A 57,671-nucleotide genomic window follows, 5' to 3' on the forward strand; every position below is an offset into this window, starting at 1 on the left:
ACACCGCCGTGTGACAGTGCATTCCAGTATTCGTCACTTGGTTACGTTTGCCCGAACGCCTCACACTCATCCCATTCCTGATGCCGGATACATCGTCCAATCACCGCTCTGCCCTGCTCGCCCGTATCGAGGATCGGTCCGCCGTGATTGGCGTGATTGGCCTGGGCTACGTCGGCCTGCCGCTCGCCATGGAGTTCGTGCACGCGGGCTTCCGGGTCATCGGGTATGACGTGAGTGCACGGGTCGTGGATCTGCTGATGGGTGGACAGTCACACATTCAGGATGTGCCAGGCGCGCAGGTGCAGGCGGCGGTGGCCAGCGGCAGCTTTGTCGCCACCACGCTGGAAGACCGGCTCGGCGAGTGTGATGCCATTTCGATCGCGGTGCCCACGCCATTGTCCAAGACGCGTGACCCGGACATGGCGTATGTGTTGAGCGCCGCCGATGCGATCGCGCGTCAGGCGCATCCGGGGCTCTGCGTCGTGCTGGAGAGCACCACGTATCCGGGTACGACGCGGGAACTGTTGCAGCCGCGACTCGAAGCCAAAGGCCTGACCGTGGGCCAGGACATCTTCGTGGCGTTCAGCCCCGAGCGCGTGGACCCGGGCAACGCGGTGTATCACACGAAGAACACACCCAAGGTCGTTGGTGGTATCACGCCCGCCTGTGTGGAGGTGGCCTCGGCGTTGTATGCGAGCTGCATCGACACCGTGGTGCCGGTGTCATCGCCGGAGGCGGCGGAGCTCGTGAAGCTGCTCGAGAACACGTTCCGGGCGGTGAACATCGGCCTGGTGAACGAAATCGCGATCATGTGTGACAAGCTGGGTGTGAACGTCTGGGAAGTCATCGATGCGGCGGCCACCAAGCCGTTTGGGTTCATGAAGTTCACCCCGGGCCCTGGCATCGGGGGACACTGCATTCCGCTCGATCCGCACTACCTCGCCTGGAAGATGCGCACGCTGAACTACAAGACGCGCTTCATCGACCTCGCCAGCGAGATCAATTCGCACATGCCCGAGTGGGTGGTGGCACGCGCCGCCTCGTCACTCAATGATGTGAGCAAGGCCGTGCGTGGCAGTCGGGTGTTGGTACTCGGTGTGGCCTACAAGCGGGACATCGATGATGTGCGTGAGAGCCCGGCACTGGATGTGATCCGTCTCCTCGAAGGACGTGGAGCCGAGGTGCAGTACCATGATCCATTTGTGCACGAGTTCCGCGAGGACGGGCATGTGTACCGCTCGGTGCCACTCACTGCTGACCTGCTGGCGACGGTGGACGCTGTGGTCATCATCACCGACCACAAGAGCATGGACTATCAGTTGGTGGTCGACCACGCGTCACTGATTCTCGATACCCGCAACATTACCGCCGGCCTCAAGCCGGGGCGGGCACGCATCCGAAGCCTGGCTGATGTGGATGACGGGCGCTATGAACGGCGTCGCACACCGCGCAACTGACCGCTCGTCTTGACTGCTTTCTGCAAACGCGCCGCACCGGACTCTGAATCGGATGCGGCGCGTTTGCGTTTTCAGGGACGTGCCGCGAGAGCGGCTGCGACACGCTCTCCTGCTTTGCCATCCCACCCCGCAGGACGTCGCGGCGGATCTGCACGCTGGGCACCACGCACGAGTGCGGCGAGCGTCGACAGATCGTGCACCAGTTGGTTGGTGCCCTCCACAACGGTGATTGGGCGCTCAGTGTTGGGGCGCAGCGTGAAACACGGAATGCCCAGCGCCGTGGTTTCCTCCTGCAGGCCACCGGAATCGGTGACCACGGCATGGGCATGCCGTACGAGATCGAGCATTTCGAAGTACGCGATCGGATCGCCGAGCTGGATGCGCCCGAGATCGATTCCGAGCTGCTTCAACTGTTGCTGGGTGCGTGGGTGGGCAGGGAAGAACACCTGGCGTTCTTCCGCCAGCAGCGCGAGTTCGGCGCACACCGTGCGCAGCCGCTCCGGATCATCGACATTGGATGGCCGGTGCAACGTGACGACAATGTGAGAGCCGTCGGCACCCTGGCGATGCGCGTAGTTGGTTTCGGCTGCACGATCGAGTGAGGCAAACAGCGTGTCGATCATGACATTGCCCACAAACACGATCTCGCTGGCCGGTTCACCTTCGTTCAACAGCGTCGCTTCTGCGTCGACCGATGGAGTGAGCAGCAGATTGGCGAGACGGTCGGTCACCAGGCGATTGATCTCTTCCGGCATGCCACGATCGTTGCTGCGAAGCCCGGCTTCGACGTGGGCGATGCGCACGCCGAGTTTGGCCGCGACAATGGCGGTGGCCATGGTCGAATTGACGTCGCCATACACCACCAGCCAGTCCGGATTGTGCTCCAGCAGCACCGGTTCAAAGCGTTCGATGATCCGCGCTGTTTGCGCCGCATGGCTTCCCGAGCCGACCTCCAGATTGACATCTGGCTCCGGAATCCCGAGATCCCGGAAGAAGCTGGCCGACATGGCTTCGTCGTAGTGCTGGCCGGTGTGCACGATAATCTGGTCCAGCCCGATGGCGCGGGCGGCGCGATGCACGGGGGCGAGCTTGGGGAAATTCGGCCTGGCGCCGACGATGTGAAGCAGCTTCAAGGGGCACTCGCTGGAAAGAGTCAGTCGAGGTTGATACTAACGAAGGAACGTTTGCCGTGGCTCCACGGCAGCACCTTAGGCCGTGGACGCGCGGTTGTCGCGATCGTAAGAAAGATCACAAAACTTGTCTTTATGCGGGGCGTCGAGGCGACGGGCATTGTGGCGCACGCGCATCATGCGGCCGGGAGGCACACGCCGGTGGAGCGCTGAGCCTGTGACATCCCGGCGTGGGGTGGCGTCCTATGCCTTGCAGAGGCCGGCGAAGTGGAAATCTGCTTGTGGCCGGCTTCTTGCGAAGGGAATGGTCAGTCAGAGACCTTCAATGCTTGCCGAAGCCGGCAACATACATCGAGCGACGTAAGACCCTATGGCAACCTCCACTGCCTACACAGATCTGGTAACGGATATCCGCACGGCTCGGCGTGTCGCTGAGCCCGGAAGCCGCACCCCTGCTCGTGCTGCGACCACTGCTGACAATGGACTGGGTGATGGGTTCGAGCCGCGCTCCCGGAGCGAGCTGATCTCCCGTGCGTTCAATGTGGCGTTGGCGCTGATTCTGCTGGTGCTTTCGGCGCCGGTCATGCTCGTGGCGGCGCTGCTGGTGCGGCTGACGTCACGCGGCCCGGTACTGTATACGCAGGTCCGCGTGGGAATTGATCGTCGCTGGACACGCAGTCGCGCACTGAACGAACGCCGCCGCGAAGACCTTGGTGGCGCGCCTTTCACGATCTACAAGTTCCGCTCCATGCGGGTGGACGCGGAAGTGAATGGTCAGGCCGTGTGGGCCAAGAAAGACGACGATCGGGTCACGTCGATGGGCCGTTTCATGCGCAAGACGCGTATCGACGAACTGCCGCAGTTGTTCAATGTGCTGAAGGGCGACATGAACATCGTTGGGCCGCGTCCGGAGCGTCCGAGCATCTTTGTTCGTCTGCGCGAGCAGATCGATGAGTATCCGGTACGGCAGCGTGTGAAGCCGGGCATTACCGGCCTGGCGCAGATCTCCAATCCGTACGATCAGTGCCTCGACGATGTGCGCCGCAAGGTGGCGTTCGACATCGAGTACATGCGCACCCAGTCGCTCGGTGAAGACCTGCGCATCATGCTGAAGACGTTCCCCGTGATGCTGATGCGCATCGGCGGCTGGTAATCAGCGCACCCGGCTCGTCTTTTTCTTCAGGAAGTCCATCAGCACGAACTGGCCGAGGCTCATCGTGTTGGTGAAGTAGGCCTTGCCGCGACTGATCTCGCTGACCCGCTTCACGAATTCCACCAGCGCACGATCGCGGGCCAGCATGAACGTATTGATCATGATGCCGCTCTTGCGACACGCGGCCACCTCGCGCAGGGTCTCGCCGATCACATGGCCGTCGAGACCCATCGAGTTTTTGTAGACCTGCCCGTCAGGCATGGTCAACGCCGAGGGTTTGCCGTCGGTGATCATGATGATCTGGCGCATGTCTTTCTTCTGCGCCAGCAGTAAACGCCGGGCCAGTTTGAGCCCTTCGGCCGTGTTGGTGTGATACGGCCCGACTTGCGCCATGGCCAGCGTTTCGATCGGGATCTCCTCGGCGCTGTCATGAAACAGCACCACACGGATCGTATCGCCAGGGAACTGCGTGCGAATGAGATGTGTGAGGGCGAGCGCCACCTTCTTGGCGGGTGTAAAGCGGTCCTCGCCGTACAGAATCATGGAGTGCGAAGTGTCGAGCATCAGTACCGTTGCGCAGCTCGAACGATATTCACTCTGTCGCACCATCAGATCTCCGTAGTCGAGATCGATGGGCACGTCGAGTGAACCGGTACGGGCCAGTGCATTCGCCAACGTGGCTGGTACATCGAGATTGAGCGAATCGCCGAATTCGTACGGCTTGCTCCACGCATCACTCTCCACACCGGTGGCCAATTGCGGTGTGTCGTGATTGCCGATGCTGGATTTGCCCAATGAGCCGAGCAGGTGGCGCAACGTCTTGAAGCCCAGGAAGTCGATGCCCTTGCCTGTGAGATTGAACTGCACGTCGCGGGCGGCGGCCTGAGACAGTGAGCCTTTGCCGGTCACCGGTTGATGGCCGGTAGGAACCTGTCCTGTGCTTTCCATCGAAAGGAACCCGTCTTCGACCAGGCGTTGCACCAGTCCATCGAGCAACTGCGCGAGCTTCTCTTCGGAGACTTCGTCGCCTTCGCCCCGGAGGGCTTTGAGAATATCCGGGGTGAGCTGGCCGCTCTCGATCAGTGCCTGGAGAATGGCTTCCTGGAGCCCGCCCACGGAGCGGTCGGGCTCATCACCCGGATCTCCCCAATAGCCCTCGCTGCCGCCGGCAAAACCGGATTGCAGCAGGAAGTCCGCCAGTTGGTCGAGCAGCGCTTGCAGGTCGACCGCGTCCGCGAGCTGCGGATTGAACTTCGTGTAGGTGTGGAAGCGCATAGGAGCCCCGAGAGGGAGGATTGAACTATGGGGAGGGGCGCGAAGGCTTCACAAGCGACAGGGCGAACTTCGGTGCTGGTGTTGCGTCGACGCTGCAGTGTCTGTTGCGACGACGATCAATATTTCACTATCGGTAAATGCGATTTTATGATGTTGTTGTAGTTAAACGACTTAGCCGTTGTGATGTTTGTCTTTTTTCGCGGCCCGGAATGTGCTGTAATCGGACGCAAGTCTTACATCCTTGGTACCACCTTTCTCCAGGCACGCGTCAATGTTGAGTTTCCGTTCAAAGAGTCTTGTGGCTGCGTTCGGCGCGTTGGCGTTGGGTGCGACGGATGTGCAGGCGCAGTTCTACCGCAGCGGTGAGCAGACGACTGGTGTGTGCGCGGGTGGATACACGGTCTGTGATCTGAACTGGACGGTGCAGTGGTTCGGACTGTCCGGCGGCTTCACCAACGGTGGCGCGCACGAAGCGGCCATCATCACCAACCCGCCAAGCGGCGGCGGTGCGGCTGGCCCGTGGGCGCCGAACATTCCCGGTGTGCAGCAGTGGATCGGCGCGGCCAATGGTGCCACGCTTCCGGTGAACACGGGCAATGGCGTCAGCAACTACCGCTACTTCTTCCAGACCACGTTCGAGCAGCTCGTCTCGGGTGTGGTGGACTTCGGGATCGGCTGGGACAACCAGCTCGTGGGTGCGTGGGTCGGCGGTGCGATCCAGGGTGATGGCACGTTCTCGGGCGGCACGTCGTTGCTGCCGGGCGTTGGCATCGGCTCCCCGTACCAGAGCGGCAAGAGCGGTTTCTGCCGCGCTGATGGTGTCTTCCCGGAAGCGCAGCACCCGAACTGTGTTCTGAACCTCTCGTTGTTCGTCAACGCCGGTGAAAACGCAGTGCTCACCTTTGCCATCGAAGGCGACGGGACCACCGATGGTTTGCTGGTCGGCAGCTCGTACTCGACGGTGCCGGAGCCCAGCACCTACGCCCTGATGATCGCCGGTCTGGCGGCCATGGGTGTGGTCGCTCGCCGTCGTCGTCGCGCCTGATTCCTTCGGGCAGTCCGATGACCACGAGGGGTCCGCAGATATGCGGACCCCTCGTTGCGTATACGCCAGCGGTAGCCGGCGGGCGTCGGTCACCGTTGGCGTGGTACCCACCGCATCGTCGCAACCGGCTACACTCCTAGTGTGAGTCACGCCATCGATCCTGCTGCCAGTCGCCCGTCCAGCAACCCGTTTCGTGTGCTACGTGAGCACCGGAACTTCCGGTTGTTCTGGACTGGGCAGACGCTGTCGTTGATTGGTACCTGGATGCAAACGATGGCGATTGGTTGGTTGGCACTCCAACTCTCCAACAGCGCCTTTGTGGTTGGGCTGGTGGCCTCCGTGAGTGCCATTCCGGTGGTCTTTCTGAGCATGCACGGCGGCGCGCTGGTGGATCATGGCAACCGTTTGCGCATCGTGCGGATCACTCAAGCCGTCTTCCTGGCGCAGGCTACGACGCTCTGGCTGATCACCCTCACCGGGCACATCTCCATTCCCTGGCTGCTCGGGCTCGCGTTCGTGCAGGGCTGCTGCAGCGCCATCGAGATCCCGGCCCGTCAGAGCCTCTTTATCCGGCTCGTGGGGCGCGACGATCTGCAGCCCGCCATTGCGCTCAATGCCAGTGGTTTCAACCTGGCAAAGATCATCGGACCGTCTATCGGTGGCCTGGTGATCAACAAGCTGGGGATCGGGTGGTGTTTCGGGCTGAACGCGATGAGCTACAGTGCGGTGCTGTGGGGGTTGGCCCGCATTCGTCTCCCCCACGAGCAGCACGTTGTGCACTCTTCGCTTCGTGAAGCGCTCGCCCAAAGTACGGGCCATGCCGTTGATGGCATTCGCTATCTGCTGCAACCGGGATCCGTGCGGGAATTGCTCATCCTCGTCACGGCGAGTGCCATTCTCGGCGGACCGTTCCTGACGCTTGTGCCGGTGGTGGCACGTGATCAGTTGCATCTTGGCCCCGGCGGATACGGCTCGCTGCTCACCGCGGTGGGCATAGGGGGCTTGCTCGGCGCGCTGATCATCGCGGGACCACTCACGCGCTGGAGCAGAAAGGGACGCATCATGCGTGTGGCCGCGTTCACCTTTCCGGCGGCCCTCATCGGTTTGGCGGCAGCGCAGTCGTTGCCGGTGGCCTGGTTCTGGTTGTTCGTCACCGGCATCTCGGCCATCATCTTCACCGCACTCTCCAATGGTGCGTTGCAGCTTCTGGTGGAAGATCGCTATCGCGGTCGCCTGATGGCTTTTTATGGGTTGGTGTTCATCGGGTTGTCACAGATGGTGGGCTCGCTGGCCTTGGGTGCACTCGCGCGCGCGATGACTGCGCCGCTGGCGATTGGTGTGGCCTCATCGATCCTGTTGCTCGTCACGGGCGCCATGCGTGGGGCAGAGTTCTGGAGGCGGGTGTGAGCGACACCGTGAGTAAGGCCGTCAGACGACGGATGCTGGTGACAGGCGGCGCCGGGTTTCTGGGGGCGAACTTCGTGCGCTATTGGTCTGGCCAGCACGCCGATGATCATCTCGTGGTGTTGGATGCGCTCACCTATGCGGGCGACCGAACCCGGCTCGCGGACCTCGAAACGCGCGGCGCGATGGAGTTCGTGGTGGGGGACATCTGCGACGAGGTGTTGGTACGCGATTTGTTGGTGCAGCATCGTATCGACACCATCGTACATTTTGCCGCAGAGAGTCACGTCGATCGCAGCATCGTCGATGGTGGCCGGTTCGTGCGCACCAACGTGCTGGGCACACAGGCGTTGCTCGATGCCGCGCGGTCAGTATGGCAGGAGCGTGGAACATGGCGCAGCGGCGTGCGCTTTCATCACGTGTCCACCGACGAAGTGTATGGGCCCCTCGCGGAGGGCGCGTCGTCATTCAACGAACGCTCTCCCTACAACCCAAGCTCGCCCTATTCGGCGAGCAAGGCCGCATCGGATCATCTCGTGCGGGCCGCTGGCGTCACCCATGGCCTGCCGTACAGCATTTCGCACTGTGCCAACAACTATGGGCCGTTTCAGCATGCGGAGAAGCTGATTCCGTTCATGCTCAGGCAGGCTCTGCACGGATTGCCGCTGACCATCTACGGCGATGGTTTGCAGCGCCGCGAATGGCTTGCGGTGCATGATCACTGTGTGGCGCTCGACGCGATCTTGGGTGCGGATGTGGCAGGCGAGACATTCTGCATTGGTGGTGGCACGGAGCTCACCAATCTCGAGTTGGTGCATCGTCTGTGTGGCATGCTCGATGCCCGGTTCGCTGCCAATCCCGCACTGGCTGATCGGTTTCCGCTGTGTCCTGCAGCGCTTGGGGCTTCCTCTCGCACCCTGATCATACATGTCACCGATCGGCTTGGTCACGATCGTCGGTATGCGCTGGATTCGTCAAAGCTGAGCGTGTTGACCGGCGCGACGCCTGGTGTGGTGTTTGATGAGGCGTTGGAGCGCGTGGTGGCTGCTGTGTTGAGCGATATGGCGTGAGTTCCTCCATTCCCGAAGGTGAATCTGTCTCATTGTGACTGTGAGCACATTGTCCCGTGCGAGGATGTATTAGGGTGGGAATTCCCTGTTGCATCGCCCACGGCGGAGCACGATGTCTCTTCAGTCTGGAGTGGGAACATGATGCGTCGGACGTACGCCGTCCTTCTTGGTTCGATCCTGTTTGCTGCACCGGCGGCAGCGCAGACCGTCCTGTTTGAGGACGATTTCAATGGTCTGTCAGAAGGTGTTCCGTACACCTCGAATTTCGTCAACTGGAATGTTGTCGGAAAAGGCGTGGACGTTGTCGCGGATGGTTATGCATCGCTCGTGAGCTGCTATGGCAGCACCGGACTCTGCGTGGATCTCGACGGCAACGCGGGTGGTGGTTCGGCCGTGGGTCCACGAGGTCTCGAAAGCAAACTGATGTACTCATTTGCGGCGGGCGATATCGCGCGCTTCGAATTCGTGGTCAGTGGCAATCAGCGCGGCTCGGCATTTCCGAACTCCATCCTGGATGACCTGCTGGTGGGATTCCGATTCTCGAATGCCGTGACTCTCTCGGATGTCGCGCTCGAGATCGTTGACTACGGAATCGAAGATCCGCAGTCGGGCGGTACGTATGGTGTGTCGGATCCGTTCGTGCTGACACTGCAGGACATTCCGTACAACGCACTCTGGACGACATTGGCTGTTCGTTTCCAGGTGCTCGGCGCGACCGATATTGGTGTCTCGCTCACGACCCCTAGTGCCGACGACATCGGACCGCTGATCGACAACGCGGTATTCACGCGGACCTCCACTACCACCGTGCCCGAGCCGAGCACGTATGTGCTGATGGCCGCAGGATTGGCGGCGATGGCAATTGTGGCGAAGCGTCGCCGCGGGACCTGATTCACTCGCACAGATCATCAAAAGAAACGGGCCCATCATCATGATGGGCCCGTTTTGTTCATGGTCTGCCTTTGGTCAGAACCCGTGGTCGCCTCAGTTCAGCGTCAATCCGAATCGGATTGTGCGTCCAGGCTGCGGCAAGCCGCACTGATCGTACACGGTCTTGTTGCCGAGATTGTCCATCGCCACGAGCGCGGTGAGCCGCTGCAGCAGGCCACTGCTGCGTACACCGAAGGTGCGCGACACGGCGGCATCAGCCACGGTCTGCGACGCCAGTTCCACTTGGCGACCGAGATCCGGATGCTGGCAATACTGTGTACCGGTGTAACGTCCCATCACGCTTGCCCGGAAACCGGCCAGCGTCGGCGACGTCACGGCCAGTGAGCCGCGCTGTTCGGGGTTGTGTTCCGGGCGACGTTCATTGTCCGTGGTGATGGTCTGGTCGTACACACGGATCTTCTGGATCGTCGCGTCGGCCGTGATCGTGGCGCCTTTGAGCGCCACCGGTGCCCAGGATGTCAGTACTTCGGCGCCCGCACTGCGGATCTCGTCGCGATTGATGCGACGGAACAGGCGGTTGGGCAACGTGATGCGAATGACCGCGTCGTCCAGCACGTGACGGAAACCGACGACCTGCATCATGAACCCCTGCTCGGCAAACTTGCCGCCATCGAGGGTAACGCCGCCTTCGAATCCGAGCAGATTTTCAGGACGGAGATTCGGATTCGGATCGAAGCGATTGAGCGCGCCGCTGTACAACTCGCGCAGGGCGGGGAAGCGCGCCCGTTCACTCACCGAGGCGTGGAAGCGCACGCCCTCGTCCACCATGAGTGTGGAACCAAGGCGCCAGCCCGTCTTCTGCAGTGTGCCGAGCGAGGTGCGTCCGCCCGTTTCGGGTGTGCTGGCTTCATCCCGCACTACACCACCGGTCACCAACAACCGCGACGCGACTGGGACCTCGAGTTCCGCACCATAGCTGTTCAACTTCTGCTCGAATCGCGTGGCCGTGGAGGCTGCGAGATGGGCGTTCAGCGTTTCGTCGTACGCCACTGTGCTCATGGTGCCGGCCAGCTTGAGCTGCGCCGAGAACGGGAGTGAGTGGGTGGCTTCGAGACGCGCGATGTTCGTGCGTTCGCGCCCCTTTTCGGTCGAGGACACGGAGGCGTAGGTGCGATTGGCGTAGGTCTCGATTTCGAGATCCTGCGTGGTGACACCCGCGCTGGCGTTGACCGAGCCAAAGCCCAGCGGTGTCTTTTGCACGCCCGTGCCGGCTGAGATGATGCCCAGTGAGCGGGACTGCGACGGGTAGCGCCAGAAACGCGGTGCGGTGATGTGCTGCTCGGGTGCCACGCCCCGTTCGGCCGTGTAGGCGGTGCCGGTCAGCCCGACATAAGCCCCAGAACGGTGGTCGTAGCGCAACGCGCCAAAGCCATCGGTCTGATCGAGGTCGGTGTTGGTGCGCAGCTTGTCATTGCCTACATCACCGGGGTCCGCAGCGCCGCCCGTGAGGCCATCCCCTGGACTGCCTCCAGGAAGCGCAAAACCATCGCGATGCCGATTGGTGATGCCGCCGCGAATACGAAACGTGCCGTTGCCCAGCGTGATGGGGGCCGCGGCGGTTGCTGAAAGCACGCGGCTCGAGAACTGATCGAACCCGGTGCCAATGCGGAGGGAGGGGGCATTCGTCACGCCGGCGCGCAGTGGCGTGTTGAGATCCATGCGGATCACACCGCCAAGAGTGTTGGCTCCATACAACAGTGAGGATAGGCCGCGCACCACAGTGACCTGATCCATGCCCGTGGTCGGGGTGATGGATGGGTCCATGCGGGAATCCCAACCCACGGAAAGCGGAAGACCGTCGAGCATGACCGACGCTTGCCGGGAATCGGAGCCTCGTACGCCGATCTCCATTTCACCACGGGAATTCTGCCGTATGGTGACAAAGGCGGTCTGGCGCAGGATGTCGGCGAGGGCTGGCGCCGGTTGGAGTGGAATTGGGAGGGAATCCGGGCGTACGACGACAGCGGTGGCCCCACCCGTGACGGAGGGAGCTCGGCTCCCCCGTACGGAGAGGGGTTCGATTTTCTGCGCGCTGGAATCGCGAACGGGGGCTTGGGCGCTGGCGGACTGAGCCGAGAGCGCGACGACGAGAGCGGGGAGGGAGTAGCGAAGCATGCCCCCAATCTGGGAGGGACAACCTTTCATATTCATTAATTGTATAGGTTTCAATCCAACAGAATGATTCCGTTTGCTGTCAGTCTCTGGGTGGGGATTTCCTGTCTCCCTGGCGCAAAAATTGCTGCAAGGTGGCCTAGGTCACGTCTCGGTTGGCGTGCGCATTTTTCATACAGATGGAGTTTCATCATGATTCGTCGGATGTTCGCAGCCCTCGCCGGGTCCGCGTTGCTTGCCCTCCCGGCCTCGGCGCAGACGACGGTTCTGCTGCAGGATGATTTCAATTCGCTCTCCCAGGGTATTCCCTACACGTCGCCGTTGGCCAACTTCACGGTGATGGGCACGTCGATCGACGTGGTGCAGAACGGCAATTACAGCATCACCTGCGTGGGGAACACCGGTGCCTGTGTGGACCTCGACGGGACCCCGGGACCTGGCGGGTTGGCCAGCAAGATTTCCTATGCGTTCGCGGCCGGCGATGTGGTGCGTCTCCAATTCTCGGTGAGCGGAAATCAGCGTACGGCCGTGGAAGACGATCTCGAGATCGGCTTTACCTTCGACGACTACATCGAAGTGTTGGGTCTTGAGGTCTTCCTCAATGGCGGCAGCATCCTCGGTCCGGCCGACGTCGGTGTGACCGATTTCCTGACACTGCCGACCGCCGTCGCTGCCGATCAGCCGTGGTCCACACTCGTCTTCCAGTTCACAGTTGGGAGTGCTGCCAACATCGGCTTCTCGCTGTCGTCGAACAGCGCCGACAACGTGGGTCCGGTGATCGACGATGTGTTGTTCACGCGCACGTCCACCACGGTGCCGGAACCCAGCACGTATGCGCTGATGGCCGCCGGGCTGATGGCGATGGCTGCGGTCGCGCGTCGTCGTCGCGCCTGATTGCTTCGCAGTTCGGGAACACGAAGGGCCCGCCAATCGGCGGGCCCTTCGTATTTTGTCTCGGCTTCCTGAGCGGTGTTGCCGAGGCTCAGTAGTCCCCGCTGGGCCGGCGTCGACTCTCTCGTTCCGCACGTCGGTAGGAACCGGTGTCCGAACGCGAGATCTTTCGACGGGCCACGAGCGCTTCGAGCACCAATTCGCACGCCACAACCACTGTGGCCGAGTCGTTCCTCTGCGCCATGCCAAGGGCCACGACCGTGTCGACCAGCCCGGGCACCAGGTCGAAACCCTGCCGCACCAACGAGAGTCCAATCTCGTCCGAGACCTGCAACGCGCTCCCCTGATCGAACCAGATCACGATCTCGTCGGTGTCGAGATCTCCGGCGCGTGCTTGCAGAGTGGCATCACAGGCTCGCCGAATCAGTTCGCGGGCGATCGCCGCGCCACCCACGAGCTCACCCTCGTACTCCAGCTCCATCTTGCCCGTGATGGCCGGCAGCGCCGCGTAGACATCGGCAATGCGCGGCACCGCTTCGCTGTCACCGTTGCGCAGGGCGCGTTGTTCCGCGTTGGAGACGACATTTTCCATCGTGCTGATGGGCATGCGCTGTGATACGCCGGAACGTCGGTCTATGCGCTTGTCGTCACGGGCTTCGAAGGCCACACGCTCCACGACTTCTTCGATCAGGTCGGGTACGCGAATGGACACACCATCTTCACGGCGGGTCCACGCTTCCTGCTTCGTGATGGACATGCCGAGTTCCACCGACTCGGGGTAGTGCGTGATGATCTCACTGCCGATGCGGTCTTTGAGCGGTGTGATGATCTTGCCACGCGCCGTGTAGTCTTCGGGGTTGGCGGTGAAACAGAGCAGCACGTCGAGCGGCAGGCGCACGGGATAGCCTTTGATCTGGACGTCGCCTTCCTGCATGATGTTGAACAGGCCGACCTGCACCTTGCCCGCGAGATCCGGCAGTTCATTGAGCGCAAAGATGCCGCGATTGGCGCGCGGCAACATGCCGTACAGGATCGTGAGTTCGTCGCTCAGCAGATGCCCCCCGCGTGCCGCCTTGATCGGGTCGACGTCGCCGATGATATCGGCCACGGTGACGTCGGGGGTGGCGAGTTTTTCGACGTAGCGCTGGTCGCGCGTGACCCAACTGATCGGCGTGTCTTCGCCGTGCTGGTCGATCAGTTGGCGGCCGTACTTGCTGATGGGGCGGAAGGGATCGTCGTTGACCTCGCTGCCGGCGATCACGGGCATGACTTCGTCCAGCAGCGTGGTGAGTGCGCGGAGGATGCGGGACTTGGCCTGTCCGCGTAGTCCCAGCAGGATGAAGTTGTGTCGTGCCAGCAGGGCATTCACGATCTGCGGCATGACGGTGTCTTCGTAGCCGAGCACACCGCGGAAGAGCGGAGCGCCATCCTGCAGGCGTGCCACCAGGTTACGGCGGATTTCGTCCTTGACGCTGGCCGGGCGATTGGTGGCGTATCCGGAGCGCTTGAGCGCACCGAGTGTTTCAGGAAGTCGGGACATGGAAGGCGCTTGCAAGGGACTTGTGCATATCCTCAAGAACCTCACAGAGGTTCCGGTCTTTCGTCGCTGCTAGTTGTGCGGCCGCCAGATATCCCAATCGGAGCGCAGGGCGCGCCCTATCGCACTCAAGGGCATCAGGAGCAGACGTTGTGCAAAGAGGATGGTGGCTGACGGCCGTGCGATAGGCGGAGGGGCAACGCGGGACATCAACCACGGCAGCAAGGATAGGACTGCGCCCAGTAGAAGCAGAATCAGACCAGCGCGCAGGTCATACAGTGCCACGGCTGCAAGAACGCAGATCGCTGCCAAGGCGAGAAGAATCGGTGTCGCCGGTCGGATCAGCTTGTGCAGTGTGAAGTGCCAGAACATGGGGTTCTTCGCGGGGCGTAGCACTGCTGGAAACCAACGGATGAACTGTAGCATTCCGGTGGTTGTTCGCAGGCGCCTGGAGAACTCCTGCTCTCGCGTGAATCGACGCGGGTCGACTACCTGAGCTTCGGGCACCAGCGCTACACGTGCTCCACCAACGACCACCGAGTACGTACTCCAGAGGTCGTCGCATATGAGTCCAGCAGGCATCGGCGACCAAAAGCGACGTTGCATCAGATACGCACACCCAGTGACACAGATGACGCTGTGGTCCTGCATCTGGCCGAGTCGGATATTCAGCTCTCGCTGCCAGTAGCGATCCATCAAGGGGTCGCCACTGTTCGGAGCGAGCGTTGCGGTGGCCGCCCCCCACACCGGGTTCGATAGCCGCCGCACCAACTTGCCAATCACGTCGGGAGCGAACGTCTGAGCGGTGTCGACAAAGAGCAGCAGGTCGAAGCGTGCAGCTTCAACACCAGTGTTGAGTGCCGCCGCCTTACCTGGCGTGGAGGGGGTGCGCACGTGCGCAGTCTCTCCGAGAGTCTGCTGCAATTCCTCGAGTCGATCTCCATGTGCTCCGTCGAGTACGACAATTATTTCCAGGCGATCTTTCGGGTAGTCCGAAGCCAGGAGGTCAGCAAGCCGCGCGAGGATCTTGGGGGTCGGCTCACGGGTGGCGAGCACGACACTCACGCTGGGCAGTGTCGGGCCCGGTGTTGCCGCATTGTCATCGGATTTCGCAGGCGCCGGGGAGCGCCCGGAATGTCCACGCCGGGCCATGCGAGACGGGTACCAAACCCAGCCCAATACCAAGAGGCCGACAGCCGCGAGCGCAACGAACAGTAGGGTCGATATCACATGCGAACGGTACGCAGGGTGGGGCCGTTCAGCCAGCACTTTCGGTGGCCGTTGGCGGAATGGGACTGAGACGGTCGTGAGGATTCGGGACGGGCAAACTCATTGGTGCACAAGCGCTTCCTTGTTCAGGAAGCGTGATCCGCACCGCCTTGTCACTCTTGACACTCCCGCCTGGTATCGTAGATTGCCTTCGCTCGTTATCCCGTCGTCGGTATTCGAGCCCCCGTCGGTACCGCGCCGAGGGGGCCGTGCGCTTTTTTAGGACGCACGGCGCAAACACCGCACCGTCTGGAGTCCTCCACATGAAGCGCATCGCCCTCGTCGCCGCTGCAATCGTGCTCGCCGCCTGCTCCGCCAAGGAAGAGGCCCCCGCTGTTGATTCGGCCGCCGCTGCTCCGGCCGCCGCTGCGCCGGCTCCGGTCGCGGATTCGGTGGTGCCGGATTCGGCCGCTGCGGCTGCCGCCGCTGCTGCCGCCCCGGCCGCCGACTCGACCAAGCACTAAGTCGAATCGACCGCTGCACCTGCAGCTTGCAAACGGGGGCGCTCCAATCGGAGCGCCCCCGTTTTGCATGTCAGTCCGGAAAAGGCAGCGTGTTCACCGTTGCCGGTATCAGGACGGCGTCAGCCGATGCGCCCGTGTCCTTAGGAGGGAGTGCGCGAGCATGGATGGTCGTGCCGGGACCAATCTCCCGTCGCACCAAGGCAATCGCGATTGGGCCGAGTCGGGGAGAAATCGCGCTGCTGCGTACTTCGCCCACCACCTTGCCGGCGTCGTCCACCAGCGACGTGCCGCGCGTAAGCGGTACGGGAGACGACACCGCGCGCAGGTGCCGATTCACATGCCCCCGGAAGTGTACGCGGGCCACGGTTTCCTGGCCTGTGTAACACCCCTTGGTGAAGGAAATGGCGTCCAACGTGTCGAGATTGGCTTCCTGTGGAATCGTGTTTTCGTCCATGTCCATGAACATGGACGGACGCCCGCCCTCGATGCGCGCCAATTCCGCCACCGCCGCGCCAGACTCTGGCCCACAGATGGCCACGATCCGCTCACGCACATGTTCGGCGTGGTCGGTTGGCACGATCAGCCATACGCCGCTCATGCCCGCCAATGTGGGACCGGGCACGACGCGAATATCTGCGTCACCGATACGCGCCGCACCGTTCTCACCGATGCCCAGTGACTGCAATGCGGTGGCGATATTGCGACCATAAATGGCCCAGGTGTTCCACAACGCGCTTTCGTCGGTGGTACGGGCGAGACGCGGATTGATGTACTTGCGCGCGAGACCCAGCCAGCCTTCCACGGCACCGGCATCCACACCAACGAGGAATGTGTCTTCGTCGGCGCGCACGATGGTCATGTCGGCCACCATTTTTCCCTTTGGCGTGAGCGCGGCGGCATACTGACTCGCGTTCACGGCGAGCAGGGTCACATCATTGGTGACCAGCCCGTTGAGCGCATCGGCGGCCTTGGGGCCCTGAATACGCGTCCATCGCCATGGCCATGCAAACCAGGTGACGCCCTGGCGCAGCGCCTCGTAGCCGTGATGCTCTTCGGCCGTGAGTGGTACCGGAGGCAGGGCCGGAGCTTCCGTCACACCGTCGGTGGTTGCCGACGGCGACGGCTGATCATGAGTCGTCGACATGTACGAATGCTGACGCGAGGACCGCATTTTGTGAACTGCTCTCGATGGCCCGCCGCTGCTCCGGCGGTATCTGCATGGCCGTCAAGCGGGCATCGATGGTGCGCCAGCTTCTGAGAAAACTCGAGTCCGGGTGAGTTACAGACACCGGTGGCGCCACGCGATCGTCGGCGCAGCGGAGCAACGTGATGAGGAACTCGAGATCGGACAGCATGATGAGCGGCTCCACATCACGACGCAGTGAATCGGCGCGAATCACGATGCGATGTCCGGCCCGACTGCGATCGAGGATCTGCTGTTGTATGGTGGCGTTGAGTGCGACACCCTGAACCAATCGTGCGGCGTAGTGGCGCTGCGCGCGCAAAGACACCAGATCGATCGTGGTGTCATCCGCTGCGGGATCGGTGCCCGTTTTGGGGAGTGCGCCGCGCCGCTCGCGGAGCAGATGCACCACCGCTTCGTCGAGTGACCGACCTGCCACTACAGGCCGGATGTTGTCTACATCCACCGTGAGATGCTCTTCGAGGCATGCGGCACCAATGGCCTCCGCACGGAGTCCCAACGTGTCGGCCAGCACGCCGTCGAATGCGACGATCAGTGCCGGCATGAACTCAGGAGGGCGTGGTGCGCGATGTGGATGCGGACGTCGCGGCGTATGACGCAGCGAGCAGCTCCACCGGATGCACAACGGTTGTCTCACTGCCGCTCAGCAACAGGCCTGCTCCCATCTGCATCATGCAACCGGGGTTGCCTGATGCCAGCACGGTCGCACGAGTTTCCGCAATGCGCGCCAGCTTGGGCGCCAGTACGGCGTCCGATGTGCCGGGTTCCACCAGGTTGTAGATGCCGGCCGAGCCGCAGCACTGGTCGGCGTCCTCGAGCGGCACCACGTCGAGTCCGTCAATGACACTGAGCACCGTGAGCGGTTGGTTGACCACACGCTGCGCGTGCATCTGATGGCACGGCGGGTCGTGCGTGACGCGCAGGCCTCCAGTCAGCGCACCGCGTGCCGGTCCTACCGCCGCCAGTGCCTCACTGACATCGCGTGTGCGTTCGCTGATGCGCTGCGCACGCGCAGCCCACTCCGGCTCGTCGTGCAGCAGGTGCGCGTATTGCTTGAGCATCGCGCCACACCCCGCCGCGTTGACCACGATGGTGTCGGCGCCGGAGGCTTCGAACGCCGCGACATTCAGCCGGGCCAGTGCCTTGGCGCCGTCCATGTCACCGGCGTGCGCATGCAGTGCGCCACAGCAGCGTTGTCCCGGCGCTTCGCAGAGGGCGTATCCGTTGTGGGACAGTGCATCCGCCGTGGCCTGATTCACGTGCGAGAACAGGCCCGACATCACGCAGCCTTCCAGCATCGTGGTGCGTCCGCTCACGGGCGACGGAGTGGCCTGTGGGGCAGGGAGTGTCGGCGAGGCGCCACCATCATGGCGCGCTCGCTGCACCACCGATGACGGCGCGGTGGACGCGAGCATGGCCATGGGAAACGCGAGGCGGGGCGGCAGCACCTTGGCCAACAGACGTGGCAATCCCGTGGCACGAAACACCCTGGCACCGATCAACGCGGCACGCAGCAGCAGGTGGTGCCGGAATACAAAAAGAATGGGTCTTGCGATGAACGGAATGCCACGTGTTGGGGCCATGGTGGCGCGCGTGGCTTCCAGCAACTCGCCGTACGGTACACCCGACGGGCAGGCCGTTTCGCAGGCACGACAGCCGAGACAGCGATCGATGTGACGCGCGGCCGGATCATCGAGAGCGATGTCTCCTTCCAGCATGCGCCGCATGAGTACGATGCGTCCGCGTGGCGAGTCGTTTTCGTCTTCGAGATTGACGTATGTCGGGCAGGCCTGCAGACAGAATCCGCAGTGCACACACGCATCGAGACCTGCTGCAGCCTGTGCCAGCGGGGTGCCGGGCAATGCGCAGGGCGTCGTTGCAGCGTGGGCGAGATCGCGAGAGCTGGTCGTAGCGCTCATCACGTCGGGATGGACAGGTGAAACGTCAGGGGCATGGCCATCATCACACCGGCAATGGTGCGGGTGCGGGGGCCACGGCATCGAGGCGATTGCAGATATCGGTTGGGTCGAGCGCGCGCTTGATGCCTACTTCGAGCGGCGTACGGGTCGGGTGCTGTCGACGTCCCTGATCGATGGCGATGGCAATGGGATGCGACGCACCAAACGTCGTGGCCAGGCGCGCGACGGTGCCGAGCGCACGAGTCACCGTGCCCATGACCGCATCGGATTGGTCGGCTGCCTCCGTGAGGTCGACGTCGAATGCCTGTTGCGCATCCCATCGCGGCAGCACCACCCGCAGCGAACCGCGCAACGGTGAGTAGACGAGTGTGGCCGTGGGGAACGCATCGCGCACGGCGCGCACAAACGGCACGGCATCCGACAGTGCGGTGCGCAACCGCAACACCATGGCGTCAGGGGCGGTGACGCGTAGCGCGTCGACTTGTGTGCCGGAGAGCTCCACCAGATCCCGTGCACCCAGGCGCATCAGACGCTCCCGCAGCGAATCCACGCGGGCGCTATTGCCGCTCACGCGAGCCAGCAGTTGCGGCGCTTCACCCGGCACCAGCATCACCTGCATGGGAATCGGCGCGCGGTTGGCGACGAGTGGCGGGATGGCATCACCCAGTTCCGCCGACAAGCGACCACCGATCACCAGATCCCGATGTGGGATGGCATGCAGGCGCAGACTGACTTCGGCGATGGCGCCCAGCGTGCCCCAGGCGCCGGTGTGCAGGCGCACCAGGTCGAAGCCCGCCACGTTTTTCACCACGCGTCCGCCCGCGCGCGTGATGGCCCCCGTGCCTGTGACTACGGTGAGTCCAAGCACCAGGTCACGTACCTGGAGGTCGTCGAGTGCCAGCGGCGCAGGCGCCGCTGTGGCAATCATTGCACCGATGGTGGACTCGGGTGATCCATACGGCGCCGAGGCCAGCATTTGCCCGTGTTCGGCGGTGATGGCCGCCAATTCATGCACAGTGGTGCCGGCGCGCACCGTGATCACCAGATCACCCGGTGTGTACTCCACCACACCGGACAGGGCATGAAGCGACAAGGGCGTGGCGTCGACAAAGGGTCCGCCACCTTGCAACCAGGTCCCGTTGCCCACCAGTCGCACCGGACGATGCGCGTCGTGGTGTTCGCGTATGACGGTGGCCAGTGCGTCCACCGACGTGGGCGCACGGTCCGCGCTTGCGGCTTCGTTCACGCGCGCCGTCATCGACGTACCGCCGGGGTGGCGTGCCATTCGCGACAGGCGTGGACCGGAACGACTTTGCCGGGATTGGCTCGGCGGTCGGGGTCGAACACCGAGCGCACCCGACACATGGCATCGAGCGAATCAGCGTCGAAGAGCGTCTCCATGTACGGCAGCTTGTCGAGGCCGACGCCATGTTCGCCGGTAATGGTGCCCCCCACATCGATGCAGGTCTGCATGATGGCCGACATCGCCGCGTGCACCCGCGCGCTCTCGTCGGCGTCGGCGGCGTTGTACGGAATGTTCGGGTGCAGGTTTCCGTCGCCCGCATGAAAGACATTGCACACCCGTACGTTGTGCCGCGTGCCGATGTCGTTGATACGCGCGAGGACTTCGGGAAGTCGTGTGCGTGGCACCACGGCATCCTGCACCACCAGCGCTGGCGCGATGCGGCCCATGGCGCCAAAGGCTTTCTTGCGACCCTGCCACAACCGCATGCGATCGGCGGGTGCGGTGGCAACGAGCACCCCGCGCGCGCCACACTCGAGGCATGCATCGCGGATGATCGCCACATCTTCATCCAATCCGTCGGGGATACCGTCCACTTCACACAGCAGGATCGCGGCGGCATCGGTGGGATAGCCCGCAGCGTACACACTGGCTTCCACCGCCTGGATGGTGGCGTTGTCCATCATCTCGAGTGCGGCCGGCACGATGCCAGTGGCCACAATGCGCGACACGGCACGTGCCGCTGCATCAACGGAGGGGAAGTCCGCCAGGAGCGTGTGTACGGCGTCGGGCAGCGGCACGAGGCGTACGGTGATCTCGGTGGCCACACCAAAACATCCTTCGCTGCCGATGAAGGTGCCGAGCAGGTCGTAACCATCGGGTTCGCCGAAGGCGCTGCCGAGTCGGGTGACAGAGCCATCGGGCAGCACCACCTCACACTCGACGATGTGATTGAGTGTGACGCCGTACTTGAGGCAGTGTGGGCCACCAGCATTTTCGGCGACGTTGCCGCCGATGGTGCACACGGTCTGACTCGAGGGATCTGGCGCGTAGTGCAAACCGTAACGCGCGGCGGCGCGGGACAGCTTGGCGTTCACGACACCGGGTTCCACGCGAGCGATGCGATTGACCGGATCGACTTCGATGATCCGGGTGAGACGGTTGAGGCCGACGAGCACCACGTTGTCGGCCAGTGCGCCTCCCGAGAGACCGGTGCCGGCACCACGTGGGACAAAGGGGGTGGCCGTGCGGGCCAACTCACCGACGACGGCAATCAGTTCGTCTTTTGTGCCGGGCAGGACAGCCAGCGATGGCGTGGCGCGGTAGCCAGGCAAGCCATCAGCATCAAAGACCGCCAACTCCTGGCGGCGTTCCTTCACCCACTGTGGGCCGACGATCGCGGCGAGTGCATCGCGCATCCCCACAATCTATCGAGCGTACTCCCCTGAATGGGACCGGTCAGCCCGCGTCACCACTGGTCAATTGATTGGATGGATCAGGTGGACCACTTCGCGCAGGGTGCCCAGATCGAACGGTTTCTGAAGCACGTGTTTGTGCTGCGCCAGCACACTGCCTGGTGTCGCATCGTGCACCGCATCGCCCGTGGTCAGGATCACGCGGGCGGCGAGTTCGGGACGGGTCTCTCCGATTTCCCGGACAATTTCATCGCCGGCCATCTGCGGGAGGTGCAGGTCGCATACGACGACATCGAGGCGGGACTCCCCTTCATCATTGCTCGCGCGCAGCAATTCGAGCGCCTGGGCACCGTCGGCCGCTTCTTCGACCGTCCAATGTTGGCGTTCAAACCATCGCTTCAGGGCGAACCGGATTCCTGGTTCGTCGTCAACGATCAACACGCGCGGCACTGTGTACCTCCCAAGAACGAGAAACGGCGGACCTCCGTCAACGGATGCCCGCCGTTTTCAACATAACCTTCGTTGATTGGCCCAGACAACGTCATCAGCAACTGCGCGCAAGCTACTCAATGCTGAGCGCGCATGTTGCTGTGGGGCCACTGATCAGGCTGCGCCCCAGAATCCCGAGAGTGCCCGACCATCCGGCGATTCGCGCAGCTTTTCGAAGGCCCGCTCGCGAATCTGGCGGATGCGCTCACGCGTGACGCCCATGAGTGCCCCGATGCGCTCGAGGGTCATGGCTTCCGCCCCTTCATCGAGGCCGTAGTAGAGATAGAGGATCTTGCGTTCACGCGGCGTGAGGTACTTCCGGAACACGCGGTCGATGAACTCACGCATGAGGCGGAAGTCGGTGCCGTCCTCGATATCGGCATGGGTTTCGCCGGCAAACCGTTCGCCAAGTGTGGAGGCTTCGCGATCCTGTCGATCGATGGGGGCATCGAGCGAAACTTCGGTGCTGGAGATCTGCCGTGCGTTACGGACCTGTTCGACCGGCTCTTCGAGCAGCTTCGACAACTCGGCGTCCGTGGGCTCACGATTGAGCACTTGCGAGAGGATCATCTCGCCGCGGGCCATGCGAATGAGCTGCGAATTCTGATTGAGCGGGATTCGGACGCTGCGGGTCTGTTCGGCCAGCGCCTTGAGTACGGCCTGCCGGACCCACCACACGGCATAGGAGATGAACTTGACACCCTGATCCGGATCGAATTTCCGGACCGCCTTGAGCAGCCCTTCGTTGCCGATCGCGACCAGTTCCGACAGGTCGAGTCCATGACCCTGATACTTCTTCACATACGAGATGACGAAGCGCAGGTTCGCCGTCACCAAACGTTCCGCCGCGGCCTCATCGCCTTTCTGGGCCAGACGGGCCAGTCGACGCTCTTCCGCGGCGTCAGTGATGAGCGGCAGCTTCTGGATGTCGTGCAGGTATTGGTCGAAGGCCGTGGAAGGAGCGGAACGGAAGAAGCCTTTGGAACGAGCTTCAGAAGTCCTGGTGGCGGCAGCTGCCTGCATACGCCCTCGCCGTACGTGAACTCGAGATCGGAACCCGAAAGCCCCGATTGGGTGGGAGCGCCACGATAATGTTCCGGGATGGACCGGTCAACAAGAATTTTCAGAGCATGACATTTCTACGCACTGAACAAACACTTTCGTGACAGTAACAGCTCAGCAATTGTGAAAATAGCCGAGTAATGTAGTTCGCATTACTGAGGGACAGGGCGAACTGGAGTGTACGAGTCGGTTGAAGCCCGGTAGGGTGGCTTCAGGTGGTGAGCGCGGCCAGCACGTCCGCCACGAGCGCGTCTTCGACCGGTAGGGCCCATCGACCACCCGCCGGCTCCATCTGCCCGATGGCCCGCGGGAGGGCGTACCGGGCGGCACCGGCCCGAGCCTTTTTGTCGCCGTGTGTCTCTGCCACCACGGATGCGACGCTGACCCCTGATGGAAGGCGCGCCGGAAGACCGGCCCGCAGCACACCGTCCTCCACGGCATCGGACAACCCGGGCGATGCCAGCCCCAGTTGCTCGGCCAGACGGGCTTCGGCCACCATGCCCATCGCCACCGCATCGCCATGCAGCATGTCGTAGTTCAGCAGCTTTTCGACGGCATGGGCGATGGTGTGCCCAAAATTGAGCACCTGGCGAAGTCCCCCTTCGCGCACATCTTCGGCGACCACGCGGGCCTTGATGCGCACGCTGTCGGCGATCAGGGCCGTGATCTGCGCGCCGAACTCCGGCGCTGCCGCACCATGGGTGCGCAACGCGGGAAGTGCCTGCAGCATGCGTTCGTAATAGGCGGCATCGGCAATCACGCCGTGCTTCAGCATTTCCGCGAGACCGGACCGCAGGATGGCCGGAGGCAGAGAGTGCAGCACACCCGGGTCGATCACCACCGCCGCCGGATTGTGAAAGGCGCCAACCAGATTCTTGCCGTCGGGTGTGTCCACGGCTGTTTTGCCACCTACCGACGCATCCACCATGGCGAGCAGGGTGGTGGGCACCTGCACCACCGGCAGGCCCCGCATGTAGGTGGCTGCGACAAAGCCGGCGAGGTCGCACACCACGCCGCCGCCCAGGGCAACGATGGTGGTGTCACGTCCGGCGCCCCAGGCCACGAGGGCATCCGTGAGAGACGCCCAACGGGCACGCGTCTTTTCCTGTTCGCCGGGGGGAATGGTGAACAACGCACTGCGATCGGCGTCGAACTGCGCGCGTACGGCGGCCGCGTGCGCACCGGCCACCGTGTCATCGGAAATGATGGCCACTCGATGAGCCGGCGCGACCTGACGCACGATGCCCGACAGCTCCAGCCGCACACCGGTCTCGCAAAAAACCGGATAGTCGAGTGGCAGATCGAGAGGCGTACTGCGCACGGTGTTCGACGCCAAAGCCATGACTACCAGGTCACCTCACCCGCACCGGCACGCAGATTGGCCACTCGGGCCAGCGTGAAGAGCAGATCGGACAGGCGATTGAGGTAGGTGATCACCAACGCCGGCAACTCAATCTCCTGCGCGAGATGCACCACGCGGCGTTCGGCGCGGCGGCACACCGTGCGAGCGACATGCAGCGCGGCCGCCTTGGGGGTGCCACCGGGAATGATGAAGCTGCGCAGGGGCTCGAGCTCCTGATCGCACTGGTCGATCGCCCGCTCGAGTTCCGCGATGCGCTCCTCGTCGATCCGGGCCTTCGCGAGGTGGTCGCGCATCTTGTCGTGATCGGGTGTGGCCAGTAGTGCACCGATCGCGAAGAGGTCGCGCTGGATGGGAACCAGCACCTCGTCGATTCGAGGCATCACTTCGATACAACGGGCCATCCCCAGCGAGGCATTCAGCTCGTCGACATCGCCATAGGCTTCGACGCGCGGATGGTCTTTCCCGACCCGTCCTCCGCCGAACAACGCGGTGCCGCCCGTGTCTCCGGTGCGCGTGTAGATCTTCATGCCGAATACTAATGGCGACTACCTTTATCACCATGCCAACCCATCCCCTTCGCGACCTGACCATCATCGGCGGTGGCCCCACCGGCCTCTTCGCCCAATTCTACGCCGGCATGCGTGGTGCTTCCGCGCAGATCGTCGATGCACTGCCTGAACTGGGCGGCCAACTGACGGCCCTCTATCCGGAGAAGTACATCTTCGACGTGGCCGGATACCCGAAGGTGCTGGCCAAGGACCTGGTCAAAGCCCTGACCGAGCAAGCCTCACAGTTCCATCAGGACACGGGACTGCCGGCGCACCTCGGCAAGCGCATTGTGGGTCTCGAAGAGGAAGATGGGCATTTTGTGCTCGAGACGGAGACCGATCGGTTTCCCACGAAGGCCGTGGTGATCGCGGCGGGCATTGGCGCATTCAGTCCACGGCGACTGCCGCAGGCGTTTGCTGGTGAATGGTATGGGCGTGGTGTGCATGCGCTGGTGTCCAACCCCGATGCGTTCCGCGACCGAGATGTGCTGATCATCGGCGGCGGCGATTCCGCTTTCGATTGGTGTGCGCAGCTTCGCGAGCGCGCCAAGTCGGTGACACTCATTCACCGCAGCGATCGTTTCCGCGCACATGCCGCTACCGTGCAGGAAGTGCATGCGGCCGCTGCGGTGGGCGATGGTCGCGTGAATGTGTTCACGTTCCACGAGCTCGACGCCATTCATGGTGGAGAACACATCACCGGGGTCACCCTCAAGGATGTGAAGACCAAGGCCACTCGCGCGATGCCGTGCGACGTGATCCTGCCCATGCTGGGCTATGTCTCCGATCTGGGCACGCTGCTCGACTGGGGACTGAACATCGAGAAAGACGAGATTCTCGTCACGACCCAGATGGAGACCGGGCGACCGGGCATCTATGCCGCCGGCGATATCACGACCTATCCGGGCAAGCTCAAGCTCATTGCGGCCGGCTTCAGTGAGGCGGCGATCGCGGTGAATCAGGCCGTGCACCACATCTACCCGGAGAAGAAGGTGGCTCCGGGGCATTCGTCCAACCTGGCCATCTTCGGGCAGAAGGACGACTGAGGTTCTTCGGAACTGGGGGTGGGTATCCGGCTGGTCGACAGGGGGCCGCCTGCGGCGGCGATACCGGCAGGATCAACTGCCGGATGTGCGAGCCGGTTGCGCGGCCGATTTCATTGCGGTTCGACCGCACACATCGCCGTGATTGTTGTTGTTGGCCTCGCGTTGCCTGGAGCAGCGTGAGGCCGTTGTGTTTGAGCCCCGGGATTCGCCAGTCCCGTGTCTCACCGCAGTCCAACATCAGAATGACATTGCCCATCGTGCACGGATGCCTGTCGCGCTCACGGCTCGCTGATCCGGCGGTTGATCCTGTCGGTATCGCCGCCGCAGGCGGCCACTCGCTACTCGCCCCCGCTCCCCAAGCCCGTCGCAATGCGGGGCAAGGCGCCGCTCACGCCCGCCGTGCGCGCGGGTCGATGCGTCCGTAGGCCAGATCGGTGAGCAGGTTCACCAGCACGAACACCACCGACAGGAACAGCACCGTACCCTGCACTGCCGGCAGGTCGCGGCGCGAAATGGCCATGACCACGTAGCGGCCAATGCCGGGCCACGAAAAAATGGTCTCGGTAAGAATGCTGCCCGTGAGGTACGCGCCGAAGTCGAGGCCGATCACCGTCACCACCGGCATGAGTGCATTGCGCAGGGCGTGACGCACCACCACGGTGCGTTCGGCGAGTCCTTTGGCGCGTGCCGTGCGCACAAAGTCGGCGCCCAGTACTTCAAGCATCGACGACCGGGTCACGCGAGCGAGGTACGCGATCGAGCGTGAGCCCAACGCCAGAGCCGGGAGCACGAGAAATTCCAGGCGCCCGTAACCCGAGGCGGGGAACCATCGCAACGTGACTGCGAAGAACAGGATCAGCAGCAACCCGATCCAGTACACCGGAAAGGAAATCCCGAGATAGGTGGTGGCGAGCGCCACCCGGTCGAACCATCCGTGCGGACGCACCGCGGCCAGTGCGCCAATGCTGACTCCCAAGAGAGTCGCCAACAGCATCGCCGCGCCCGCGAGTTGCAAGGTGCGCGGAAACCGTTCGGCGATATCGGTGACGATCGGCCGGTTGGTGATGTACGAACGTCCGAGATCGCCGGTGAGAATGCCGGAGGCGTAGTGGGCAAACTGCGACGGCAACGGATCGTCGAGGCGCAGCTCGGCGCGCAGACGCTCGATGGTGGCCGCGTCTGCCCGTTCGCCCACCATGGCCTGCACCGGGTCGCCCGGCGCGACGTAGAGCAAGAGGAACACCACGACGAGCACGCCGAAGAGCGTCGGAATCGACAGCAGTGCCCGTCGCAGCAGGAAAAACGTCATGCGTCGGCCCGGGTGGTCACTACTGACCGAGCGAAACCTTGGTCCATCGCTGCCCGTTGAAGATCACCGGGACTTCAAACCCCTTCACCCACGGCTGCACGGCATACATCTCGTTATAGAAGAACAGCGGGACAAGCCCCACCTGCTGATACGCCAGAGAGTCGGCGCTGCGATACAGGGTGGCGCGGCGCTGTCCGTCGGCCTCACGGCGCGCTTCGTCCACCAGGCGATCGAAGGTGGCGTTGCTGAAGAACGACACATTGCCACCCGCGCCCTTGTTGGCGGTGTGCAGCAACGGGTACAGGAAGTTCTCGGCGTCCGGGTAGTCGGCGTACCAATCCTTCACGACGAGGTCCGTCTGGCCTGCGCGTGCCGCCGCGCGCATGGCGCTCGCATCACGCTGCACCAGCTTGAGCCGAATGTTGGCGGCGCCCAGGTAGGCCTGGAGTGTTTGCGCGAGGCGGGGCCACGGCGACGTCTGCGAACTCCACAGCTCGAGATCAATGCCATTGGGGTAGCCGGCTTCGGTGAGCAGTCGACGGGCAGCCAGCGTGTCGTAGGCAAATGGCTTCCGGGCCGCATCGAAGCCATCGAGGGTGGGTGGCACGACACCCGCGGCAACCGTGCCTCGTCCGGCGAGCAACTGCGCGAGCAAGGTGGGCGCATCGATGGCGTGCGCGAGCGCCTGACGGACCCGGACATCCTTGAGCGGACCGCGGGTGCTGTTCACACCGATGTACCAGAGGCGCAGCGCCGGCGCACTCACGAGATTCGCGCGTCGCTCGTCGGTGTTTTCCCAGGAGCGTGTCTGCTCTTCGGGGATGTACAGGATGTCCACGGTGCCCGCCTCGAACTCGGCCACGGCCGTGGAGGGCTCCGGAATGATGCGCGCCAGCAGCGTATCGAATGCTGGTGCACCGCCGTAGTAGTTGGTGTTGCGCGCGAACTTGAGGAAGTCGTCATGCTTCCATTGCACGAGCTTCCACGGACCCGTGCCTACCGGCTTCTCGCTGAAATCCACGCCAACGTGGTCGGGCAGGATCGCCGCCGCCGGCATGGCCAGCAGCTTGGGGAAGATCGCCAGCGGTTCGGCGAGGGTGATGACTACTGTGGTGTCATCAGGGGTTTCGAGACCGAGTGGCACATCCTTGCCTGCCGCAGTGGCCCGTGCTCCCGCAATCGGAAATAGCGGCCACACCGTGCCGGACTGGGTTTCCGGTCGGAGCAGGCGCTGGAACGACTGGCTGACATGACGCGCCCGGAAGAGCGAGCCGTCATGGAAGGTCACGCTGTCGCGCAGGTGAAACGTGTACCGCAGCCCATCGGGGGACACATCCCAACTGCGCGCGAGTGCCGGTTCCACTTCCCCAGAGGGCGTGAACCGCGTCAGGCCATCGAACAGATACGCCACTGCCCGTCCGCTCGGCACATCGGTCGCCTTGGCGGGATCGAGGGAGCGCGGATCATACCAGTCGCGCGAATCCACCAGGGTGTGTCGCACGGAGCTGCCGTCGTCTGCGCGACGACATCCGGGAGCGACGAGTGTGATCGCGATGATGGCCGCGCAGATGGACCGCATACGTGTGGCGGAGTACGAAGCCGGTGTCATGCCAGGTTGACGGGGTGAGTGTGCCGGTTGAGCTTGTAGGCTATAGAACGTGCGTCTATCCGTCCATGACCTGACCTCTTCCATTCGCGCGATTGTGGCCCGTCGCGCAGTGGTGCTTCCGGCTGTCCTCTCGATCCTGTCGATGATCGGGTGGGCGGCTCGTCCGCTCGCCGCCCAGGATCTGTCCTGCGAGCGAGGGGACCGGGAAGTCCGCGCCCTGCGCTTTGCGGGCAACCGGGAATTTCCGGCCTCGGTGCTGGCGGCGACGGTGGCCACGATCCCGTCGTCGTTCGCCGGTCTACCGCTGGTCGGCGAGCGGCGCTGCCTGGATCCGGTGGAGTTTTCACGCGATGTGCAGCGGTTGGAGACGCTCTATCGTCGTCGCGGGTTCCCCGATGTGGCAGTGGATACGGTGGTGCGCACGGTGCGGACTGGCGTGATCGATATCACGTTCACCGTGAAAGAAGGTGAGCCGATGCGCGTGTCGGCGTTTGCGTTGCGCGGCGTGGATAGTGATCCCGAGATCGGCGTGGCCGCTCGCGACTTCCCCATGCGGGTGGGCGGTCTGTTCGATCGTGGCGCGCTGGAGGCTGGGCGTGACACGCTCGTACGCCGGTTGCGCAATCGGGGATGGCCGCAGGCGGAGGCGCTGCTGGCCTACACCACCAATACTGCACAGCGCACGGCCGATATCGAAGTGACCGTGGTGCCCGGGGCGCGGGCGCGCATCGGACGCATCGCGCTGGACGTGGACACCAGCAATGGCCCACGTCGGGTCACCGATGCCACGGTGCATCGTGCATTGGCCCTTCGCACCGGCGACTGGTATTCGGCGCGGGCCATCATCGATGCGCAGCGCAATCTCTACCAGACCGACGTCTTCCAGCGGGTGGATCTGCAGCCGGACAGCATTCAGCCGCCGGGTGATACGATCGTCAACTTGACGGCGCGTCTGGTGGAAGGTGATCGCTGGGCTGCACGCGGGGGGTTGGGGTGGGCCACGCTCGATTGTTTCCGCGCGCAGGGTACGCTGACCGATCGCGACTTCCTCCCCATGGCGCAGCGTCTCGAATTGTCGGCGCGCCTCAGCAAGATCGGTATCGGGGATCCGCTCGATGGCGCGCCCGATCTCTGCCAGGGGCAGGCACGATCGGATCCGTACAGCCGAACGCTCAACTACAACACTTCGATGACATTGCGGCAGCCGGTGCGGGCCAATCAGGCGCGCGTGCTGTCGCTGACGGTGTTCAGCTCGACGTTGTCCGAATACCGGGCATATCTACGCCGAACGCCCATCGGCGGAGTGATGTCGATCAGTGATCCGTTTGCGCGGAAATCCGCACCGCGCACGCCGAGCACGTTGTCATATCAGTTGGAGCTGGGGCGAACGGAGGCCGAGCCCGCGTTCTTCTGTGCCGTGTTCAATGCGTGCGACAGCGAGTTGCGCAACTTTCTGCAGCGCAACAATCGGCTGGCGGCGCTCGAGTACGCGATTACCCGCGAGCGCATGAACGATCCGCTTCGGCCCACGCAGGGCACGCTGATGCGTGTGACCCTGCGTCATGCGAGCACATTGATCGGGTCGGATCGCACGCAGCAGTTCAATCGGGCGATTGGCGACGTCTCCTGGTACCGCATGTTGGGCAGCGCCACGATCACGGCGCATTTCAAGGCCGGTGTGGTGCAGGGCAGTGGCAGTGGTGCTGGCGTGGGCAGCTTCATTCCGCCGCAGGAACGCCTGTATGCGGGCGGACCGACGACGGTGCGCGGGTTTCGTCAGAACGAGCTTGGCCCTGCCGTCTACATCGTCAGCGCGTATGAAGAGGTGACCGAGAACGGGCAGACGTACTATCGGGTCGGAGAAGCCACGCAAACGGAGCGCGTGGTGCCCACGGGCGGCAATACGCTGCTGGTGGGCAATCTCGAAGCGCAGTGGCCCAGTCCCATTGCGCCGCGACTGCTGCAACTGGCGGCGTTTGCGGATGCGGGTCGTCTGTGGAATCGGGGCGGCTCGGTGCGTGGGGTGTCGCTGGCGTCCGAAGGGCCGATCGTGAAAATCACGCCCGGTGCTGGTGTGCGCATCTCCTCGCCGTTTGGGGCCATTCGCATCGACTTCGGCTACAACCCGTATGACCTGCCGGCCGGTGCGGCGTACTTCAATGCACGGCCGCAGAAAGGTGTTGCGCCATTGTATTGCGTCAGCCCCGGCAATCGTCTTCGGGTCAGCGCCTCGTCGGTGCCTGAGGCGCCGGCGATTCAGGAATCGGGCGCCTGTCCGGCCGCGTTCCAGCCGGTACGACGCTCCGGCCTGCTCGGACGCCTGAATCCGAGCATCTGGATCGGGCAGGCCTTCTGATGGCCCCGAGGCGGCGCACCATCGTACTGGGCACGGCCACCGTGCTCCTGACGCTCTTGGTGGCCGTCATCGGTGGCATCGTGGCGCTCACGCAGACGGATCGTGGACGGGCCATCATTTTGCGCGCGGTGTTGCCGGCGGCGCGTGCGGCGATTCCGGGGCGTTTGTATGTGGGCAAGATCGGCGGCACGCTGTTCACCGATATCACGATCGATTCGATCGACCTGCGCACACCCGACGGCACACCGTTTTTGAGCACGGGTCGCGTGCGGGTGACGTACGACCCGCGCGACCTGCTCGATTTCCGCGTGATCGTGCGATCGCTCGAGGTGGACCGTCCCCAGGTCACCCTCGTCGACTATGGCGACGACGACTGGAACTGGAAGCGGGCGCTCCGCAAACGCGCGCCACGTCCGTCGATGAATCCGGGACGGCTCGGGCGCTACATCGTGGTGGACACCGCCACACTCAACGAACTCACGTTTGTGGCCAAGCTGCCGTGGGCGCTCTCCGACACGTTGCGGGGCGCGCAGCGTGACAGCGCGCTGACCTACAATCTCACGCGCCTCGATATGGATGTGCTGCGTGAGGATGATCGCTACGTGAAGGTGTACCGCTTCCTGCGTGGCAACGTAGCGCTGGGCCGTTCCCGCATCGCCGATCCCGACAGTGCCGGATTGCGATTCGATGTGAAGCGTCTCGATGTGATGTGGGACTATCCTCCGATCTGGTTCAAGGATCTGAGCGGTGATGTGCGGAAGGTGGGCGACACGCTCTGGGTGGATAGCGCAAAATTTGCCTTGCCGGGTTCTGTGGCCCGTGGTGGGGCAAAGGTGGTGTGGGGCAGCGACCTGCCGGTGCGCTACGATGTCGGGTTGCAGCTCGACACGGTGTCGATGACCGATATCGCGTGGTTGGACGAGACCATCCCGCACAGCGGTGGCGGGCGGGCCCATCTCACCATCCGCAATGATCCGCGCAATCTGGCCATCATCGAATACATCATCCGCAACATGGATGCGAACGCCCTGCAATCACGCATTCGCGGCGATATGACCTGGGGCGTGGGCGGGCCGGTGGTGCGCCTCACGGGCGTCAATCTCGATATGCAGCCCGCGCACACGGACTTGCTGCAGTGGATGAACGGGGAACCGTTCCCCTATGACTGGAAGGGCAAGATCACCGGGAAGCTGGTCGCCAGTGGTGGCTACGTGACGGATTGGGCGGTGGAGTCGGCGACATTTGCGTTCGCCGATGAACATGTGCCCGGTGCCGTGTCTCGTGGGCGTGCGACGGGCAAGCTCAATCTCTACACGCCCGCCGAAGCCATTCTCAAAGGCGTCGAGCTCACGCTGGACACACTCGATTTCCGTACGCCCCGTTTCGTGAACCCCATGTTTGCGGAGCTGAACGGGTTTGCCCGTGGGCGGGTGCGCCTGGATTCGTTGTGGTACGACGCCTCGTTCACCGATGCCGATATCGAGCTGGTGGACGGACCCGGGCAATCTTCGCGCTTCACCGGCAGTGGTCACTACACGCTGGTTCCGGAAGGCACATGGTTCGATGTGGACCTGCAGGCGCTGCCGTTGTCGTACACGACCTTGTCGCGCTCCTATCCCAACCTGCCACTGCGCGGTGCGGCTGTGGGGCGCATCACGGCCCGTGGCATGGCCGACAAGTTCGAGGTGCAGACGACGTTGGCCGGTGAGGGCGGCGAGTTGGCCTTCACCGGCCTGGCCGACGCCCTCGATCCCACGATCGGGGCGTTTGGCTCCTGGCGCTTGCGCGGAGCCAATCTGCAGTCGCTGTTCGGCGACAATCGGTATCCGGTCACCACCCTGTCCATGGCGGGTACGGTGCACATGGAGGGTGAGGTGCTTTCCACGATGCGCGGACCACTCAGTGCGACCGTCGATCAGTTCTCCCGCATCGCCGACGCCCGTGTCTTCGGCGGGACGGCGGCGTTCCGATTCGATTCAGGGCATGTGTTCATCGACACGCTGGCCGTGGAGAGCTCTGCGCTCCGGCTCACCGCGCGCGGCGGCCTTGGGCTCGATCAGTCCCGCCGGGACTCGGTGCATTTCACGGTGCAGATCGATTCCCTGGGCGGACTGCGTCCCTGGTTGTCGGCCACGGGTACGGACAGTGCCCGTGCCCTCGTCCTGCCGTCTGATACGCTGCGAGGCACGGCGGAACTCATGGGCAGTCTGTTCGGCTCCATCGACACGCTGGACACCCGTGGACTCGATGTGGATCTGCGTGCGGATATCAGTGGACTGGTGGTGGCGACCTCGCGTGCGCAGCGCGCCAATGTCGATGCACGTGTCGAAGATGTGCTGCGCGCGGCGAATGGGACCGTCATGTTCACCGCCGATTCCGCCTACGTGGCCGGTATCGATGTGTCGGCCGCGACAGCACGTTCCACGCTGCGTGGAGGGCTCGCGGATCGATTCACGGTCGCCATGCGGACGCCGTCGGAATCGCGTGTGGTGATCGGTGGCGGTGTCTCGCGGCGGGGCGATTCCACCGAAGTGCGCCTGGACACGCTCACCATTCGCGTGGACAGCGGCTTTGCCCGTCCCCGTGGTTTTTCACTGGTCACGCCGGCGACGCTGCGCTTGATGCCGGGTTCACTGGGGGCACTGGATTCGCTCGTGCTACAGCACACCGACACCGGACGCATTGCGCTGCACGGTGCGGTCGCCGCGGGCGGTGTGGTGGAGGGGACAGTGAACGCGGATCGTGTGCCACTGGGCGACTTTGGCCGTCTGCTGCGCACCAATGCCATCACGCGCGGCACGGCCGATCTGCAACTGGCCGTGAGCGGCACCAAAGAACGTCCACGACTCGACGGTACCGTGGGGCTGCGCGATGCGGTTGTCGGGCGGGTGCGATTTGGCGATCTCAGCGCACGTGCGCACTACGATTCGCTGCGCCTGATGTTGGCCGGCGCGCTGCGGGTGGACGGGGCACCCACCCTGCAGGCCACCGCCTCGCTGCCACTCGACCTGGCGCTCGTCTCCAGTCGTCAGCGTCGCCTCGATGAGCCCCTGTCCGGGCGCATCGTCAGCGAACGCACCAATCTCGCCTTGCTGGAATCGCTGTTTCCCGATGTCACACATGCCGCGGGCACACTCGAGACGGATGTGCAACTCACCGGCACCTGGGACCGTCCACGCCTGCGCGGCCAACTCCGGGTGGACAGTGCGGCGCTCACGCTTGCCAACCTCGGCATCCGTCTCGAACAGGCCTATGCTGATGTCGGCCTGGCTGGAGACAGCGTGCTCATTCGTCGTTTTGGGGCACGCAGCGGTACGGCCAACGACTCGCTGGGCGTCTCGGGACTCATCGGCATCACCGAGATCGCGCGTCCGTCGTTCGAACTCCGATTGGCAGCCAACAATTTCCTGGCCATCGACAAACCTCGCACGGCGTCGCTCACCATCTCCACGCCCATTCCGATCTCGCTGTCGGGCAACACCGATGCGCCCCTCGTGCGTGGTGCGGTGCGTATCGATCGTGGACGCGTCTACATCAGTCAGCTCGCTCAACGGCGCGCGCTGGATCTCAATGACAATTTCGATGTCATCGACACCACGCGATTTGGCGTGAATGGGCTGCTGCCCTCGGCGCCCAACGCGCTGATGCAGAATCTGCAACTCGAGGACGTGCGCATTGGGATCGGTGACGATGTCTGGCTGCGCTCACCTGAAGCCAATCTCAAGTTGGGCGGCCAGTTGCGAGTGACCCGGTCGGTGTCGCGGGAAGGGCGTGGGACACGTTTGGCGCTGGCCGACTCACTCACTGTCGATCGTGGTACCTATCAGCTCAATCTCGGCATCGCGCGTCCCGGGTTCGAGGTGGAACGTGGTCTGGTGCGGTTTTTTGGCGATCCTGATCTGGAACCCTCGCTCGATATCACGGCGCTGCACACCGTGCGCGAGACACGCGCCAATTCCAATCGACAGGATGTGCGCATCCGCGTGAACATCGGCGGCACGATCAACCGGCCCACGTTGGCGCTCGTCAGCGCGGACAATCCGCCGCTCCCCGAGAGCGACATGCTGAGTTATCTGGTGACCGGCGAGCCGGCGTATGCGCTGCTCGGAACGCCGTATGCGGAACAGGGCGCCACGTTGGCCCTGCGCCTGGCCGGGTCCTATCTGTCGAGTCGTCTGGCGGGCGGGCGCTTCGATGTGGTGCAGGTGGAGCCGACGGCGCTCAGCCCGGGTGATGCACAAAACCTGCGCGCGAATGGTCTCGGCATCCTCGCCTCCACCCGCGTGGGTGTGGGCGGGCAGGTCGCGCGAAACACCTATCTCACATTCAGCACCGGTCTGTGCGGGCTGGCACCGCAGACCGGTAGCGGCGACGCGCTGTCGTTGTTTGCCGAAGGGCTGGGTGTGAAAGTGGAACGCCGCTTCGATCGAGGCATGAGCGTGGCGCTGGGTCTGGAACCCGCGTCCAGTGCGCAAGCCTGTGGACGACTGGGCATCAGTCGTACCTTTCAGCAGACTCCTCCCCAGATCGGTATCGACTTCTTCCGATACTGGACGTTCTGACGGTTCCGACTCACGGCGGTGTGCCGTGGGGGCTACGTTGTATCCCCCGCGTGTCGTCGCTCGTCATCCCATATCCCATGCACTCCTCCGCTGCCGCTGCCCGGTCGACGACGCTGTCGACTACCGAGGTCCTCGTCGCCATCGATGGCGCCGAGAGCACCGACGCACGGCTTCAGGTGGCGGCCGATGCTTTGCACGGGCAGTTCGGCTTCGATCGTGTCATCATCTCGCTGCGCGACGCATCACTGAATCCGATCAGCGGCGGCGTGGCGGGCGGTCCCGAAAGTGCTACGGGGATCTCACTGCCGCAGACTCCGTTGCCTGGCGCTGTCTGGCGACGCCGATTGCCGCACCTCGATCGATTTCGGGTGGGTGATCTGTATTTCCTCGATGGCAGCGATGGCTGGGTGTCCCGCGAGTTTTTTGGTTCGGAGCCCACAGCAGATCGTCAGGACGCCCAATGGTTGGCCACTGATCTGATCGTCGGGGTGCTGCGGGGGGCGCGGCAGGAGATTCTGGGGTTCGTCAAGCTGGCCGGTGCGCGGGATGGTCAGCGGCCGGATGCGGCACGCCTGCGTGAGATCGAAACGGTGGTGCGCCACCTGTCGGCGCGCGTGGCCTTCGATGCGCTACAGGCCCTCGCCGAGCAACGTCACGAGCGTTTGCAACTGCTGCAGGAGGCGGGCACGTCGCTCACGCGATCGCTCGACGAGCAGGAGATCATGCGCGAGCTGGCGCGCCAGGCACAACGTGCCGTGCGGTGCGATGGTGTGGTGGTACTGGTGCCCGATCTCCACAACGACATCCTCACCACGAGCCTGCGTATCGTGCGCGGTGCCGAACGTCCACGCGGTGTGATGCGGTTGGGAGAGGGACTGGTGGCCGAAGTGGCGCGCACCGGCCGACCGGTTCGGGTGGGTGATCGAGACGCGGATCGGGCACGTGAGAAAGCCGGTCTGGTGCCCCCGCTGTCGCTGCACGATGTCATCGGCGAATCGGATGCGGCCACGTCGGTGGTAGCGGTGCCGATGCGTGTGGGGATCCGGCTGATCGGTGTGTTGGCGGTGCATTCCACCAATGCCGATCTGTACACCGCGGAAGACGAAGAAGTCCTGGCCACGATGGCGTCGCAGGCCGCTACGGCATTGGCGAATGCGCGACGGTATGCGGAGAGTGAACGTGAGCGGCGCACCACGGAAGCGCTGGCCGACGTGGCCCGTGCGGTTGGTGAATCGCTGCGACTGGGTGAGGTGTTGCGTCTCATCCTCCGGCACTCGGTGTCGTTGCTTGGTGTGGAAGGGGCCTGCATCGCGCTGCGCACCGGTGACTACCTGCACATCGTCGCGGCAGCCGGCACCGCGGATGTGCTCAGTGGGGTGCACCTGCCGATCAGCTCGAGTTTGTTGGGCCGCTGCGTGCAGGGCAACGAGCTCGTCGTGCTCAATGAAATGAGCAACGAGACCCCGATTACGCGCACGGTGCAGCAATTGGCTCGCATCCAGCGCGTTGTCATGGCCCCTCTGGGCACGGGCCGGGGGACCATTGGCGCCATCACCGTCATGAACCGCGAACGGCCCTTCGACCAGGACGATGCGAAGGTCTTGCAGCGGCTTGCCGATCAGGTGGCCGTGGCGATCGACAATGCGCGGCTGTTCGAAGAGGTGGAGAAGGCCACGCGTGAGTGGAAGTTGGCGTTCGACAGCACAGCCAGTGGTATCGTGGTGCTCGAAGAATCCCTCACCGTGAGCCGTTGTAACTCGCGCGCTGCGGAGTTGTGTGGCACCACCATCCCCGGATTGCTGGGACGGCGCTTTCGTGATGTGCTGTTGTCCTCGACGGACGGGCCGGAAGCCACCACGATCGATGCATCGATCGCCCGCGCGATGCGCGATGGTGCCGCCGTGCGCGAGACGATTCGGGATCATGCGCGCGGGCGTCTGCTGTCGGTGCTCATCAGCGCCCATCCCAGCGGTGGTTGTGTCATCACATTCGACGATGTCACCGATACGGCGCGACTGGCCGAACAGCACCGCAATGTGCTCGAGACGGTGTCCGACGCCATTGTCATCACCGACCTGAATGGTCAGGTCACGTTCGCCAACCCCGCCGCCAAGACGCTGTTTCAGCGCCGGGATCTGAGCGCCGTGCCCGCGAGCGATATGATCGCACCAGATTGGCTGGCGACGGTCACCGCCAATGAGGTCGCGGTGCGTCAGGGCGAGCGGGTCCGGTACGAGTGCGAAGTGTTGCGCGCCGATGGCTCGCGGCGCGTGGTGCAGGTGAGCTCGACACCGCTGGTGGAGCTCGGTGTCATCCGTGGTACGGTGGCCTGTTTGCGGGACATCACCGAACAACGCGCCGATGCACTCGCCCGCGAGCACTCCGAAGTGCTGTACTCCCGGCTCGTGGACAGCGCGAGCGACGCGATCTTCACGGTTGATCTCGAAGGGCGTTTCACATCGGTGAATCAGTGCCTGCTCGACGAAGCCGGGCTGCGTCGAGATCAGGTGATCGGCACACATTTCAGCACGATGGTCGATGCGGTCGATCATCCGCAGGCGATGCAGGCGATGCGGGCCACTCTGAGCGGGCAGCGTCTTCGTCTGCATATTCGCTGCCTCAGCTTCACGGGGCCACGCATGACGATGGTCACCTCGGCACCGATTCACGCGTCGGGGCAGGTGGTGGGCGCGCTCGCGATTGTTCGTGATGTCACCAATGACGAGATCCAGCGCGAAGCCCAGTTGCAGCAGGCACGTCTGGCGGCCGTGGGCCAGTCGCTCGGCCGGGTGGCCAACGAGTTGAACAATCCCCTGGCCAGTCTGCTGGCAGTGGCCGAACTGCACGTCACGTCCACCCAACTGGTCGAGGACGATCGTCGCGCGATGCAGCAGATGGTGGAGGAAGCGCGCCGTGCTTCCCGCATCGTGAATCAGTTGCTCGACACCACCGGTGAAGCACCGCAGATCGGTGGACGGCGTTCGGCACTCGATCTGACCACGGTGTTGCGCCGTGCCCTCGATCTGTTCAGTCACAGCTTCAAGGCGCAGCACATCGGCGTGTCTACCATGCTCGAAGCCGATTTGCCGGCGGTGCACGGCGATCCGCTGCAACTCCAGCAGGTCGTGTCGAATCTGCTCACGAACGCGGAGCAGGCCCTGTCGGAAAACAGTGGCGACCGGGTACTGGAACTCGAAGCCCGTGCGGATGGTGAGACGGTGTTGCTCACGGTTCGGGACAACGGCCCCGGTATCCTGCCCCAGCATCTGCGTCGTGTGGTGGAGCCCATGTTCACCACCCGTTCCGCACGGGGGCAGCGAGGACTGGGCCTGACGATCGCCCATGCCATCGTGCGCGATCATGGTGGTCAGCTCGATATCGTCTCGCGATTCGGTGAAGGGGTCACGGCGGTGGTACGCCTCCCCGTGGCCGGCGCGCCCGCATTGGCCGATCGCCGTCTGACCCCTCGCAGCTCGGAGGCGGTCAGTGCGATCACGGAGGCATTGGCCACGCCGCGAATGTCGCACTCCACGCCCATCACCATGCCGCCGCCGGCCCCGCTGGCGCCGGCTATCGCGACGGAGACGGGTGTCTCATACACGATCTTGCTGCTCGAGGATGAGGCCACGTTGCGGTCGGCCATCAGTCGCTTCCTGCGCACGTTGGGATATGAGGTAGATGTCGCGGAAGACGGTCGTACAGCACTCGATGCCCTGCACGCCCGCAGCTACGACCTCATCCTGCTCGACTTGCGAATGCAGGGCATCACCGGTGAGGACGTGTACGAGACCATGATCGATGCCTATCCTGATCAGGCGGCGCGCGTGGTGTTCATGACCGGCGACATGCACAGCGATCATGCTGCGCGTTTTGTGCGTCAGACCGGACGGCCCGTGCTGGCGAAGCCCTTCACGCTGACGGAGCTCGATGCCCGCCTCCGGCAGATTCTCGGGGACGCGCCGTAGCTCCTGGTGTCACCGTTGTCACCGCTTCTGTCGCCGCCTTTCTGATTCGCCATGAACACATCGAGCCAACCTGCAACCGATCGGCGCACCGTGCGTGCGGCCATTGCCCCGCTGCTTGGCGAGCCACGCATTTCCACGGCGCTGACATCGCAGTTGTTGGCCGGCGAGGTCGTGGAGGTGATCGATGGGCGCGGCGATTGGGTGCAGGTGCGCGGTATCGATGGCTACGAAGGATGGACACATGTCGGCTATCTCACGCCCAGCCAGGGCGGTGAAGCGGACTGGCGGTGGTCACTCGGATGTGTGGTTCGCGAGGCTCAAGGGGTGGTGCATGCGTTGCCACTGGGCGCACGTCTCGCGCCGTCCACCGATGTGCTGGAGGGGTTGGCGATACCGGCCGATGCCCGTGCGCCACATTTCCTGATGAATGGTGCGGCCATTGCTGCCAGCGCCGCTGCCTTGTTCAGTGGAGCCAGCTACCTGTGGGGTGGCGTGACGCCTTGGGGCGTGGACTGCTCGGGGCTGATGCAACGCATTGCCCTGTTGCACGGTGTCACGTTGCCGCGCGATGCGTGGCAACAGGCCCTGGCCACGGATGCCGTGACCGAGGATGCCGCTGCAGCCCATGCCCCGTCAGATCTGTTGTTCTTCTCGGATCGTGACGACCGGCGCGTCACCCATGTGGGGATGGCCTTGGGTGACGGTCGTATGGTGCACAGTGCCCTGACACGGGGCGGTGTAACCATCGAACGCCTCGACGCGGACGATCCATATGTGGCGCGGCTCCGTACGCAGTGCACGGGTGTGCATCGCCTTCGTATCCCCTGATGCGCGAAGCGTCGGCGTAGGCTGCCCGCCGACGCGGAATCAGCTCATCAACTGACCGTTGGCTGGTGGTACGATCGGCGCTGCTCCGCCACGCACGTGCAGCACGGCAATGGTCTGCGGTCGCTCATCGATGGTGACTGTCATGCGATAGTCGCCCACGATATCCAATGGCAGGTCGAGCTGCACGATCACCGGCATGTCGACATCGGCGGCATTGGGTGGCGGTGGTCCGATCTCCAGTTCTGCCTGCGATGTCCACAACTCGACGCCGCGTGGATTGATCCACCGGAGCGCCAACTGGTGGATGCCCTGATCGGAAGGCGAGGCCTTGATGCGCAGCACCAGCGTACCGCGCGGATGCAGACTGGGGAACTGGCCCACATGGACCGAGTCGAAAATGCCCAGGATGTTGAGCTTTCCTTCCTGGGAGATGTTCGCCGCGTCGGCGAAGAGCGCAAAGGAGACGTTCATGCCCCAAGCTAACGGCGCTACCAGCGGTCGGCACGCTCCCCCTAGATTTGAGCATGCCCTCTGACCCCGCTCCCGCCGCCGCGTCCCCCGCACGCCACGGCTTTGGGGCCACGGACGCCTGGTTGGTGTTCATGGCAGTGATCTGGGGGGTGAACTACAGTGTGGTGAAGGCTGGCCTGGCCTATCTGTCGCCACTGGTCTTCAACGGCACGCGTGTCGTACTCGCGACCGTGGTGCTGTTCACCCTGGCCGCCTTGGTGCGTGACGTTCCCTGGCCGTCGGGACGCCAGCGTATCCAGTTGCTGCTCATCGGATTGCTCGGCAACGGCCTCTATCAACTGTTGTTCATTTTCGGGTTGTCACGCACACGCGCTGGTGTGGCGGCATTGATCGTCGCTGCCACGCCGGCCTGGATCGCCATCATCTCGCAGATCATCGGGCGGGAACGTGTCACTGGCGTATCGCTGGTTGGCATCGGTCTGCAGTTGCTGGGCGTGGCCTGCGTGGTGGGCAGCACGCACGCTTTCGACGGCGAGGGTGGCGTGATGCTGGGCGCTGCGCTCATGGCCGGTGGCAGTGTTTGCTGGGCGTTGTTCACCGTGTTGCTGCAGCCTCATACACAGAATGCCCACCCGCTGCATCTCTCGGCCGTGACCATGTCGAGCGGAGCCCTGGTGATCGTGTCGGTGGCGCTGCCTGAGATGTTGCGTCTCGAGTGGAGTGCCGTGCCGCTGGCGGCATGGGGCTCGGTGGCGTACGCGGGAATTGGCGCGCTCGTGGTGGCCTATCTGCTGTACTACCACGGTGTGCGGGTGCTCGGGCCGACCCGTACCTCCATGTACAGCAACCTGCAGCCGGTGATCGCGTTGGGGGTGGCGTGGCTGATGCTGCATGAACAGCCCAGCGGATGGCAGTTGCTGGGGGCGGCCTTCATTCTGGGCGGTCTGTTGCTCACGCGGGTATCACGGAAGGCGATGGCTCCCGCAGAAACTCCTGAAGCATTGAGGCGCGCATGAAGGTGGTGTTGTTCGATATCGATGGCACGTTGCTGCGTACCGACGGCGCCGGTCGCCGTGCGATGGAGCGCGCCATGCAGGCGCTGCACGGTGCGGTTGGCGATACCGAGTACCGCTATGACGGCAAGACCGATCGACAGATCATCCGCGAACAGATGCGTGAAGCGGGCATTGCCGAGGATGCGATTCTGGCGCAGATGGATGTCCTGATCGCGCGCTACCTGGAGAACCTGGCGGACGAATTGCGTGATCGCCCCGATCAGGCGGTACTCTGCGCCGGCGTGTTGCCCTTGCTTGATCGGTTGCGCGGACGGGACGATGTGACCCTCGGCCTGCTCACAGGCAATGTGCAGCAGGGCGCTCGGCAAAAACTCGCCGCTGTCGGCGTGGCGTTCGATCAGTTTGTCGTGAACGCGTTTGGATGCGACCATGAGCATCGTCCCGAGCTTCCCTCCATTGCCCGCGGTCGCGCTGAGTCCTATCTGGGACGCGCGATTGCCGGTGATCAGTTGGTGATCATTGGCGATACACCCGCCGACATTCACTGCGGACGTTCGATCGGTGTGCGCGCGATTGGCGTGGCCACCGGACGCTATTCGGTGGAGGCGCTGGCTGAGCATGATCCTGCGGCGGTCTTCGTTTCCCTCGAGGACACGGACGCGGTGGTGGAGGCGATGCTGTCGTGAGTCTTGTCGGGCCGATCGCGACGCGAGTAGTAGGCATGGTGCGTGGACGCGAAGTCGATGCACTGGGCACGGCCACACTCGAAACCGATGGCTTGGTGATCGCCTGGCCACCTGCTGCTGCGTGGCGCCTCGATCTCGAAGGTATTGACGGGGTGGCGCTGGCCAACGCCTCGCTCACGGTGTACCTGCGTGAGCACGATGTGCTCGAGCTGTCGGGTGATGGTTCATTGCGGACGCTTGGCCTGGCATTGGTGGAGCTGGCATGTCGGGTGCCGGAAATGATGCGGGGCGGACGGGCGAGTGGCCTCACACTGTCGGCGGCGCATGATGTGACACTGCAGGGAGCGCATGATCGCTGGCTCGCACCTCTGTTGGCCGTGCGCCGCGCCATTCAGGGCGTGACTGATCCCGAACGACAGGTGGCTCTGCTCGATGGCGCGCGTCTGGCCGAGGAGATGCTGCGTGCGCTTTCGGAGATTGCCGCGATCCGATACCCCGAGGATGTCGCGCAACAGCGTGCGCTCGAGGCCGCGATGGAGGACGAGGCCGAACCCATGTTCGATGCCCTCGAACGTGTCGCCATGGCGGCGGCCGATCTGCGCGGCGGTGAGATGGACACGCGCATCGCGGATTGGCGACGCTGGATTGTGGCGGTGCAGGAGACGTTCTCGGCGTCAGACGAAGCTTGGAACGAGATTCGCTCACTGCTCGAAGAAGGGTAGGGCTGGGTCGTCAGTGCCCGCAGCCACAGTCGCTACCGCACCCGCTCTTGGGTTTGCGGGCGGCCGCGAACGCCTTCCACAACTGCGCGCCGGCATACCACACGGCGCCCGACACGATCAGCACCACGATCACCGTCGACATCACTGCCTCTCGGTTTGTCGTTCAACCAAAGCCCAGGGCGCGACCACCTGCGTACACCACCCAGGCCGCGCCGTAGGCCAGCCCCAGCATGTACACAAACTGGACGCCGGCCCACTTCCATCCGATCGCGCCACCACCTGCTTCGCGCACCGTGATCGCCGACGTGCTCATGCACATCAGGGCGAAGACGTAAAACACCATCAGTCCAACGGCGACGAGCGGTGAATACACCGGTCGACCGGTGGCATCCTTTTCTGCCCGCAGTCGCTCGGTGAGCGCAGCTTCGTCCTCACTGCCCACGCCGTAGATGGTGCCCATCGTGGAGACGAACACTTCGCGTGCCGCAAAGCTGGCGGCGATCGATACGCCGATCTTCCAGTCATACCCCAAGGGGCGTACCGCGGGTTCAATCGCGTGACCCACCCGACCGAGCACCGAGTGCTCGAGCTGCTGCTCCTGCTGCATTTCCGGTGAGAGCGCCGGATCCGGCGCCGTCTTCGGATACGTGGCCATCGCCCACAGGACGATGGACAGCGACAGGATCACCGTACCGGCGCGCTGCACAAACAACTGGCAGCGCTGGTACACGGAAATGACCAACGTCTGGAGACTGGGCCAACGATACGGCGGCAGCTCGAGAATCATGGGCCGCACCGGTCCCTTCAGCATCGTGCGCTTGAAGATCGCGGCAGCAATCAGCGCAGCCACCGTGCCGAGCAGGTACATGCCCAACATGGTCGCACCCTGCAGTGTGAGTCCGGGCAGCAGTGCCGTTGCCGGGACGAACGCACCAATGAGCAGCGTGTACACCGGCAAGCGCGCCGAGCAACTCATGAGCGGCACCACCATGATGGTGGCGAGGCGGTCCTTCGGGTCTTCGATGGTACGGGTGGCCATGATGCCTGGTACCGCGCAGGCATATCCGGACAACATCGGGATGAAGCTCTTGCCGTGCAGTCCCACTGATCGCATGACGCGGTCCATGAGGAACGCCGCACGCGCCATGTAACCGGAGTGCTCGAGCACGCCGATGAACGTGAACAGAATGGCGATTTGCGGCAGGAACACGAGCACAGAGCCTACGCCACCAAACACCCCGTCCACGATGAGCGACCGCAGGTCGCCTTCGGGAAGCAGCGTACCCACGGCGCTGCCGGCACTGGCAATCAGCGCCTCGATGCCATCCATCAGGGGAGCCGCCCACGTGAATACGGACTGGAACACCACAGCCATCAGCAACAGGAAGAGCAGTGGGCCACCGACACGATGCAGCGCTATTCGGTCGATACGATCGGACAGGGAGCTCGCGTGGGTTTCCTTGGTGCGCGTGACCGTGCGACCGACGACTTCGGCAATCCATGCGTAGCGCACTTCAGATTCGAGCCGCGATGGCCGGAATCCAGCGGCTTGCAGTGTGCCGGTCGCCTGTCGCACCGCATCGGCCAAGCCGGCAACCTCTGCAAGATGTGCGTCGGTGCGTTCCACACCGAGCACACGCAGCGCTTCCATGGCCGCTGCACCCGGCAAGAAGCCGTCGTCGATGAGGCGCATTTCGACAGGCGCCAGTGCCGTGCGAACGGTCTCCGGCAAAACAAAGCGACGCGTGGGCGCCGGCAACACCGCGGCGGTCAGCAGCGCCTGTTTGAGCGGCTCGATGCCTTCACCATTTTTGGCGACCGTGGGAACGATCGGCACGCCCATCTCGTGGATGAGCTCTGGGATATCGATGGTGATGCCTTCGGCCTGCGCCACATCGAACTGATTGAGCGCGAGGACCACCGGCACGCCCAGTTCGAGCACTTGGCTGGCGAGGAACAGATTCCGTTCGAGGTGCACGGCGTCGACCACAACCAGCACGACATCGGGACGCCACCGATCGGTGTCGCGGCGCTGCAGTACGTCCAGTGCGATCTGCTCGTCGGGCGAGCCGGCAGAGAGCGAGTAGCTCCCCGGCAAATCGAGGACGAGAATACGACGACCGTCGGGGCCTTTGAGACTGCCTTCGACACGTTCGACCGTGACGCCGGCAAAATTGCCGACGCGCTGGCGCAGGCCCGTGAGGGCGTTGAAGAGAGTCGTCTTGCCGGTGTTCGGATTGCCGATGATCGCCACGCGCAATGCGTCAGTGGCGACTGGCGACGGGGACGTGCTGGGCATGCTCATGATGCGCCTACCGGATGATCACGGGCACAGCCGGGAACGTCGCTACCCGCGGCCACGTCAGGGTACAAAGGGGCGCGCGCCGCTCAGGCGCGGGCCACGAGCTGAACGGTGATGCCCGCCGTCAGGGCGGCGCCAAGCGCCAGCCGTGTTCCCCGGACTTCCAGGAGCATCGCGTCACGAGCGTCGATCACATTCACGGCCGTGCCTTCGCACAACCCCAACGCCCGCAATCGACAGGCTTCGTCACCCGCACAATCGATGTCGACCACCGTGACCCGGGTTCCTGCTCCGCACGAATTGAGCGCACGCGTTACTCGTGGTGCGCTCGAGGCGGTGGTCGTGTCAGCGACCTGCAAAGTAGGGAGGGACAGTGTGGCCACCGTATCGGTTGAGAATGGTTCTCAAGGTAACGGCTTGAAGATACCCGAGTGGCTCAACCGCATGCAATGGTGATACGACTTATCGGCTTCCCGGGTGCGATCAGGCCGGCTTGCGGCGCGATGCCATCAGGCCGACGCCGATCAGGATGATCGTCAGGCCGATCACCTGTGCCACCGTCAATCCTGCCACAAACCGATCGTCCTTGGCGCGGAAGAACTCCACGATGAAGCGCTCCACACCGGCCACCACGCAATACAAGCCAAAGAGCCAACCGGCTTTGTGGGTGTGCTTCCGGAATGCCCACAGGATCGCAAACATGCCGAAGCCCATCACCGTCTCGTACAACTGCGTCGGGTGGACGGCAATTACCTCTGACGGGCTCGTTCCTGGCGGGAAAATGACGCCAAACTGTTGCGACATGACGGCCGCGGTGCTCGGCGGAGCGCCTTCCGGAAACTGCGTGGCCAGGAAGCCGTCCCAAGGGCGCCCGTAGTCGTCGCCCACCGCCCAGCAGCCGGTACGTCCCACGGCATACCCGGCGGCGATCGCGATACCGGCCACGTCGGCGATCCGCAGGAAATCGAGCTTCTTGTATCGGATGAAGGCGAAGCACAGCGCGACGGCCCCCATGAAGCCGCCCCAAAACACAAAACCACCGCGGCTGAAAAACGCCGATGGATCGCCCGTGAGCACCACGTAGTACGATTTGGCGCCGATGAGCGTGCCGATGAGCGCGGCCATCACGATGTCGGGGATCGCCGCCGCTTCCTTGTCTTGGCCTCGGCGCCACAGCTCGCGCTGACAAATGATCTGCGCGATGGCGAAGCCGGCCAACACCGCCAGACCGAAGCCGGTGATCTCCAGCGGGCCAAGCGAAAGAGTGGTCGGATGATGAACGATGGGCACGCGTCAGGGGGTGAGGCGGAATCGAAATCGGCGCAACGAGAGAAACCCGTACCGCGGTGGGTACCACGAGACGAAAAGTACCGCGGCGATGCTATCGCGCGCTGCTCAAGACAATCATACCCGGAATAGGCAGGGATGCGGTCGCGGTCATGTCGGGCGCGGCGAATTCCCCCCGCTGCAGGCGAAAGATGCCGGCGGCGGCGATCATCGCGGCGTTGTCGGTTGCCAGGCGCGGGGACGGCGCAAAAACGTGGCCTTTCCGCTGCTCCATGGCGTTACGCATGGCCGCCTGCAGTGCCTGGTTACAGGCTACGCCGCCACCAAGCACCACACGACTGCGGCGGTGCTGCCGCGCGGCACGTACCACTTTTTCGACTAGGGTATCGATGACGGCATCCTGGAATCCCCGCGCGATGCTGGCTCGCGCGTCGTCGAGGGTGCCCGTGCGCTCGGCGTCTCGCACCGCGTACAGCACGGCCGTCTTGAGACCGCTGAACGAACAGTCATAGTAGTCTTCGTCGGCTGGCGTCGATGACTTTCGCAGCATCGGTCGTGCGAACCGGTGTGGGTGCTTGTGCACCGGCGCTTCGGCCGTCGCTGCGAGTTGTTCGATGGGACGGCCACCCGGATAGGGAAGACCGAGCAGCTTGGCCACTTTGTCGAAGGCTTCACCGACGGCATCGTCGCGCGTCTGTCCCAACAGTCGGTATTCGCCCCACGCTGGCACATCCAGCAGCAGCGTATGGCCGCCGCTCACCAGCAACGCGGTAAACGGTGGTGCGGCGTCGGGATGCTCCAGCAGCGTGGCGAAGAGATGCCCCTCCAGATGATGCACGGGCACCAATGGCTTGTCATATGACAGGGCCAGTGACTTCGCGAAGCTCGTACCCACCAACAGCGCGCCCACCAACCCCGGCGCGTGGGTCACTGCCACGGCGTCGATGTCGGACAGCGAAACCTGCGCCTCCTGCAGCGCCGCGGCGACGGCCGGCACGATGCCGATGAGGTGCTGTCGACTCGCGATTTCGGGTACCACCCCACCAAACAGGCGATGCACATCCTGCGACAGGATCACACAGGACTCCAGCGTCATCGCTTCCGGTGTGCCTGACACCACGGCGGCCGACGTTTCATCGCAGGATGTCTCGATGCCGAGGACCCGCATAGGGCGTGAGCGCATGGCCTCGTTCATCTCCGCGTTCACCTGCGTATTCACATGCGAATTCACGTGCACGCTCAGGCGCTGGCCCGCAAGAACAGCCACAGCGCGATCGATAGCGCCAGAGCCGCCACCGCCCGTGCGAGTTGCTTGGGAGTGAGGCGCATCCCGGCGATCAGGACTTCGGCTGGGCGAGCAGTTGCTCGAGCAGCTTGCGGTTGCCTGCAGACGACCAGTCGTCTTCGCCGATCCACTTCTTCCGGATCACGCCGTCCCGATCGATGACCATCGTCTCCGGGACGCCAGTCGTCCGGTAGATGCCCTGGATCGTGCCTGCGCCATCGTGCAAGATCTCGAAGGTGAGCCCGTATTCCGCGACAAACTCGCGGATCTTCTGCCCGGCGCCGGCATCATCGACACTCACTGCGACGATCTTCAGCCCCTTGGGGCCAAGTTCCTTGTACAGCGCCTCCATGCTCGGCATTTCCTTGCGGCATGGGATGCACCAGGTGGCCCAGATATTCAGCACCACCACGTCACCACGATAGTTGGTGAGCGACTTGGTCTGAGCGGGTGTGTCGAGCGTCTGCGCGATGAATCCCGGCGCGTCGGAGCCCACGGTCACGCTGGTGAGTTCGTCTTTCAGGAAATGCGACGCCGTGAACGCCCCACCGCCGAGCAGCGCGATAATGCCAACAACCACGAGCCACTGTTGCTTGACGGTCATGCCGACTCCACGCAGAGGTTGCGCAGGACCGCGATTTCGGCGCGCGGATCTGCCGCCCCGAAGATCGCATTGCCCGCAACGAAGGTATCAGCACCGGCACTCCAGCAACGCTGGATGGTGTCGCGCGAAATGCCGCCGTCCACTTCCAGGACGGCATTGCTCTCCGCCTGGTCCAGGAGGAAACGCATGCGTTCGATCTTGTCCACCGAATAGTCGATGAACTTCTGGCCGCCATAACCCGGGTTCACGCTCATGATGAGCACGAGGTCGAGCATGTGCACCACTTCTTCGATGGCCGCCAGCGGCGTACCGGGATTGAGGGCGACACCGGCCTTCACGCCGAGTTCCTTGATGCGCGCGAGCTGTCGATCGAGATGTGGTGCGGCTTCCACGTGGATCGTGAGCACATCGGCGCCCGCCTTCACGTAGTCGTCGAAATACTTCTCAGGTTCCTGCACCATGAGGTGCACGTCGACCACCTTCTTCGTGCACTTCCGCACGGCTTCGATGACCTTCACACCGAACGACAGATTCGGCACGAAACGTCCATCCATCACGTCCACGTGAATCCAGTCGGCGCCGCCGGCTTCACACATCGCAATCTCGTCACCGAGGATGCGGAAGTCGGCACTCAACACGGAGGGGGCAATACGAACGGTCATCTGCGGGTGCGTCGGGAGTCGGCGGAAAATCAGCGCAGCGAGTGCTGCTGCAGTGTGTCGGCAGGATCGCGACCATCGCTCAGCACGAGGCTGATCGCGCTCTTCGTGGGCACGCGGGCGCCGGACACCGGGAAGGTGCCGAGCACAATACCGGCGGGCTTGATGGAGGGGCGGAACTGTACTTCCCCGACCTGCAGCCCGGCATCGAGGATGGCATTGCGTGCATCCCCTTCCTCGAGATCGGTCACGGCTGGCACCGACACGAGCTCTGGTTCGAGGGAGGCACTATCGGGTGCGGCGGGCGCAGCGTCTGCCGTTGGTGTGCCGGCCGGCTTCGCGTCGGGGATGCGCCCCTTGGAGATGGAGTCGAGCATGACGGCCAGCGAATCCACGCTATCGGTGCGGCCCGGTTCGAGCTTGTTCACCGTCATCACGCCAGCGCCGGCACCGATGGCCACACCGATCGCGGCGGCAATGAGCGCGCGCAGGCCCCACAGGCGGGCCAACCCGGAGGACGTCCGTCGGCGTGGAGAGGTCTTGGTGTTCGTGGCCATGATCAGAAATCAGGCAGAGCCGGAGGTCCGTCGCATGCGAACGGCGAATGCGCCGTCGAATCCATGCTGTTGCGGCAACACGCGCAGTCGGCCGCGGTCGATCACCGCATCCGATACCACACCAGCAGGCGGGGGTTCCACGACAAAATCGGGGTGTGACGCCAGGAATGCGTCCACCACCTCGTCGTTTTCCTCGGCTTCCAGCGAACAGGTGCTGTAGATCAGCAGGCCATTGGGACGCACCACGGCGGCCGCGGCGGTGAGAATCTGCCGCTGGAGGGCGCCGAGTACGGCAAAGTCGGATGCCTGCAGCCGCCAGCGCGCATCAGGATGACGGCGGAAGGTGCCCGTCCCTGTGCACGGCACATCCACCAGCACTGCGTCCACCGGATCGATGGAGGGCTGCGTCGCATCGGCGACCAGTGTGACCATGGCGCGATTCGATGACGTGGTATCGATGCCCAGGCGATCAAAGCCGCTGCGCATGCGATCCACGCGCGATTCACTCCGATCCGCGGCAATCACCAGGCGTGCCCGTCGTGCCATTTCGAGCGCCTTGCTGCCAGGCGCTGCGCACAGATCGGCGACCACACTGCCTTCCGGCACGTGTGCGTACTGCGCGACCAACGTGGCGGCCGGGTCCTGCACGTAGAACTGTCCGCGACGAAACGCATCCACTTCCGTGAGTGCGACCGGCCCGGTGATCTCGAGAGACTCCGGTACCAGCGGCACGCGGCGCGTGGACACGTCGGACTGCGTGAGGCTCTCGGCAAGCGCATCCGCCTGCACGCCATGCGGGCGTACGACCACGGGGGCCGGCGTGTTGTTGAGCGCAAGTAACTGTGCGGTTTCGGCGATACCGAACTGCGAAACCCAGCGCCCCACGACCCAGGACGGATGGGAGTGCTGAAGGGCCAGCGCGTCGACGGGATCAGCGGGCAGCGCAGGCTCGATGGTGGCGCGCTCCCGATCGATGCGACGCAACACGGCGTTCACGAGTTTCCCCGCGCCGATGCCATGCTTGCGTTTCACGGCTTCCACCGACTGTCCGATGGCGGCGTACGGGGGCACGCTATCCATCGACAACAGTTGGTAGGTGCCGAGACGCAGGATGTCGAGTACCCCGTCATCGAGCACCGACAGGCCACCGCGGATGCGCGTGGCCAGAATGGCATCGAGGCGTTCCCGATGACGCAGTACGCCCCAGACCAGTTCCTGTACCCAACGGCGATCGCGTGCGTCGAGTGTTGGGGTGCGTCGCTCGAAACTCTGATCGAGCATGTGGCCGGCGCGCACGTCGCCCAGGATACCGGCCGCGGCGCTGCGCGACGGCGTGATGGCCGTGCCCGGAGAGCGTGAGGGACGTTGCACTACTGCACTCACGACAGACCCGCAGCGGTGAACTGGTCTCCCACCGCCACACCACGTCCACGCGACCAGGCCAGCACCGGCATGCGTGGCTTACCACTTGGCTGCACATCGAGCACCCGCACGGCGCCTACGCCACAGCGCACGATCATGCCATCGGCATCGACACTGCGCACGGTGCCCGGCGGACTCGATCGAGTGGGTTCGTCGAGCGCATCGTCACTGCCATCGCCTACGAGACGCGCGCTGAAGCACTTCACGTCACCACCACGCAGCGTGCCCCAGGCTCCGGGCCGTGGATCGAAGGCCCGAACGACGCGCTGCACCTGAGTTGCTGGCGCCGCAAAATCGAGCTGCGCCGTACTGCGATCGATCTTTGCCGCGTAGGTCGCGAGGGTGTCGTCCTGCGGGACGGCGTGTGAAACGCCTGCGTCGATGAGCGTGAGCGCCTGCACGATGGCCAGGGCACCGACTTCGGCCAGCGTGTCGTGCAGTTCGCCGTAGGTGGTGTCGATGTCGATAGGCACCCGCACGACATGCAGCATGTCGCCTGCATCGAGTGCCGGCACCATCTGCATGATCGTCACGCCGGTTTCCGGCATGCCCTCCAACAGGGCGGCCTGAATGGGGGCCGCGCCACGCAGTGCCGGCAACAACGATGCATGGATGTTGAGTGTGCCGCGCGCGGGCAGGTCGATCACGGCCTTGGGCAGGATGTGCCCATAGGCGACCACCACCGAAATGTCCGGTGCCAGTGCGCGCATGTGTTCGAGAAATTCTTCGCCGCGGGGTTTGGCGGGCTGCAGTACGGGCAGTCCTTCTTCGAGCGCAACCTGTTTGACGGGCGACGGATCGAGTTGGGAGCGCGAACGACCGCGTGGGCGGTCGGGCTGCGTGACCACACCGATGACATCATGTCCCTCACCCAGGAGGGCCCGCAGCGGCGGCACGGCGAAGTCGGGCGTGCCCCAGAAAAGAATACGCATGGGGCGGCGCCCGCTCAGCGATCGGAGAGGGCGGAGCCGCTCCCGGAACTACTCCCGGAATTTGCCTCACGTTCGGGCGGCAGATCACCCACCGGCAGCACACGCAGCAGTTTCGGATACTTGCCCTTCTCGTGGTCCCAGTCCTTCATGGCCGATCGCTTCTTGAGTAGGCTGAGGCGATCGGTGAAGAGTTTGCCGAACAGGTGGTCGATTTCGTGCTGCAGGCAACGGCCGAGCAGGTTGGCGGCGTCGACTTCGTACCAATTGAGATCGATGTCCTGCGCGCGCACGATCACCCGCGCCGGCCGATCCACATCGGCATAGACCTCGGGAATGGAGAGGCACCCTTCCTCACCACGCTCGAGGCCTTCGCGGAGAATGATCTCCGGATTGATGACGACCAGACGCACATCGTCAGCGTCCACCACGGCAAGCCGCTCGAGGCGGCCCACCTGTGGCGCGGCCAGGCCAACACCCTTCGCCGCTTCCATCGTGTCGAACATGTTGTCGACCAGACGGCGCAATTCGGGCGTGACCGATTCCACCCGCTGCGTCTCCTGACGCAGCACGGGGGATCCCAGCACGTGAATATCGAGCAGTGACACGGTGTCTCCGACGGCCTCAGGCCGCGGGCGTGGTGGCGGAACCCACGCGGGCGATACGACCGCGTTCGATGATCAGGCGGGATTCGCCCGACTTGATCGTGATGCGGTCTTCCATCGTGGCGGCGCCATCCTTGCCCTGCGAGGCAATGTGCAGCACTTCGCCCACGATGCCGCCCGCCGTCACGATCTCATCGCCCTTCTTGAGGGTGCGGACCGTTTCGTCGTGCTTCTTGCGCTGACGCTGCTGCGGCCGGATCAGCACGAAGTAGAAGATCGCGAAGATCGCGCCGTACATGAAAATCATCTGCGGGATCGCGGTGGTCGGCGACGCCTGCAGAAGGGCAAAGCTGGCAATGACGGAAACGGTCATGAGACAGTCGAGCGGGAGTGATATCGGGCGAGCCAGTCACGACTCCAGCCCGCAAAGGTTCCGGCCAGGACGGCGTCCCGGGCCTCGCGCATCAGCGCCACGAGGAAATGTACATTGTGGAGGCTCAGGAGGCGCAGTCCGAGAATTTCTTCCGCCACGAACAGGTGGCGGATGTACCCCTTGGAAAACCGGGCACAGGCCGCACAGGTGCAGGTGGGGTCGAGCGGGCTCTGGTCGAGCCGCCAGGCGGCGTTTTTGATGCTGCGTCGCCCCGTCGGTGTGAAGAACGCCCCCGTGCGGCCCATGCGGGTGGGCGCCACACAATCGAACAGGTCGACGCCCCGGGCCACGCCTTCCACGAGATCCTCGGGAAACCCCACCCCCATCAGGTAGCGGGGGCGGTCCTTGGGCAGGACCTCGTTCACCACATCGAGCATCGCATACATGTCGGGCTTGGTTTCTCCCACCGACAATCCGCCGATGCCCACACCCACCCAGTCTGCGACACCCTGGATGGCCGACGCCGAGGCCCGACGCAGATCGGCATGAATGCCACCCTGCACAATCGGGAACAGGGCCTGTTCCGGCGTGGGGGCCAGGGTGTCTTCGCGCTGTAGCTGGTCGAAGGCGACGCGGCACCGTTCGAGCCACCGGACGCTCCGCTCCATGGCTTCGCGGGCCAGATCATGCGGCGACTGGCCCGGCACCACATGATCGAACTGCATGATCACGTCGGCACCCAGGTTGCGTTCGATGCGCATCACCGACTCCGGTGTGAACTGCTGCAGCGACCCGTCGAGGTGACTGCGGAATTCCACCCCGTCTTCCTGAATGGTGCGCAACCCTTCGAGCGAGAACACCTGAAAACCGCCCGAGTCGGTCAGCATCGGGCCTTCCCACTGCATGAAGCGGTGCAGACCACCGAAGGCGCGCACGGTTTCATCGCCCGGGCGCAGGCGCAGGTGATAGGCGTTCGACAGCACCATCGTGGCCCCCAGACGCTGCAGGTCTTCGGGGTCGAGTGCCTTCACTGAGGCCAGTGTGCCGACCGGCATGAACTGCGGTGTCTGCACAGGACCATGCGGTGTGTGGAACACGCCCGCACGGGCCTCACCATCGGTGCCTTCCACCGCAAACGAAAACGCGCTCACGACCTAGTACTCACAGCAGAACCATCGCGTCGCCATAACTGTAGAATCGGTACTGCTCGGCCACCGCCGTGCGATACGCCTGCATGGTCAGGTCATACCCCGCGAACGCCGCCACGAGCATGATCAGCGTGGAGCGCGGCAAGTGGAAGTTCGTGATCAAATGATCCACGCCACGAAACTGGTAGGGTGGACGCAGGAAGATGTTCGTTTCGCCGATGTAGGGGTGGATGACCCCATCCGGTGTGGCCGCCGTCTCGATGGTGCGCACGCTGGTCGTGCCCACCGCCCAGATCTTGCCCCCCCGTGCGCGCACCGCGTTCAGACGGGCGGCGGCATCGGGCGTGACCTCGCACCATTCCTCATGCATGACATGCTGCGACGGATCGTCGTCGCTCACCGGGCGGAACGTCCCCGCGCCAACATGCAGCAGCACATTCACCCGCTCCACGCCACGTGCGTCGAGCGTGGCGAGCAGGTCGTCGGTGAAGTGCAGCCCGGCCGTGGGCGCCGCCACCGAACCCGCCTGCGCGGCATAGATGGTCTGGTAGCGCGCGGCGTCGGCGTCGGTGTCGGAGCGTTCGATGTATGGCGGCAGCGGGATGTGTCCGTGCTGCTCGATGGCGCTCTGCACCGAAGAGAATTCCGGCGCATGCAACTTCACGATGCGGGTGCGTCGTGGCGTCGTGTCCACGATTTCCACCGTGAAGCCGGGAGCGATGGTCACCGTGCGACCGGGACGCAGCTTCCCCCCGGGATGGATCATCGCTTCGTAGTGTGCATCGCGCAGATGACGCAGCAGCAGAATCTCGGCCGGTCCACCACTCTCGCGATGCCCCAGCAACCGGGCCCGAAACACCTTGGTCGTGTTGAGCACCACTGCATCACCAGCCGGGATCAGTGATACCACATCACGAAACTGGCGATGGGTCAGCGACCCGCTCTCCCGGTCCACGACGAGCAAACGACTCGCATCACGCGGCTCCACGGGGAGCTGCGCGATGCGCTCCTCGGGGAGCTCATAGTCGTAGTCGGCGGTGCGATCCCCATCGACGCGACGAAGCTCTGGGAGCACGTCGGCGGCGGGATCTGCACTACCGTGCGGATTGGACGGGGCAGTCATGAGAGCCCGGAAAGACAATCGAAACGAGCGTCCGACGCAACGGTTTTAGAAAAGGCCAGGCTGCTCCGCACTGCCGACGGGTGGGACGAACCCCAGGTGTCGGTACGCACGTGCGGTGGCCACGCGGCCCCGGGGGGTGCGTTGGAGAAACCCGTGCTGTACGAGGAACGGTTCATATACCTCCTCGATCGTGCCGGGATCCTCGCCGATGGCTGCGGCCATGGTACTGAGCCCCACCGGGCCACCCTCGAACTTCTCGATGATGGCACGCAGCAGGCGGCCGTCCATGTCATCGAGTCCGAAGTGGTCCACGTCGAGCAAGGCGAGCGCGGCCTCCGCGACCTCGCGCGTGATACGGCCATTCGCGCGCACCTCGGCATAGTCGCGCACGCGGCGCAGCAGACGATTCGCCACACGCGGTGTGCCCCGGGAACGCCGGGCGATTTCATGCGCGCCGTCGGCATCCATTTCCACACGCAACACCTCACCCGTGCGACGGACGATCACTTCCAGATCCTCCACGGGATAGAACCCCAGTTGATGCACGATGCCGAACCGGGCCCGCAGTGGCGCGGTGAGCATGCCGAGTCGTGTGGTCGCACCAACGAGCGTGAACCGCTCGATGTTCATCGGTACCGTGCGTGCGTTGGGCCCGTCGGCCAGCCGGATGTCGATCCGATAGTCCTCCATCGCCGAATAGAGGAATTCCTCAATCACCGGACGCAGGCGATGGATTTCATCGATGAAGAGCACATCCCCTTCCCGCAGACTCGTCAGGGGGGCCACGAGATCGCCGGGCTTCTCGAGGGCCGGCCCCGACGTCACGGTGAGATTGACCCCCAGTTCCCGCGCGATGAGGTCGGCCAAGGTGGTCTTGCCCAGTCCTGGCGGCCCGAAGAAAAGCAGATGGTCGACAGGCTCCTTTCGGGCCCGGGCCGCGTCGAGTGCGATAGTCAGGCTCTCCTTCACCCGGCTCTGGCCGATGAATTCGGCCAATCGCTGCGGGCGGAGGGACAGCTCGACCGCGGTATCTTCGGTCAGCACTTCCGGGGTGGTGATCTCGGCGCGGCTCATACCCGGAAGATATCCCGGCACCCCCGGACTTGGCGGGGGTAATTGATAGTCGACGGGTTCCATGCAGCATTCCGGCTGTGACTGCGTATCTTGATGAGATTCCCGTCCCGACAAGCGAGCCAGACCCCATGCATCGTCGCCTCAGCTCCGCGCTTTCCCTGACCGGTGTCGCCGCCCTTGTGGTAGCTTCGTCGGCCTTCACGACCCCCGCCAAGCCCACCCGTCCTGCGCCCGCCAAGGCCGCGCCGACGACGGTGGCCAACCCGGTCGCGAAAACCGCCGGCAAGACCGCCCTGGTGGTGGCCGATGACGCGGTCAATATCGACTGGCGTGTGCTGGCCGGTCTCGACTACTCCAACGGCAAGTCCACCGACACGCTGAAGAAGCTGGACGGCAAGCTGGTGCGCCTGCCGGGCTTCGTGGTGCCGCTCGACGACTTCCAGGAGGAAGGCGCCGAATTCCTGCTGGTACCGTACTACGGCGCCTGCGTGCACACGCCACCGCCGCCGCCCAATCAGATCGTGATGGTGGAGATGTCGGGGAAGAAGTCGGTGAAGCTGAATCTCTTCGACGCCGTGTGGATGTCAGGGCGGCTCAAGATCTCGTCGATCGAAAGCCCGTACGGCACGGTCGGCTATCAGCTCGAAGGCCTCAAGGTCGAACCCTACTCGTCGAAATGACGGGCGCAGCGGCCGCGTCGGCCGTTGAGCTTTCCCGGGTGCGCTTCGCCTA

Annotated in this window: 50 protein-coding genes (1 of these 50 only partly in view); 18 read left to right on the forward strand and 32 right to left on the reverse strand. The window is 63.9% G+C overall.

Features of this window, described 5'->3' with window-relative positions; genetic code table 11:
* Positions 1-80 precede the first annotated feature (80 nt).
* Positions 81-1,457 carry a nucleotide sugar dehydrogenase gene (locus GAU_RS02970; protein WP_012682072.1) on the forward strand — a complete coding sequence of 459 codons (1,377 nt, stop codon included), beginning with the start codon at positions 81-83 and terminating at the stop codon, positions 1,455-1,457.
* A 71-nt stretch (positions 1,458-1,528) separates the two neighbouring features.
* Here GAU_RS02970 and wecB read toward each other — a convergent pair whose 3' ends face one another.
* On the reverse strand, positions 1,529-2,590 hold the full coding sequence (wecB, locus tag GAU_RS02975) for a non-hydrolyzing UDP-N-acetylglucosamine 2-epimerase (RefSeq protein WP_012682073.1): 1,062 nt from the start codon (positions 2,588-2,590) through the stop codon (positions 1,529-1,531).
* 367 nt (positions 2,591-2,957) lie between these two features.
* Between wecB and GAU_RS02980 the strand changes: the two genes are divergently transcribed.
* Positions 2,958-3,740, forward strand: coding sequence for a sugar transferase (locus GAU_RS02980; RefSeq protein WP_012682074.1), 783 nt, complete (start codon positions 2,958-2,960; stop codon positions 3,738-3,740).
* Here the strand turns inward: GAU_RS02980 and GAU_RS02985 are convergent, their stop codons facing one another.
* Positions 3,741-5,015 (reverse strand): vWA domain-containing protein, encoded by a 1,275-nt coding sequence (locus tag GAU_RS02985; RefSeq protein ID WP_012682075.1) that lies wholly within the window; start codon positions 5,013-5,015, stop codon positions 3,741-3,743.
* Between the two features lie 271 nt (positions 5,016-5,286).
* Here GAU_RS02985 and GAU_RS02990 point away from each other — a divergent pair, with 271 nt between their 5' ends.
* From GAU_RS02990 to GAU_RS03005, 4 genes are all read left to right on the forward strand, one after another.
* Positions 5,287-6,060: a PEP-CTERM sorting domain-containing protein gene (locus GAU_RS02990; RefSeq protein WP_012682076.1), complete on the forward strand. Its 774-nt coding sequence runs from the start codon at positions 5,287-5,289 to the stop codon at positions 6,058-6,060.
* Positions 6,061-6,201: 141 nt separating this feature from the next.
* Positions 6,202-7,467 (forward strand): MFS transporter, encoded by a 1,266-nt coding sequence (locus GAU_RS02995; RefSeq protein WP_012682077.1) that lies wholly within the window; start codon positions 6,202-6,204, stop codon positions 7,465-7,467.
* Positions 7,468-7,475: 8 nt separating this feature from the next.
* Positions 7,476-8,534, forward strand: a complete 1,059-nt coding sequence (gene rfbB / locus GAU_RS03000; protein ID WP_197526039.1) for a dTDP-glucose 4,6-dehydratase — start codon at positions 7,476-7,478, stop codon at positions 8,532-8,534.
* 138 nt (positions 8,535-8,672) lie between these two features.
* The gene (locus tag GAU_RS03005; RefSeq protein WP_012682079.1) at positions 8,673-9,425 is read left to right on the forward strand and encodes a PEP-CTERM sorting domain-containing protein; all 753 of its coding nucleotides are present in this window, start codon (positions 8,673-8,675) and stop codon (positions 9,423-9,425) included.
* 93 nt (positions 9,426-9,518) lie between these two features.
* On the opposite strand, the gene GAU_RS03010 is transcribed toward GAU_RS03005, so the two are convergent.
* The gene (locus GAU_RS03010; RefSeq protein WP_169307573.1) at positions 9,519-11,600 is read right to left on the reverse strand and encodes a TonB-dependent receptor plug domain-containing protein; all 2,082 of its coding nucleotides are present in this window, start codon (positions 11,598-11,600) and stop codon (positions 9,519-9,521) included.
* Positions 11,601-11,789: 189 nt separating this feature from the next.
* Here GAU_RS03010 and GAU_RS03015 point away from each other — a divergent pair, with 189 nt between their 5' ends.
* On the forward strand, positions 11,790-12,491 hold the full coding sequence (locus GAU_RS03015) for a PEP-CTERM sorting domain-containing protein (RefSeq protein ID WP_012682081.1): 702 nt from the start codon (positions 11,790-11,792) through the stop codon (positions 12,489-12,491).
* Positions 12,492-12,579: 88 nt separating this feature from the next.
* Here GAU_RS03015 and GAU_RS03020 read toward each other — a convergent pair whose 3' ends face one another.
* Together GAU_RS03020 and GAU_RS03025 are read right to left on the reverse strand one after the other, a co-directional pair.
* The gene (locus GAU_RS03020) at positions 12,580-14,028 is read right to left on the reverse strand and encodes a magnesium chelatase (protein ID WP_041265208.1); all 1,449 of its coding nucleotides are present in this window, start codon (positions 14,026-14,028) and stop codon (positions 12,580-12,582) included.
* Between the two features lie 69 nt (positions 14,029-14,097).
* The gene (locus GAU_RS03025; protein ID WP_169307574.1) at positions 14,098-15,090 is read right to left on the reverse strand and encodes a glycosyltransferase; all 993 of its coding nucleotides are present in this window, start codon (positions 15,088-15,090) and stop codon (positions 14,098-14,100) included.
* Positions 15,091-15,557: 467 nt separating this feature from the next.
* Between GAU_RS03025 and GAU_RS03030 the strand changes: the two genes are divergently transcribed.
* A complete protein-coding gene (locus tag GAU_RS03030) occupies positions 15,558-15,758 on the forward strand; it encodes a hypothetical protein (protein WP_012682084.1) in 201 nt (66 codons plus the stop codon).
* Positions 15,759-15,828: 70 nt separating this feature from the next.
* Here the strand turns inward: GAU_RS03030 and GAU_RS03035 are convergent, their stop codons facing one another.
* The 9 genes from GAU_RS03035 to GAU_RS03075 all read right to left on the reverse strand — a co-directional run bounded on the left by GAU_RS03035 (position 15,829) and on the right by GAU_RS03075 (position 24,980).
* Complete coding sequence (locus tag GAU_RS03035) at positions 15,829-16,902, reverse strand: YgfZ/GcvT domain-containing protein (protein ID WP_012682085.1); 1,074 nt, start codon at positions 16,900-16,902, stop codon at positions 15,829-15,831.
* Positions 16,886-17,506, reverse strand: coding sequence for a hypothetical protein (locus GAU_RS03040; RefSeq protein WP_012682086.1), 621 nt, complete (start codon positions 17,504-17,506; stop codon positions 16,886-16,888). The genes GAU_RS03035 and GAU_RS03040 overlap by 17 nt, the downstream gene beginning before the upstream one ends.
* 4 nt (positions 17,507-17,510) lie before the next feature.
* Positions 17,511-18,881, reverse strand: a complete 1,371-nt coding sequence (locus GAU_RS03045) for a heterodisulfide reductase-related iron-sulfur binding cluster (protein WP_012682087.1) — start codon at positions 18,879-18,881, stop codon at positions 17,511-17,513.
* A 43-nt stretch (positions 18,882-18,924) separates the two neighbouring features.
* Complete coding sequence (locus GAU_RS20290; RefSeq protein WP_169307575.1) at positions 18,925-20,139, reverse strand: FAD-binding protein; 1,215 nt, start codon at positions 20,137-20,139, stop codon at positions 18,925-18,927.
* Entirely contained in the window at positions 20,136-21,542 is a 1,407-nt protein-coding gene (locus GAU_RS03055) for an FAD-linked oxidase C-terminal domain-containing protein (protein WP_156798878.1), read from the reverse strand. The genes GAU_RS20290 and GAU_RS03055 overlap by 4 nt, the downstream gene beginning before the upstream one ends.
* A gap of 60 nt (positions 21,543-21,602) precedes the next feature.
* Positions 21,603-21,989, reverse strand: a complete 387-nt coding sequence (locus GAU_RS03060; protein ID WP_012682090.1) for a response regulator — start codon at positions 21,987-21,989, stop codon at positions 21,603-21,605.
* Positions 21,990-22,142: 153 nt separating this feature from the next.
* Positions 22,143-23,051 carry a sigma-70 family RNA polymerase sigma factor gene (locus tag GAU_RS03065; RefSeq protein WP_012682091.1) on the reverse strand — a complete coding sequence of 303 codons (909 nt, stop codon included), beginning with the start codon at positions 23,049-23,051 and terminating at the stop codon, positions 22,143-22,145.
* Positions 23,052-23,301: 250 nt separating this feature from the next.
* Positions 23,302-24,432 (reverse strand): 3-dehydroquinate synthase, encoded by a 1,131-nt coding sequence (gene aroB / locus GAU_RS03070; protein WP_012682092.1) that lies wholly within the window; start codon positions 24,430-24,432, stop codon positions 23,302-23,304.
* A 2-nt stretch (positions 24,433-24,434) separates the two neighbouring features.
* Positions 24,435-24,980 carry a cob(I)yrinic acid a,c-diamide adenosyltransferase gene (locus GAU_RS03075; RefSeq protein WP_012682093.1) on the reverse strand — a complete coding sequence of 182 codons (546 nt, stop codon included), beginning with the start codon at positions 24,978-24,980 and terminating at the stop codon, positions 24,435-24,437.
* Between the two features lie 32 nt (positions 24,981-25,012).
* On the opposite strand from GAU_RS03075, the gene GAU_RS03080 reads away from it, so the two are divergent.
* Entirely contained in the window at positions 25,013-26,047 is a 1,035-nt protein-coding gene (locus GAU_RS03080) for an NAD(P)/FAD-dependent oxidoreductase (RefSeq protein WP_012682094.1), read from the forward strand.
* A 388-nt stretch (positions 26,048-26,435) separates the two neighbouring features.
* Here GAU_RS03080 and GAU_RS03085 read toward each other — a convergent pair whose 3' ends face one another.
* Together GAU_RS03085 and GAU_RS03090 are read right to left on the reverse strand one after the other, a co-directional pair.
* Positions 26,436-27,356, reverse strand: a complete 921-nt coding sequence (locus GAU_RS03085; RefSeq protein ID WP_012682095.1) for an ABC transporter permease — start codon at positions 27,354-27,356, stop codon at positions 26,436-26,438.
* Positions 27,357-27,375: 19 nt separating this feature from the next.
* On the reverse strand, positions 27,376-28,965 hold the full coding sequence (locus GAU_RS03090; protein ID WP_169307576.1) for an ABC transporter substrate-binding protein: 1,590 nt from the start codon (positions 28,963-28,965) through the stop codon (positions 27,376-27,378).
* A 49-nt stretch (positions 28,966-29,014) separates the two neighbouring features.
* Here GAU_RS03090 and GAU_RS03095 point away from each other — a divergent pair, with 49 nt between their 5' ends.
* The 4 genes from GAU_RS03095 to GAU_RS03110 all read left to right on the forward strand — a co-directional run bounded on the left by GAU_RS03095 (position 29,015) and on the right by GAU_RS03110 (position 40,676).
* Positions 29,015-31,321: a BamA/OMP85 family outer membrane protein gene (locus GAU_RS03095; RefSeq protein ID WP_012682097.1), complete on the forward strand. Its 2,307-nt coding sequence runs from the start codon at positions 29,015-29,017 to the stop codon at positions 31,319-31,321.
* Positions 31,321-35,883, forward strand: a complete 4,563-nt coding sequence (locus tag GAU_RS03100) for a translocation/assembly module TamB domain-containing protein (protein ID WP_012682098.1) — start codon at positions 31,321-31,323, stop codon at positions 35,881-35,883. Before GAU_RS03095 ends, GAU_RS03100 begins: the two co-directional genes overlap by 1 nt.
* 77 nt (positions 35,884-35,960) lie before the next feature.
* Positions 35,961-39,848 (forward strand): GAF domain-containing protein, encoded by a 3,888-nt coding sequence (locus tag GAU_RS03105; protein WP_156798879.1) that lies wholly within the window; start codon positions 35,961-35,963, stop codon positions 39,846-39,848.
* A gap of 51 nt (positions 39,849-39,899) precedes the next feature.
* Positions 39,900-40,676, forward strand: coding sequence for a C40 family peptidase (locus GAU_RS03110; RefSeq protein WP_041265212.1), 777 nt, complete (start codon positions 39,900-39,902; stop codon positions 40,674-40,676).
* Positions 40,677-40,715: 39 nt separating this feature from the next.
* On the opposite strand, the gene GAU_RS03115 is transcribed toward GAU_RS03110, so the two are convergent.
* Positions 40,716-41,147, reverse strand: a complete 432-nt coding sequence (locus GAU_RS03115; RefSeq protein WP_012682101.1) for a DUF6941 family protein — start codon at positions 41,145-41,147, stop codon at positions 40,716-40,718.
* A 53-nt stretch (positions 41,148-41,200) separates the two neighbouring features.
* Here GAU_RS03115 and GAU_RS03120 point away from each other — a divergent pair, with 53 nt between their 5' ends.
* From GAU_RS03120 to GAU_RS03130, 3 genes are read left to right on the forward strand one after another with little or no spacing between them, the layout of a single operon-like run.
* Positions 41,201-42,163, forward strand: a complete 963-nt coding sequence (locus GAU_RS03120) for a DMT family transporter (protein WP_012682102.1) — start codon at positions 41,201-41,203, stop codon at positions 42,161-42,163.
* The gene (locus tag GAU_RS03125) at positions 42,160-42,849 is read left to right on the forward strand and encodes an HAD family hydrolase (protein WP_012682103.1); all 690 of its coding nucleotides are present in this window, start codon (positions 42,160-42,162) and stop codon (positions 42,847-42,849) included. The genes GAU_RS03120 and GAU_RS03125 overlap by 4 nt, the downstream gene beginning before the upstream one ends.
* The gene (locus GAU_RS03130; RefSeq protein WP_156798880.1) at positions 42,846-43,571 is read left to right on the forward strand and encodes a hypothetical protein; all 726 of its coding nucleotides are present in this window, start codon (positions 42,846-42,848) and stop codon (positions 43,569-43,571) included. The genes GAU_RS03125 and GAU_RS03130 overlap by 4 nt, the downstream gene beginning before the upstream one ends.
* A 10-nt stretch (positions 43,572-43,581) precedes the next feature.
* On the opposite strand, the gene GAU_RS21745 is transcribed toward GAU_RS03130, so the two are convergent.
* The 15 genes from GAU_RS21745 to ruvB all read right to left on the reverse strand — a co-directional run bounded on the left by GAU_RS21745 (position 43,582) and on the right by ruvB (position 56,939).
* Positions 43,582-43,713: a FeoB-associated Cys-rich membrane protein gene (locus GAU_RS21745; protein WP_083765419.1), complete on the reverse strand. Its 132-nt coding sequence runs from the start codon at positions 43,711-43,713 to the stop codon at positions 43,582-43,584.
* A 21-nt stretch (positions 43,714-43,734) separates the two neighbouring features.
* Positions 43,735-45,876, reverse strand: a complete 2,142-nt coding sequence (gene feoB / locus GAU_RS03135; protein ID WP_052574209.1) for a ferrous iron transport protein B — start codon at positions 45,874-45,876, stop codon at positions 43,735-43,737.
* Between the two features lie 83 nt (positions 45,877-45,959).
* Positions 45,960-46,256: a FeoA family protein gene (locus GAU_RS21750; protein WP_012682106.1), complete on the reverse strand. Its 297-nt coding sequence runs from the start codon at positions 46,254-46,256 to the stop codon at positions 45,960-45,962.
* A 100-nt stretch (positions 46,257-46,356) separates the two neighbouring features.
* Complete coding sequence (lgt, locus tag GAU_RS03145) at positions 46,357-47,163, reverse strand: prolipoprotein diacylglyceryl transferase (RefSeq protein ID WP_012682107.1); 807 nt, start codon at positions 47,161-47,163, stop codon at positions 46,357-46,359.
* A 91-nt stretch (positions 47,164-47,254) separates the two neighbouring features.
* On the reverse strand, positions 47,255-48,328 hold the full coding sequence (tsaD, locus tag GAU_RS03150) for a tRNA (adenosine(37)-N6)-threonylcarbamoyltransferase complex transferase subunit TsaD (RefSeq protein WP_012682108.1): 1,074 nt from the start codon (positions 48,326-48,328) through the stop codon (positions 47,255-47,257).
* Between the two features lie 169 nt (positions 48,329-48,497).
* The gene (locus GAU_RS03155; protein WP_012682109.1) at positions 48,498-49,049 is read right to left on the reverse strand and encodes a peroxiredoxin family protein; all 552 of its coding nucleotides are present in this window, start codon (positions 49,047-49,049) and stop codon (positions 48,498-48,500) included.
* Complete coding sequence (rpe, locus tag GAU_RS03160; RefSeq protein WP_012682110.1) at positions 49,046-49,711, reverse strand: ribulose-phosphate 3-epimerase; 666 nt, start codon at positions 49,709-49,711, stop codon at positions 49,046-49,048. Before rpe ends, GAU_RS03155 begins: the two co-directional genes overlap by 4 nt.
* Before the next feature lie 29 nt (positions 49,712-49,740).
* Positions 49,741-50,265 (reverse strand): PASTA domain-containing protein, encoded by a 525-nt coding sequence (locus tag GAU_RS03165; protein ID WP_012682111.1) that lies wholly within the window; start codon positions 50,263-50,265, stop codon positions 49,741-49,743.
* 9 nt (positions 50,266-50,274) lie between these two features.
* The gene (gene rsmB, locus GAU_RS03170; RefSeq protein WP_052574210.1) at positions 50,275-51,636 is read right to left on the reverse strand and encodes a 16S rRNA (cytosine(967)-C(5))-methyltransferase RsmB; all 1,362 of its coding nucleotides are present in this window, start codon (positions 51,634-51,636) and stop codon (positions 50,275-50,277) included.
* An 8-nt stretch (positions 51,637-51,644) separates the two neighbouring features.
* On the reverse strand, positions 51,645-52,619 hold the full coding sequence (fmt, locus tag GAU_RS03175) for a methionyl-tRNA formyltransferase (protein WP_012682113.1): 975 nt from the start codon (positions 52,617-52,619) through the stop codon (positions 51,645-51,647).
* Between the two features lie 14 nt (positions 52,620-52,633).
* On the reverse strand, positions 52,634-53,224 hold the full coding sequence (gene def / locus GAU_RS03180) for a peptide deformylase (protein WP_012682114.1): 591 nt from the start codon (positions 53,222-53,224) through the stop codon (positions 52,634-52,636).
* 16 nt (positions 53,225-53,240) lie between these two features.
* A complete protein-coding gene (yajC, locus tag GAU_RS20295) occupies positions 53,241-53,594 on the reverse strand; it encodes a preprotein translocase subunit YajC (RefSeq protein WP_012682115.1) in 354 nt (117 codons plus the stop codon).
* Positions 53,591-54,745, reverse strand: a complete 1,155-nt coding sequence (tgt, locus tag GAU_RS03190) for a tRNA guanosine(34) transglycosylase Tgt (protein ID WP_012682116.1) — start codon at positions 54,743-54,745, stop codon at positions 53,591-53,593. The genes yajC and tgt overlap by 4 nt, the downstream gene beginning before the upstream one ends.
* A gap of 10 nt (positions 54,746-54,755) precedes the next feature.
* The gene (queA, locus tag GAU_RS03195) at positions 54,756-55,865 is read right to left on the reverse strand and encodes a tRNA preQ1(34) S-adenosylmethionine ribosyltransferase-isomerase QueA (protein ID WP_083765420.1); all 1,110 of its coding nucleotides are present in this window, start codon (positions 55,863-55,865) and stop codon (positions 54,756-54,758) included.
* A gap of 45 nt (positions 55,866-55,910) precedes the next feature.
* On the reverse strand, positions 55,911-56,939 hold the full coding sequence (gene ruvB / locus GAU_RS03200; protein WP_012682118.1) for a Holliday junction branch migration DNA helicase RuvB: 1,029 nt from the start codon (positions 56,937-56,939) through the stop codon (positions 55,911-55,913).
* 128 nt (positions 56,940-57,067) lie between these two features.
* On the opposite strand from ruvB, the gene GAU_RS20300 reads away from it, so the two are divergent.
* Both GAU_RS20300 and GAU_RS03210 read left to right on the forward strand, forming a co-directional pair.
* Positions 57,068-57,619 carry a DUF3299 domain-containing protein gene (locus tag GAU_RS20300; protein ID WP_052574211.1) on the forward strand — a complete coding sequence of 184 codons (552 nt, stop codon included), beginning with the start codon at positions 57,068-57,070 and terminating at the stop codon, positions 57,617-57,619.
* Positions 57,616-57,671, forward strand: the beginning of a protein-coding gene (locus tag GAU_RS03210; RefSeq protein WP_012682120.1) for an ABC transporter ATP-binding protein. The gene runs 661 nt beyond the window's last position; 56 of the gene's 717 nt are visible here — the first part of the coding sequence; it begins with the start codon at positions 57,616-57,618; the stop codon falls past the right edge of the window. The genes GAU_RS20300 and GAU_RS03210 overlap by 4 nt, the downstream gene beginning before the upstream one ends.

Origin of the sequence: Gemmatimonas aurantiaca T-27 (assembly GCF_000010305.1) — a bacterium.
Taxonomy (GTDB): domain Bacteria; phylum Gemmatimonadota; class Gemmatimonadetes; order Gemmatimonadales; family Gemmatimonadaceae; genus Gemmatimonas; species Gemmatimonas aurantiaca.

What these genes read in the sequence shown, in the direction of transcription:
- feoB (WP_052574209.1), bottom strand. Translation starts at nt 45,876, where the DNA reads ATGAGCATGCCCAGCACGTCCCCGTCGCCAGTCGCCACTGACGCATTG.
- yajC (WP_012682115.1), bottom strand. Translation starts at nt 53,594, where the DNA reads ATGACCGTTTCCGTCATTGCCAGCTTTGCCCTTCTGCAGGCGTCGCCG.
- GAU_RS20300 (WP_052574211.1), top strand. Translation starts at nt 57,068, where the DNA reads ATGCATCGTCGCCTCAGCTCCGCGCTTTCCCTGACCGGTGTCGCCGCC.
- GAU_RS03030 (WP_012682084.1), top strand. Translation starts at nt 15,558, where the DNA reads ATGAAGCGCATCGCCCTCGTCGCCGCTGCAATCGTGCTCGCCGCCTGC.
- GAU_RS03100 (WP_012682098.1), top strand. Translation starts at nt 31,321, where the DNA reads ATGGCCCCGAGGCGGCGCACCATCGTACTGGGCACGGCCACCGTGCTC.
- GAU_RS03155 (WP_012682109.1), bottom strand. Translation starts at nt 49,049, where the DNA reads ATGACCGTCAAGCAACAGTGGCTCGTGGTTGTTGGCATTATCGCGCTG.
- GAU_RS03165 (WP_012682111.1), bottom strand. Translation starts at nt 50,265, where the DNA reads ATGGCCACGAACACCAAGACCTCTCCACGCCGACGGACGTCCTCCGGG.
- GAU_RS03045 (WP_012682087.1), bottom strand. Translation starts at nt 18,881, where the DNA reads ATGAGCGCTACGACCAGCTCTCGCGATCTCGCCCACGCTGCAACGACG.
- queA (WP_083765420.1), bottom strand. Translation starts at nt 55,865, where the DNA reads ATGACTGCCCCGTCCAATCCGCACGGTAGTGCAGATCCCGCCGCCGAC.
- GAU_RS03105 (WP_156798879.1), top strand. Translation starts at nt 35,961, where the DNA reads ATGCACTCCTCCGCTGCCGCTGCCCGGTCGACGACGCTGTCGACTACC.
- GAU_RS03085 (WP_012682095.1), bottom strand. Translation starts at nt 27,356, where the DNA reads ATGACGTTTTTCCTGCTGCGACGGGCACTGCTGTCGATTCCGACGCTC.
- GAU_RS03110 (WP_041265212.1), top strand. Translation starts at nt 39,900, where the DNA reads ATGAACACATCGAGCCAACCTGCAACCGATCGGCGCACCGTGCGTGCG.
- GAU_RS03125 (WP_012682103.1), top strand. Translation starts at nt 42,160, where the DNA reads ATGAAGGTGGTGTTGTTCGATATCGATGGCACGTTGCTGCGTACCGAC.
- ruvB (WP_012682118.1), bottom strand. Translation starts at nt 56,939, where the DNA reads ATGAGCCGCGCCGAGATCACCACCCCGGAAGTGCTGACCGAAGATACC.
- GAU_RS03035 (WP_012682085.1), bottom strand. Translation starts at nt 16,902, where the DNA reads ATGTCGACGACTCATGATCAGCCGTCGCCGTCGGCAACCACCGACGGT.
- GAU_RS03075 (WP_012682093.1), bottom strand. Translation starts at nt 24,980, where the DNA reads ATGAAGATCTACACGCGCACCGGAGACACGGGCGGCACCGCGTTGTTC.
- rpe (WP_012682110.1), bottom strand. Translation starts at nt 49,711, where the DNA reads ATGACCGTTCGTATTGCCCCCTCCGTGTTGAGTGCCGACTTCCGCATC.
- GAU_RS03065 (WP_012682091.1), bottom strand. Translation starts at nt 23,051, where the DNA reads ATGCAGGCAGCTGCCGCCACCAGGACTTCTGAAGCTCGTTCCAAAGGC.
- aroB (WP_012682092.1), bottom strand. Translation starts at nt 24,432, where the DNA reads ATGGCTTTGGCGTCGAACACCGTGCGCAGTACGCCTCTCGATCTGCCA.
- GAU_RS03010 (WP_169307573.1), bottom strand. Translation starts at nt 11,600, where the DNA reads ATGCTTCGCTACTCCCTCCCCGCTCTCGTCGTCGCGCTCTCGGCTCAG.
- GAU_RS02980 (WP_012682074.1), top strand. Translation starts at nt 2,958, where the DNA reads ATGGCAACCTCCACTGCCTACACAGATCTGGTAACGGATATCCGCACG.
- GAU_RS03115 (WP_012682101.1), bottom strand. Translation starts at nt 41,147, where the DNA reads ATGAACGTCTCCTTTGCGCTCTTCGCCGACGCGGCGAACATCTCCCAG.
- GAU_RS03020 (WP_041265208.1), bottom strand. Translation starts at nt 14,028, where the DNA reads ATGTCCCGACTTCCTGAAACACTCGGTGCGCTCAAGCGCTCCGGATAC.
- fmt (WP_012682113.1), bottom strand. Translation starts at nt 52,619, where the DNA reads ATGCGTATTCTTTTCTGGGGCACGCCCGACTTCGCCGTGCCGCCGCTG.
- GAU_RS02985 (WP_012682075.1), bottom strand. Translation starts at nt 5,015, where the DNA reads ATGCGCTTCCACACCTACACGAAGTTCAATCCGCAGCTCGCGGACGCG.
- GAU_RS03090 (WP_169307576.1), bottom strand. Translation starts at nt 28,965, where the DNA reads ATGACACCGGCTTCGTACTCCGCCACACGTATGCGGTCCATCTGCGCG.
- GAU_RS03080 (WP_012682094.1), top strand. Translation starts at nt 25,013, where the DNA reads ATGCCAACCCATCCCCTTCGCGACCTGACCATCATCGGCGGTGGCCCC.
- GAU_RS03055 (WP_156798878.1), bottom strand. Translation starts at nt 21,542, where the DNA reads ATGCGCGATGCACTCGCCGCGATCGTCGGCCCACAGTGGGTGAAGGAA.
- GAU_RS03040 (WP_012682086.1), bottom strand. Translation starts at nt 17,506, where the DNA reads ATGCCGGCACTGATCGTCGCATTCGACGGCGTGCTGGCCGACACGTTG.
- GAU_RS02970 (WP_012682072.1), top strand. Translation starts at nt 81, where the DNA reads ATGCCGGATACATCGTCCAATCACCGCTCTGCCCTGCTCGCCCGTATC.
- GAU_RS02990 (WP_012682076.1), top strand. Translation starts at nt 5,287, where the DNA reads ATGTTGAGTTTCCGTTCAAAGAGTCTTGTGGCTGCGTTCGGCGCGTTG.
- GAU_RS20290 (WP_169307575.1), bottom strand. Translation starts at nt 20,139, where the DNA reads ATGACGGCGCGCGTGAACGAAGCCGCAAGCGCGGACCGTGCGCCCACG.
- GAU_RS21745 (WP_083765419.1), bottom strand. Translation starts at nt 43,713, where the DNA reads ATGTCGACGGTGATCGTGGTGCTGATCGTGTCGGGCGCCGTGTGGTAT.
- GAU_RS03120 (WP_012682102.1), top strand. Translation starts at nt 41,201, where the DNA reads ATGCCCTCTGACCCCGCTCCCGCCGCCGCGTCCCCCGCACGCCACGGC.
- tsaD (WP_012682108.1), bottom strand. Translation starts at nt 48,328, where the DNA reads ATGCGGGTCCTCGGCATCGAGACATCCTGCGATGAAACGTCGGCCGCC.
- GAU_RS03015 (WP_012682081.1), top strand. Translation starts at nt 11,790, where the DNA reads ATGATTCGTCGGATGTTCGCAGCCCTCGCCGGGTCCGCGTTGCTTGCC.
- GAU_RS03005 (WP_012682079.1), top strand. Translation starts at nt 8,673, where the DNA reads ATGATGCGTCGGACGTACGCCGTCCTTCTTGGTTCGATCCTGTTTGCT.